We start from the raw sequence: 57,513 nt of genomic DNA, 5'->3' as shown, positions 1-57,513 counted from the left end.
ACGAGTTCAGCATATTCGCCCGGCCGATGATCGCCATGCGGCGGAATGCTGTCGACAGTGCGGAACGGCTCGGGCGCGATGTCCGCCGCCTTGCCCTCAGTCGAAAGGCCATCCTTGGCAAAGTCGTAGCGGTCGATCCATGCCTTCGCCGCATAGTGGTCGACGACGAGGATTTCGTCGGGCAGGAAGAGGACCATGTCGCGCTGGTCGTCGGGCCGCTGCAATTTGAGGTCGATCGCGTCGAACTGGAAAGCAAGGTCATAGCCGAAGGCGCCATAAAAGCCGAGATTGGCATCCTCGGCCGAATGGAAGAGGCTCGTCACCGCGCGAAGAACCGTGAAGACCGTTGGCATCTTCGAGCGCTCTTCCTCGGTAAACACGCGGTCCGGCTCGTTGATCGTGAGATCGAGCCGACGGGCCGTCGACGCGCCGAGCGTGATGTCCGCCACGGTTTTCAGATGCTCGCCGATGAGCGAGAGGAGCACCTCGCCGCGCTCGTTATAAGCTTCGATCCAGAGCGAGCGACCGAAGGAAGAGATGGCGAGCGGAGGATCGACCACGGCGGTATCCCAGCGGGTATAACGGCCGGGATACTCGTAGTTCGAGGAGAAAACCGCGCCGCGCCGCTCGTCGAGCTTGTCGACGCAGGACGAGATCGCGTCCGTGTAGGACGCATCGCGCCGCCTGCGCGTGACGACAATGCCGCCTTCGGTGGTATAACTCTCCGCGCCGTCTTCCAGAATTACCGTTGCCATTCGCCTCGCTCCGTAAAAGCCCGGTCCTTCCACGCGGCCTGAATACGAAAAAGCCGCCCTGAAATCTCCGGGCGGCTTCATGTCTCAATCACGCATGACTGGTCAAGGCCGCCTCAGCGAGCCCACCACCAGATCGAAATGTTCTGCGTGTTTGCCATGGGCGGAAGTGTTAGCGCGGCTTGCGCATGCACGCAAGCGGGAAAACGGCGCTCCGTTTGCCAATCACGCAAAGAAGGGCAGCCGCTTTGCCGCCGCCCTTCCTCTTTGCGATGGGGAACCGGTTAGAAACGCTGAGTCAGCGAAAACTTGAAGGTTCGACCAGGCTCCGAATAGAACGCCCTGCCGGGACCCGTGGACGTCAGGGTGACGTCGCGAACGGAGATCGCGTCGTAGTACTCCTTATCGAACAGGTTATAGATGCCCGCGCGCATCGTCAGGCCCTCGACCTGCTCCGGCTTCCACCATCCGGTGAGATCGAACATGCCGTAACCCGGAGCCTTGAAGCTGGCGTCGGACTTTTCGGACACGTCCTTCGCCGCGATCATCGCCAGCTCCGTTCCCCAGCTTTCGGTCTCGTAGCCGACAGCAAGCACGCCCTTGAGTGGCGCAACCGAGCCGAGGCGCTCGTTGGTGTCGAGATCCTTGCCGAGTGCATAAGTGACCGAACCGCGGAGCGTAACGCCGGAATCGAAGATCTTGTGAGCCGCGAGCTCGACGCCGGAGATCTGCACACGGTTGCGGTTCATATACTGCGTGACGCCGAAGGGATAGTTGATCGGATCCTGGACCGGCGCGTCCACGGAATCGATGAAGTTGCGGTAGCGGTTGTAGAAGCCCGTGATGCGGCCTCCGAAATCCGTATCGCCGAGATTGGCGCCGATCTCGACACCGCTGCTCGTTTCCGGCTTCAGATCCGGATTGCCGAGGCGGAGATAGGTGCCGGGGGCACCGTAGTCGAGATAGAGCTCGGTTGCGGTCGGAGCGCGGAACGCCATGGCCCACTGGGCAAACAGTTCGATATTGTCCGTTGCCTGATACTTGGCGAGCAACTTCGGAGACAAGGCATCCCCGTCCTGCCCATCCGGCAGACCATTGTAGTTCGGATTACGCGTATAGGCGGCCGTTTCCTGCGGCGAATGCTCGTACCAGTCGTAGCGAAGGCCGGGCGTAAGCGAGAAACCCGTTTCACCGAAGGCAATCTCATCCTGAACAAATATGCCGAAGCGCTTGCTCTCGACGTCCGGCATGTCCGACTGGTTGGAATGCAGGAAGTTGCACGAGCTGAAAGGCGGATAGGGTCCCGGCCCGCAGCTATCCTTGCCCGACGAATATTGCGTCGTGGTGTTGATGTAGAAGTCGCCACCGAGCGTCACCGTGTGTTGGAAGTAACCGGCGTCGAACCCCTTCTCGACATAACCGGCGCTACCAAAGCCGCGATCCTCGACTTCGCTCAGACGCCGGTAATCGCCTGTCGGAGTGGCATAGCGCACGCCGTGCGTACCGCTCTCACGGATGAGGTCCTGCCAGTAGAAAACGGCGTTCGCCGCGTCGAAGAGCGCGTCGTCGTCCGTCGTCTCGAATTCGTAGTTCAGCGAGATGCGATCACGCTTGTTGACTTCCGTGCCATCCCACTCGCCCGGCCGATAGGTCGCGCCGGTTTGCGCATGCCGAAGGTCGGTGTCTTCATCGCGATCGAAGCGCTCGCCGGTGAGCGTGAAGCTATGCCCGCTGTCGGTGTATTGCTTGACTTTGACGAGAACGTTCTTCTGGTCGAAGTCGGCCGGATTGGCCTCGGTCCGACCGGTGCCATAGACGCCATTGTCGCCGCCGGTCTGGCGCTCGTGCCCCTTCTTGTAGCCGCCCTGAAAGAGGACGGCCGTGTTGTCGTAGCGCGCCGCCACGGCAGCGGAACCGCCAGCGCTTTCGTCTTCGCCGTCATAGGCGAACTTGAATATGCCGCCCCAGGTCTTGCCCTCGCCGATCAGATCTTCAGGATCGAGCGTGCGCAACACCACTGCCCCGCCCAGCGCACCACCGCCGGCACGGCTCGAATCCGCCCCGCGAACAATGTCGACGGTCGACAGTTCGCTGAAATCGAAACTGTCGATGCCGCCGTCCGCATCTCTCGCGCCGTCGTCAAGATAGGGGATCGCGATGCCGTCAATAAGCGTCAATACCCGCGGCCCGTCCAGGCCGCGAATGTTGACGCTGCCGTTGTCCCGGTTGAAATACACGCCCGGCTCGAGCGTTCTGCCGAGATCTTCGAAGCTCGATATCTGATTGTCGTCGAGTTCTTGTTCGGTTACCTGCGAGGCAAGCGGCGTGTCGGCCACACCCTCCTGCTCTCCCGTCCTGACCGTCAGCGTCTTCAGGGGCGTTACGCGCCCCTGCTTCTCGGCAGCTGCTGTTTCGTTGCTTGTGATCGATTGCGCATGGGAAACGGCGGCGCCCGCCAGAGTGACAAACGCCGTGCACGCGAGAAGAGCCAGGCGATGATGCCGGTTGAGCATGGACCAGTCCTTTGAGATGTTGGCCGGGCTTGCTGTTGAGCGGCAAACTCAAGGGGCTGGCTGGGCGGGTTTGGATGCCTGCGACGTGTCAGTGCGTCGCCTCATTTACGCCACATAAGAAAACATGAGTGTAATTGTCAATATAAATCTAGGGGTGCCGGCGCGCGTCCCATTTAAGCTCGCGGCCGGCCTTGTCCTCAGTTTCAGCACAATTTGAAACAGGATTGCTTCTCATGCGTTTTGAGTGCTTCGGCCGCAACGGATGGGAAGGACCTGCATGCGCCACTCCGCCGGTATCATACTGCTGTCCGTCTTGATTCTTTCGGGCGTAACCCTTCCCACGAAGGGGCCAATACCGGCCGAGAAACCCGGGGTCGCCGGCGAACAGGCGACACCTGAGCCAAAGCCCGCCCCGCCGCCCAGGGACGACGATGGCGACGCTGATGAGCGGGGCAAGACAAGTGCCGAGCCTGACCAGGAAGAGAAAGATGGTGTCTCCCAGGACGGAGCCCCGGCTAGCGAAGACGCGGAAGAACCCATCATCCCGGTGCAAGACGAAAACCCCGAGGCGCACGCATCCTGCCTCGCCGCCCTCAAGGCGCTCGGCAGCACGTTTGCTGACGCTAAGCGCATCGACGACGGCAATGGCTGCGGCATCGACAAACCGCTTCGTGTGACCGCGGTCTTGCCGGGCGTCGCATTGAAGCCCGAGGGATCGATGCGCTGCGCAACGGCACTGGCGCTTGCCCGTTGGACCAAGGAGTCGGCGATCCCCACCGCCGCTGCGGCTTTCGGACCGGACACCCGGATCACCGCGTTAAACCAGGCATCGGCCTATGTCTGCCGCCGGCGCAACAACGCAACGACCGGTAAGGTATCGGAACACGCCCATGGCAACGCGGTCGACATCGCTTCCTTTACGCTCGACGACGGCAGGACCATCGCCATTCAGCCGCGCGACGAGGACGGCACCCTGATCGGCGCGTTCCAGCGCGCCGTCACGGCAACCGCCTGCCTCTATTTCACCACCGTCCTCGATCCAGGCAGTGATCCAGCCCACGAGACGCACCTGCATCTCGACGTCATCGAACGCAAGAACGGCTATCGCTACTGTCGATAGGCGGCGATCAAATCCGGTCAGCGCCGGTTGATATTGGGGCCAAGCGACGCTCGCAGGAGCGTCGCGATTGAAATCGTTCCTGCCAGGTACGATCTATGGCGAACAGTATAACTGTGCCGCACCATCGCCCACCACCGTTCAAGGAACAATCCATGCCGCTGACTATGTACAAGCTTTCCGTACCCGCCTTCATCCGCGGCTTTTCCGCCCTCGGCGGCCTGCTCGACAAGGCCGAGGCCTTCGCTTCGGAGAAGGGCATGCCACTCGCGGAACTCTTCGAGGCACGGCTTGCGCCGGATATGCTGCCGCTCGCCGGACAGATCCAGCGGGCGAGCGACACCAGCAAGAACGCCATCGGCCGGCTGACGACGATCGAGACGCCGCGCTTTCCGGACGAGGAACGAAGCTTCGCCGAACTACGCGAGCGGATCGCCAAGACGGTCGCGTTCCTCGAGACGATCCGGCCGGGCGATCTCGAAGGCAGCGAAAACCGCGAAGTGACGCTCAACTTCACCAAGCTCAAAGTGACGTTCACCGGCGAGGATTACCTGCTGCAATTCGTGCTGCCGAACTTCTATTTCCACATCACGACCGCCTACGACATCCTCCGCCACAAGGGCGTTCCGATCGGCAAGGCAGATTATATCGGCGGCCTCGGCTGAGATCGTCGAGGATGCGGCGGGCGACAGACGCGCATCGCCCGTTGCACCAGCTTCAAAACAGGCCCTCGATATAACCCTGCTCGTTGAGGTAGATCCTCTCCGACGAGGGCGCCTTCGGCAGGCCCGGCATGGTCATGATCTCGCCCGTGATGACGACGATGAAGCCGGCGCCGGCAGCGAGCCGGACTTCGCGGATCGGCACGGCGTGGCCGGTCGGCGCGCCGCGGAGATTCGGGTCCGTCGAAAAGGAATATTGCGTCTTCGCCATACAGATCGGGAGGCGGCCGTAACCCTGGTCCTCCCAGGTCCTCAGTTGGTCTCGAACCAGCTTGTCGGCGATGACCTCGCTCGCGTGATAGATATCCTTAGCGATCGTCTCGATCTTGTGGAAGAGCGGCATGTCGTCGGGATAGAGCGGTGAGAACTGCGAGTGGCCGGCATTGGCCAGTTCGACGACTTTCCGTGCGAGATCTTCGATCCCTGCGGAGCCTTCAGCCCAGTGCCTGCAGAGGATCGCCTCGGAGCCGAGCGTCGCGACATAGTCCTTGATCACCTGGATTTCCGCTTCCGTGTCGGAGGTGAAATGGTTGATCGCGACAAGCACCGGGACGCCGAATTTCTTGACGTTCTGCACGTGGCGTCCGAGGTTGGCGCATCCCTTCTTGAGTGCCTCGATGTTCTCCTTGCCGAGATCGTCCTTCTTTACGCCACCATTCATCTTGATCGCTCGCACCGTGGCGACGACGACCGCTGCATCCGGTTTCAATCCGGCCTTGCGGCACTTGATGTCGAAGAATTTTTCCGCGCCGAGATCGGCGCCGAAACCGGCTTCGGTCACGACATAATCCGCAAGCTTCAGAGCAGTCGTGGTGGCGATGACCGAATTGCAGCCATGCGCGATATTGGCGAAGGGGCCGCCATGGACGAAGGCCGGATTGTTCTCGAGCGTCTGCACGAGGTTCGGCTGCATGGCGTCCTTGAGGAGCACGGTCATTGCCCCGTCCGCCTTGATGTCGCGGGCATGAACCGGGCTCTTGTCGCGCCGATAGCCGATAATGATATTGCCGAGCCGCGTCTCGAGATCCTTGAGGTCCTGCGCAAGGCAGAGAATCGCCATCACTTCGGAAGCGACGGTGATGTCGAAGCCGGTTTCCCGCGGATAGCCGTTGGCCACACCGCCGAGCGAGCCGACGATATGGCGCAGGGCCCTGTCATTCATGTCCATCACCCGCCGCCAGGCGATGCGGCGGACATCGATGTTCTGTTCGTTGCCCCAATAGATATGATTGTCGATCAGCGCCGCGAGCAGGTTATTCGCCGAGGTAATGGCGTGGAAATCGCCGGTGAAATGGAGGTTTATATCCTCCATCGGCACGACCTGCGCATAGCCGCCGCCCGCCGCCCCTCCCTTGATGCCGAAGCAGGGACCAAGCGACGCTTCCCGAATGCAAACGATCGCCTTCTTGCCGATGCGGTTGAGCCCGTCGCCGAGACCGACCGTGGTCGTCGTCTTGCCCTCGCCGGCCGGCGTCGGGTTGATCGCCGTCACCAGGATCAGCCGGCCGTTCTTCTTCTCCTTCTGCGCGGCAATGAAATCGGCGCCGACTTTCGCCTTGTCATGGCCGTAGGGCAGAAGCTGCTCCGGCGGAATGCCGAGTCTGGCGCCGATCTCAAGGATCGGCTTCTTCGTCGCGGCACGCGCGATCTCGATATCGGACCTTATCTCCGCCATGGCTGCTCCCCCTCAGCTTATGTTTTTCCACTCCGCCCTCCTCTTGGCGGAGCGCATGTAAAGTCTGTTCCTAATGTTCCGCCCGTTAAAGCAATTCCAGGAAAGTGTAACGGTTTTCCGTCCGGAATTGGGTAGTTTCAAAGAGTTAGAGCATTTCACTGTTCCAATGAAAACGGTGAAATGCCCTAGCGGGCGAGAATGTCGCGCATTTCCACGAGGTTCGACCGCACGCGAAGAATGTAGAAACCCATCGTCGCCAGGTGCGTCGGCATGATCCAGCCATCCTCGCGGCCGTTCGAGATGATGAGGGGCTGGATGTTCAACGCGGCGCGAAGCTGCTTCATCGTTTCCGTCCAGATCGGCGTCAGGCCGCGCTGCGCGACGACATTCTCAAAATCGGCACCGGCCGCCGAAAGAATGCCATAGTAACCGTAGAGCTGGCCGAAGGCGAACCAGAAACGGTCGTCGGCGCGCGTGTCGAACCAGCCGCCATTGTGGAATTCGGAGCGCTCGCGGATGATGGCCGAGGTGTTGCCGAGATCGTTGGCGACGCGGTCGAGGAATTCGACCATATTGTCCGACCGGCCGTCGAAGATCGCCTCGCATTTGCCGAGCGAAACGTTGAACTTCCTGAGATCGCGCATGGCCGCGCGATAGAAGCTCGGGGTCGGGGTCTTGGGCCCGAACGGATTGATGCCGAAATACCAGGTCTCCTCGTCGAACTGGATGTTGCCGCGCGCGCTCTGCAGGTCATTGTTGACGCCTGACGTCCCACGGACGCGGCCAAGCGAATCGACGAGCTCGACCGCGGTACGGCGCACGGCCTGGTTGATGCCGCGCTGGAATGACGCCTTGTTGTCGAGCCAGGGCGTGTCGTCCCAATCGAGCCCGAAAAAGCCGAGCTTGTAGAGCAGCATCGACGATATCCAGGCGTTCTGGTTGACATTGACATCGATGAGATCGGCCGCGACGTCGACGACCGCCGAGGTCTGGCACACCGTTCCAGCCGGCAGTTGCGCAGCCGCAAGTGCCTCCGTGGACTCGCCCTCAGCCGGCGGGGCAGCCGCGGTTGCCTGGTTCGTAGTGCCTGCGGCACCGACCTGCCCCGTCGTGGCGGCGCCGGGACCGCTGACCGGCGAACCGGCCGGTACCTTGCGATCGGCAAGCTTGTAGCGGTCGACATAGTCAGGATTGAAATTGGTCCATGCCTGCGTCTGCCAGACGAAATAGCCGTAGAACAGGATCAGGCCGAGCAGGATAAGGCCGATCGGACCCTTGATGATCCAGCTTCGCTGCCGGTACCAGTTGCCCATTGCCACGAAAGGCCAGAGGAGCCAGGCAACAGCAAGGCCGATGCCACGGCCGATCGCCGTGAAAACCCGCTGGAAGAACGCAACGATCGGATCGAACATGTCCTATTCCTCTTTGAGGCCGTAGAGCTTGTGCCGGAAGGCGGCCTTGTCCTTGAGATACGTACTGGTCAATGTCGCCACAACATATTCCCGGAACTTTTCGCTGTAGCGCTCGTAAGCGTCATAGAATCCCTGCTTGTCGAACACGAAGCGGGAGACGAAATCGCGGGGAACGAGCTGTGAGATGAGACGATTCACCAGCCATTGATCCGGGTGCATCGGCGCAGCGCGCACCAGCAGGAAACGATTTTCCGGCGGCACCTCCGCCATGGTGATCGTGCCCGTCGCGGCAATCGTCCGGGTCATTTCCTGAAGGAAGGGGTAGGTTCCGTCGCGCGACACAAGCGCTGCGTTGCGGTGGATCCAGGTCTGCAGCCAGATCCGGTCGGCATTCATGAGATCGGCAGTCGGATCGGTATCGTTGATCAGTCCTCGAATGATCATATCCGCGCGGTGCTGGAACAGGCCGGATTCCTGCACCCAGGAAGCCTGTGGCAGTTGCAGCCGGTTGGTACGGGCGAGAAATTCGTAGATACGGGCGTGATCGTTGATGGCGATGTAGCTCACCTGCCAAGGCCGCGACCGCCTGAAACCGGGTACCGAGGGATCGCAGATCACCGTCGTCGTCTTCTCGTCGAGGAAGACATAGACGCCGCCGAAATGATTGGCCCAGAAGGCCTCATGGCGGAAAACGAGCTCGTTCGGCACCAGCGCGTTCTGCCGTATGTCGCCGGTCACTTTCGCGAGTTCCACCATCCTGTTCAGCATGGCGTCGTCGGCCCAGGCGGCAGGCACCTTCTTCAACCGATCCACCAGTTCCCTGAGTTCGGTTGCCTTGCCGAGCATGTCTTCCGCCGAAAGGACCCGGAAACGAACCTCGTTGATCGACAGGAGGTCGTCGATGTCCTCGACCACCGAAACCGAGTCCTCGATCTCGCCGTAAAGCGCATCCTTGATCGTCACAGCGTTGATCGCGCGGCTGTTGGCGTTGAAGAATTCATGCATCAGCGCCGCAGTATTGGAAAAACTCGTATGGACGACAGGAAGATCCACCTGTGCAGGCGTCAGAACGATGAAGCGTCGGTTGACCCGGTTCGGGTCGAGATAGTCGCGATCCCCGAGCTCATCGGCGATTTCCGGCGAAAAACCCGTCATGTCGATGCTGAAACGATCGAGCGCCGTCGGCTTCAGGCCGAAGCCCTCCAGCGCCTTGTTGTAACGCGCCACGAGATGCGGCTCCGAAATGTCGAGCAGCCGACCGTAGATCAGCTCGGCTTCGAGGAGGCGTTTCATGCGGCAATGCTCCTCGTAGTGGCAACTGAGCGCTCGTGATCCTCTTCGCTCATGCCTGCCACCTGCCCCCGCGCTTCATCGTCTCGATTTCGCGGATCGCCTTTTCGCGCTGGCGCTCGCGGCGAATGATGTCGCTGACGGCGGCATCGTCCGACTTGTCGGTGTAGCGAAATTCGCTGTCGGCATAACGATTGATTTCCTGCAGCACCATCTCGATCGTGATCGGGCCCCGCAGGTCCTCGATCATCGCCTTCTTCTCATCGTAGGACTTGTGCATGAAGGCGCCGGCATCCTTGAACCAGTCGTCGGGAAGCTCGACGTCCATCGCCCGCATCTTGATCGCGTCGGTGATGTTCCTGATCGCCCGGCCGGTGAAGCGCGGTTCGGCCTCCTTGATCATGTGCAGGTAGGCACCGACATCGGCAAGCGTGGCGATCTTGCCCTTCTCCTTCTCGTAGCGCGCCCAAACGGCGGCAAGCCCCTCCTCCTTTGGCCGTGAATGGGCCTCATAGGACTGCGAGACCGCCCGCTTGATCTCCTGCCCGGCGTAGAGATCGTGCTCACCCAGCGGGATCTTGTGGTTCTTGCCGACGAGCAGCGCGAAGATGTCGATGTAGTCGCCTTCCGTCTGCGGCCCATCGACGAGCCAGCGGGCACCGGCGCGCTGACGCAGCGCATCATCGACATTCTCGGGGTAGTTCGAGAACATGCCGAAGGTGCAGTTGCCGCGCACGACGGTCGAGGCACCCGCGAAACTCTCCATCAGCACCGCCGTCACCTCATGTTGACCAGCCGACGCCCGGTCATCGGAGCGCCTCGCCGCCACTTGGTCGACATCGTCGATCGTGCCGAAGCCGATCGCCCGAGGATTCATGATGTTGTTGACGAACTCCTTGCAGTTCTGGCCCGACTTGCCCTGGTAGGAGGAAATCTGGTCGACGCCGAAATTCTCGTAGTGGAAGGCATAACCGGCGACACCGCAGTAATCGTGGAGCATTCCGGCCAGCATCTGTATCAGGATCGTCTTGCCGGTGCCGGGCATGCCGTCGCCGATGAAGGTGAAGAGAAAGCCGCCGAGTTCGACGAAGGGATTCATCTGCCGGTCGAAGTCATAGGCCATCAGCATCTTGGCGAGCTTCAGCGCCTGATATTTGGCGATGTGGTTGCCGATGATTTCCTCCGGTTTTTTGAAGGTCATCACCAACGGCTTGCGCTTCTGTCCCGGCGCGACATCGAAGCCGTTCAGGGTGAAGTCATCCTGGTCGAGCCGGATATGGACGTTTTCAAAGCTCTGGAGACCGGTGAACCGCGCCTTGCGGGCGATCAGCCCTTCGATGGCAACGCGTGAAAAGGCCCGCGTTCGGGCGGTCAAGGCAAGATCGTCCGGGGCGCCGGCAATGCTGCGGTCGAGCCCCGCTACCATGCTCTTCAGCGCATCCTGGGGCGTATCGAAGAGAAAATCCGGCTCTGACGCATCATCGACGGGCTCGCCCTCTCCCTGCAGCGTCGCGCCCAGGTAAGCCGCGAGCGTGAAAGCGGCGACATAGGCGGCGGCCGAAAGCAGCCCTTTGAATTGGCTCGCGTCCTCGCCGCCGAGCGGCGAAGTGGCGTTGCGCGCCTGCAATTGCTCGAGGTTCGTCTGTCGCCCGAAGACGTCGGCGACGGCAAGCGCGATCTGAATGCCCCGGCGCGTCCGGTAAAGGACGGCATGTTGGGCCGGCGACAAGAGTGGATCGGCGCCACGCACCGACTGGATCGTGCGCTGAAGCTCGACCTCGCGCGTGCGGCGCTGCCCGCCGGTCGAAACGGTCGAGACAAAGCGACGGCCCGTGCCGGCAAGCGGCGTTCCCCCGGATGCGTCGTCCCGTTCGAGTATGACCAGCTTGGTGACAAGGCTCTGGGCTGTCGCCTGATGCTTCGCGATATCGTCCTCGTGCAGCGTCGTCAGGCCGGTATTCAGCGTCATGGTCAAACCTCGCTCACCACCTGGTTGCCGGAAATCACGTGCACCTTGTAGTCCCCGAAAACCTCACCGGCCTCGCCCGCGGCGTAGAGCGCCTGATAGGCATCGTGCGGCACGAGCGCATGCTTTTCGTAAGAGCTGACGCCCATCCGGGCAGCCTCGAGATTGTCCGTGTCGATGTGAAATTCCTCCTGCGCCGGCGTCGAAGACCAGAAGCCGCGCTCAGCCGGACGCTCGGCCTTGGAGAAAACCTCCTGCACCGTCCAGGTCAAAAGCCAGGCATTTTCCGTCTTGCGCACCTTGGAGAGGATGTCGTTGATCCTGGCATTGTTCTCGGTGATCCCGGCCGAATAGAAGGGGCCGAGCACGATGCGCCGAAGCTGTTTCGGATGGAGCTCCGGGAAATCCTTGTCGAGATTGGTGGCGATCGTCACCGGCGTCAGCGAATAGGCGCTGTTCTTGGAGGCGAAGTCATCGAATCGGCTAGCAAGTTCCGGATTGAGCAGACCGCCGACCGGCAGTGGAATCTCGATATCCGGATTGAGCTTGCCGTCACGTGTGACCAGCATCTCGACTATCTTTTCCGACGAATCCTCGATCGTCGCCATGTAGACCATGGGAAGCGTCTGGGTGCCGTCGAAGGCGCCCCAGGAGACGACGTAGTACGGCCTCATCGTCTTCGGGTTGACCGCGACCCGGATCGTCTCCGGCAGGATGAAGGGTGAGAATATATCGCCCTTGCCGATCTGCTCGAGATAGAGCCTTTCGGCCATGCGGGCTTGCAGCGCCTCCGGAAACGCCTTCTGCCTCAGTATGAAGTCGGCCATCTCTTCGCGGAGCGCATCGGCAGGAGGAATGCTCGCTAGACGCTTTTCCGCACTCTGCCGGTCGTTTTCCAGTTCGAGCACGTTCTGGAACACCGGGAAGCCGCTTTCAGCGCGTGAAATCCGGAACCGCTCGACGAACCCGATGCGGTTCTCCCAGCAGGCGATCGAGGACTTCAAACGGGCGAGATAGGGAACGATGACCTCGCCCACCACCGTGTTGCGGTAAAGCGGTGAATTGCGGTCGCCGAGAAATAGCTCGAGCCCCGCGAGCGCGGACCGGATGGAGGTGAAATATTGCCGTACGGCTGCGGATGCGGCGGTGTTCATGCCTAATCCCTCGGCAGGCGCCGAAAGGCGGTCGGAAATCTGGTCATTGCCGCCTTGCCGATCACTGCTTCACGTAGTTTGCCGCATTGTGCTTGTCCATCACCGTTTGGAAGCGACGGGCGAAGGCGTCGTCGGCCAGTTTCTTGCGCCGCTGGATATCCTGCGTGGCGAGCATGTTCTTTTCATGCATTTCGAGCAGGTCGCCGATATGACGCTGCGCCGCCGCACCGATGCCGGCCATGGTCTCTTCGGCGGCGGTATCGACCTGGCTTCCGAGCGTGTTGATCTTGTGCGCGACATCCTGCTGCGCCGCCGTCTTCAACGAGTCCTCCAGCGACTTGTAAAGCACGATGCGCTGTTCGGTATCTATCGTCAGCTTGTTGATCAACGTGTTCTGGGCCGCGATCTGGTTGTTGAGGGAATCGACGAAAGTCTGGAACATCGAGGTGTAGCGCTCGAGCGTCTGGCTCTCGGCGAGCAGTTCCTGCTCCTTCGCCTGCTTCTCGTTATATTCCGTTGCAAGCGTCGACCGCTCGCCTTCGAGTTCCGTTCTCGTCTTCTGGTCAGTTGAAGCAGCGATCCGGTTCTCGATGTCGAGCAACAGGGGATTGAGTTCCTCGATGCGCTTCTGAACCTGCTCAAGCGCCGCCATAGTGCCCTTGCGGCGGTCGATCACCTTGATGAGGCTTTGTTCGGACGTCTTGTAGCGCTGGTCGAGGATCGCCCTCTGGTCCTTGAGGATACCGACGATGGTATCGGATTTGACGAGAAGTTCCTGCAGGTTGCCGGCAAGCGACATGTTGCGCACCCGATCGGTCCGGAGCCGCTGCATCTTCTGCTTGGAGAACATGCCGACGAATTTCTCGTAGCCGGTATAGCTCTTCATGCTTTCGAATTCGGAGCCGAAGACGTTGGTCGCATCCTCCAGCCCGATGATAAGATCCGCGATGTTGGCTTCCATCACCTTCTGCTGGTTGATCACATCCTGAATGCGGGCGTTTTCGATATCGAAGTTGACGTCGCCGAGTTTGGTGTCGGCCTTGGCGAACTGTTCGAGGACAACGCCAGATTGTTCGAGCTTGCCGCGCATCTCTTCGACGACACCCCTCGTCTTTTCGATTTCCGCGTCAAAATTCTGAAGAGTTGCCATTCCATCCCCCCTTTAATCCGGTTCCCTTCAATCGGGACAGACAGCCGCATCGGCACGCCGGATTATTCAGCCTTCGATTGCAGTTATATAAAGGATGTTTAGCCGGTCAGGACAAGTGTTGCAGGCAGCCTTTTTCACCCAGCGGCCGAAGAAAAGGCGGGCGATGGCAGCGACCCTCTATTGTGCAGCCGAAGGGTCCCGCAGATAGGCGATCACATCGGCGATTTCGGCAGGTTTTCTCAGCCCCGGAAAGCTCATCTTCGTGCCGCGAACCATGGCTTTGGGACTGAGAAGATATTCCGAAAGCGTGGCCTCGTCCCACACCTTGCCTTCGGCGCCGAACGCCTTCATCGCGTCGGAATAGTCGTAGTTGGCGAGCGAGCCCGCCGGACGACCGACCACGCCCATCAGCGTGGGACCGACGCGGTTTGCGGGCTCGGTTGCCATGTGGCAGGCGGCGCACTTCTTGAAGACCGCCGCTCCCGCTTTTGCATCCCCGCCGGCGAACCCGTCTGATGCGCCGAGATAAAAAAGAAGAAAGGCGACAACGCCAAACCGATGCATGAGCTTGAATTCCCTCCTGCATGATTCCTTAAATCGGAATCGATTTAAGGAATCATGCGGACACTCAAAGTCCTACAGCGACCTTTGCGCGTCTGACTAGACGCGCAAAGGTCGCTGTAGGAAGCAAACGCGCGTGACTATGGCGCTTTCTGCGCGCAGACAACGGCAGCGTCAACCGTCATGCATCCGGTCTTCCCAGTGACGGCGGCAATACGAAACGTACTTTTCGTTGCCACCGACATCCACCTGCGCGCCCTCGCGCACGAGGTTACCGGCGCCATCGAGGCGCACGACCATTGTCGCCTTGCGCCCGCAATGGCAGATCGTCCTGACTTCGCGCAACTCGTCCGCGATTGCAAGCAGCGCCATTGAACCGGGAAAGAGCTTGCCCTGGAAGTCGGTTCTGAGGCCGTAGGCCATAACCGGGATGCTGAGACGGTCGGCGACGCGCGCGAGTTGCCAGACCTGGTTCTCGCCGAGGAATTGCGCCTCATCCACGAAAACACAGGCGATCTCGCCGGAACCGTCGACGTTCAGCCTCTCCACAAGGGCGTAGAGGTCGTCATCCGCGTTGAACGGGATCGCCTCCGACGTCAGTCCGATGCGTGAAGAGATGCGGCCGGCGCCGGCGCGGTCGTCGAAGGCGGCGATGAGCATCACCACGCGCATGCCGCGCTCCTGATAATTGTAGGAGGCCTGCAGCAACAGCGTGCTCTTGCCCGCATTCATCGTCGCATAGCTGAAATAGAGTTTGGCCATGTTTCCCGTCTCCGGACTTCATGATCCGCTTCATGACGGGGCTTGCGGCCGATGACCAGAGCACGTCGGCGTGACCCACAGATTTTCATCTCCCACGTGGTTCCCTGGACCGAGCAGCCAAGCGAAACCCCCGCGTGTTGGCGCAAGCGCTCGACGCCAAAAGGCTCTTATTTCATAGACATTGCGACATCCGGCGTCGCATTGTGCATCCCCTCAATGTATTGACGCAATACACTTCCTTCGACATCAAGGCGCTTGAATTCAGGCTCCATTGGTGTTTGGCTAAAACAATAATCAGAGGCAGGGGAACGACAATGATGATAAGGATGCACTCTATCAAATTCATGCTGGCTGGTGCCGTTTGCATGGCCGCCCTGACCGCCGGAAATGCGGCCGCGGCCGAACCGGAAAGCTGCAGCACCGTCCGTTTCTCCGACGTGGGCTGGACCGACATTACGGCAACGACCGCAACGGCGACGACTATCCTCGAGGGCCTCGGCTACGAGACGGATGTGAAAGTCCTGTCCGTTCCCGTCACCTATACTTCGCTGAAGAACAAGGACATCGACGTTTTCCTCGGCAACTGGATGCCGACGATGGAAGCCGACATCGCGCCCTATCGCGAGGACAAGTCGGTCGAAACCGTGCGCGAGAACCTCGAAGGCGCCAAGTACACGCTCGCGACCAACGCCAAGGGCGCGGAACTCGGCATCAAGGATTTCAAGGATATCGCGGCGCACAAGGACGCGCTGGAAGGCAAGATCTACGGAATCGAACCGGGCAATGACGGCAACCGTCTGATCATCGACATGGTCGAAAAGGGAACCTTCGATCTCAAGGGTTTCGAAGTGGTCGAATCCTCCGAGCAAGGCATGCTGGCGCAGGTCGCCCGCGCCGAAAAGGACGGCGAGCCGATCGTCTTCCTCGGGTGGGAGCCGCATCCGATGAACGCAAATTTCAAGCTCAGCTATCTGTCCGGCGGCGATGACATCTTCGGCCCGAACTTCGGCGGAGCGACGGTGCACACCAACGTGCGTGCCGGCTACACGACCGAATGCCCCAACGTCGGTGCCCTGCTGAAGAACCTGAAGTTCTCGCTCCAGATGGAGAACGAGATCATGGGCAAGATCCTGAACGACGGCGAAGAGCCGGAGGCGGCTGCGGCGGCATGGCTCAAGGCCAATCCGACGGCTCTCGATCCCTGGCTTGCCGGTGTTACCACCAAGGATGGCGGCGACGGACTGGCTGCGGTAAAGACCGCTCTTGGTCTGTGATCGGCTAGAGCACCGATGCGTCGCCCCCGGCGGCGCACAAAGGTCGCTGCAGCAGTTTGAATTGCTGCATGTTTTTGTCGGCTCCGATAACCGAAACATGCAGCGGGCGGGGACCACCCCGCCTTTTTTCACCGCTTAGCGCGATCCGGTTTTTGACCCTGACGAGAGGGATCCAAGTTCGTGGAATTTCTGACTGAATACCGCATCCCCATCGGGGGCTGGGCCAAGGCGTTCGTCGATTGGCTGACAACGAATTTCGAACTGTTCTTCGATCAGCTCGCAAACTTCCTGTCGGCCGTCGTTGCCGTCCTGCTCTACATCCTCCAGACGCCTCACCCGCTCATCGTTGTCGTCGTCGTCACGGCGCTTGCCTGGTGGTTCCGTCGCTCGATCGGCATTGCTCTCTTCACCTGTCTCGGGCTGCTGCTGATCATCAATCAGGGCTATTGGCAGGAGACGACCGAAACGCTGGCGCTGGTGCTCGCGGCAAGCTTCGTCAGCATGGCTGTCGGCGTTCCTCTCGGCATTGCGGCGGCGCGGCGCGCCTGGATCTACTCGGTCATGCGTCCGATCCTCGATCTCATGCAGACCATCCCCACCTTCGTCTATCTCATTCCGGCGCTGATCCTCTTCGGGCTCGGCATGGTGCCGGGCCTGATCGCCACGGTCATCTTCGCCATTCCCGCGCCGATCCGGCTGACCCGCCTCGGCATCATCTCCACGCCGCCGTCCCTGGTCGAGGCAGCCGAGTCCTTCGGCGCCACTCCCTGGCAGGTGCTGCGCAAGGTGGAACTGCCTTTCGCAATGCCGCAAATCATGGCCGGACTTACCCAGACAATCATGCTGTCACTCTCGATGGTCGTCATCGCCGCCCTGGTGGGCGCCGACGGCCTCGGCGTGCCGGTCCTCAGGGCACTGAACACGGTGAATATCGCCCGGGGTTTCGAATCCGGCCTCTGCATCGTCATCCTCGCCATCGTTCTCGACCGTCTGTTCCGCTCGTCCGACGAAGGAGAAGGCGCATGACCGACGCCGTCGTTTTCAAGAATGTCGACATCATCTTCGGCAAGAGCCCGCAGGCCGCCCTGCAGATGGTCGACCAGGGGAAAAGCCGCGACGAAATCGGCGCGGCCACAGGCCTCGTGCTTGGCGTCGCCGGCGCTTCGCTGACGATCAACGAAGGAGAGATCCTGGTCCTGATGGGTCTCTCCGGATCAGGCAAGTCGACCCTGCTTAGAGCGGTCAACGGCCTTGCGCCCGTCGTGCGTGGCGACGTCGAGATCAAGACCGGGAATGGTTCGCTGAACCCCTATCGCTGTACGGCGAAGTCGTTGCGCGACTTCCGCATGCATACGGTCTCCATGGTGTTCCAGCAGTTCGCTCTTCTCCCCTGGCGGACCGTCGCCGACAATGTCGGCTTCGGTCTCGAACTCGCAGGCATGCCGGAGGCGGAGCGAAAAAAACGCGTTGGCGAACAGCTCGATCTGGTCAATCTGACGAAATGGGCAGACCGGAAAGTCAACGAGCTTTCAGGCGGCATGCAGCAGCGCGTCGGACTTGCCCGCGCCTTTGCGACCGGTGCACCCATCCTTTTGATGGACGAGCCGTTCTCGGCGCTCGATCCCTTGATCCGCACCCGCCTGCAGGATGAACTGCTCGAATTCCAGCGGCGACTGAAGAAGACGATCATCTTCGTGAGCCATGACCTCGATGAAGCTTTCCGCATCGGCAACCGCATAGCCATCATGGAGGGCGGGCGCATCATCCAGTGCGGCACGCCGCAGGAGATCGTGAAAAACCCGGCAAACCAATACGTGGCCGACTTCGTCCAGCACATGAACCCGATCACCATGCTGACGGCAAAAGACGTCATGCGAACCGGTGTCGAACGAGGCGCCACAATTGCCGGCGTGACCGCAACGGCGAAGCTGACCACTCCCCTCGTCGACATTCTGGATGCCATGTCCCGGCAGCCGGGCAGCATCGGCGTCGTCGACAACGGCTCGGTGGTCGGCACGATCGATGCGCAAAACGTCGTCGAGGGCCTGACGCGTCATCGCAACAAAAGTTGACGCAACGCGCCGAACGGCCAATAAAGCCCGGAGCGACCGCTTCGGGCTTTTCATTGTTCGGGGTGGCAGGCAGCGAAAGGAGGCGAGTCATGAGCGACAAACCCAACGTACTGCGCGAAACCGACGATGAGGCGCGCAAGCTTGCCCGGGTACTGCTTCGCTCGGCCAAAAGTGCTGCGCTCGCGGTCATCGAGCCCGAAAGCAGCGGCTTCCCCTTCGTAAGCCGCGCCCTGATCGGCATCGACATCGATGGCGCCCCGGTGGTACTCGTCTCGCGACTGGCAACGCACACGCAGGCGCTGCTCGCCGACCGGCGCGCGTCGCTACTGGCGGGCGAGCCCGGCAAGGGCGATCCGCTCGCCCACCCGCGCCTTACCGTCCAATGCGAAGCCGAAGAGGTTCCGCACGATTCCGAGGCTCATGCCCGCATCCGTGCGCGCTTCGTCCGCCGCCACCCCAAGGCCAAGCTCTATGTCGACTTTCCCGATTTCGGCTTCTTCCGCCTGCAGCCGCTCAGGGCAAGCCTTAACGGCGGCTTCGGCCGCGCCTACGTGCTGACGGCCGAAGATCTCGCCATTACTTCGCCGGCCGCGCCCGCGCTCGCCGAAATGGAGGAGAGCGCGATCGAGCACATGAATGCCGACCATGCCGGCGCCGTGAAGCACTACGCGACCGTCCATTGCCGCGCGCCGGACGGTGACTGGAAGATCGTCGGCATCGACGCAGCCGGCCTCGACCTTTCCGACGGAGAGCGGTTGCGGCGCCTCGAATTCGAGGCATCTATCCAGGATCCGGGGGAATTACGGCCGCTTCTGAAAAAACTTTACGGTTAATCGGCGCCAAGCTACCCCCATTTTTCGCACTGGGTGGTTGCCCTTTTATGCATCACGGCTAATTATCGTGCTTCGTCAATCATAACTACGTGTGATGTAATTTTCGCATGGAGCACGCAATGCAGCCTCTTCCGCCTGAAAAACACGAGGAAGCCGAAATAGCAGCCGGTTTCCTTTCGGCCATGGCAAATCCGAAACGCCTCCTCATCCTCGACTCTCTCACCAAGGAAGAGCTGGCGGTCGGCGCATTGGCCAATAAGGTTGGGCTGAGCCAGTCGGCTCTTTCTCAGCATCTTTCGAAATTGCGTGCCCAGAATCTGGTAAGCACCCGTCGTGACGCCCAGACGATCTATTATTCGAGTTCCTCTGGCGCGGTCATGAAGATTTTGGGCGCCCTCGCAGAGATCTACGGTGAAGACAACAATGCCGTGGAAGAAAAAATCCTCGTCCGCAAATCGGCGTAAACTCCCAATACGTCCGCCACGCTGGACATTCTGAGAAGCCCCCCACGAACAATCACGCGGGGGGCTTATATTTTTGGCGCGCCGGGAAGGCGCCGCCAAGTCGTTCACTCGAAAAACTTGGCGCGGGGCGCAAAAGCCGCAGGCTTGACGCTATCGGGCGCGCTGATAGTTTGACCAACGGGTAAAAGAATCCGACCTGGCCGTCATTTGGCACCGCCAGCAATCAGATCCGCCGAGGAGAACAGGACATGTCGAACCGATTGAACACCACGCCGAACGATCTGCGCGCCTTCTGGATGCCGTTCACGGCCAACCGGCAATTCAAGAAAGAGCCGCGCCTCTTCGTCGGCGCCAAGGACATGTACTACACGACCCATGACGGCCGCACGGTGCTGGACGGGACAGCGGGCCTCTGGTGCGTCAACGCGGGCCACTGCCGACCGAAAATCACCGAAGCGATTCGCGCGCAGGCCGGCGAACTCGACTATGCGCCCGCTTTCCAGCTCGGCCATCCGAAAGCTTTCGAGCTTGCCAACCGTCTCGTAGACATCGCGCCCGAGGGAATGAACCATGTTCTCTACACGAACTCAGGTTCCGAATCGGTCGATACGGCCCTGAAGGTCGCGCTCGCCTACCATCGCGCCAAGGGCAACGGCTCCCGTTTCCGGCTGATCGGCCGCGAGCGCGGCTATCACGGCGTCAATTTCGGCGGTATTTCGGTCGGCGGCATCGTCGCCAACCGCAAGATGTTCGGTACGCTTCTGACTGGCGTCGACCACCTGTCGCACACCCATCTTCCGGCCAAGAATGCTTTCACCCGTGGAGAACCGGAGCATGGCGCCGATCTCGCAACCGAACTAGAGCGGATCGTCACCCTGCATGACGCCTCGACGATCGCCGCCGTCATCGTCGAGCCCGTTGCGGGCTCCACCGGCGTCCTCATCCCGCCGAAGGGCTATCTGCAGAAGCTGCGCGAAATCTGCACCAAACACGGCATCCTCCTGATTTTCGACGAGGTCATCACCGGTTATGGCCGCCTCGGCACGCCTTTTGCCGCGCAGTACTTCGACGTGAAGCCGGACATCATCACCACCGCGAAAGGTCTCACCAACGGGGTGATCCCGATGGGTGCCGTCTTCGTGACGTCGGAGATCCACGACGCCTTCATGACCGGGCCGGAACATCTGATCGAGTTCTTCCACGGCTATACCTATTCCGGCAACCCGATCGCTTCCGCCGCAGCGCTCGGCACGCTCGATACCTACAAGGAAGAAGGCCTGCTCACACGCGCCGCTGAGCTCGCCTCCTATTGGGAAGAAGCGCTGCATTCGCTCAAGGACTGCCCGCATGTCATCGACATCCGCAACATCGGCCTGATCGGTGCGATCGAACTGGAGCCGATCGCCGGTGAGCCGACAAAGCGGGCGTTCTCCGCCTTCCTGAAAGCCTATGAGAAGGGATTGCTGATCCGCACGACCGGCGACATCATCGCGCTGTCACCGCCGCTCATCATCGAGAAGCAGCAGATCGACGAATTGTTCGACAAGCTGCGAGACGTTCTGAAGAACAACATCTGAGCTTCGACATCATGCTTTCTCGACCCTTTCCCCCTGCGCGGGGAGAGGGTTATTCTTATGACCGAAGCAAAGAGGCGGAGCGCGCGCATGTCCGAGATGTTGGAACGTATCATCGATCAGGGTGTGGGCCGCGCCCCGGCAGACGTTGTGCTCAAGGGCGGGCGCTTCTTCGACCTCGTCACCGGTGATCTGGTTGCCTCCGACATCGCCATCTGTGGCGATCGCATTGTCGGCACCTACGGCGATTATCAGGGGCGCGAGGAAATCGACATCACAGGGCGCATCGTCGTTCCGGGTTTCATCGATACGCATCTGCACATCGAATCCTCGCTCGTCACCCCGCACGAATTCGACCGCTGCGTTCTACCGCTCGGCATCACGACGGCCATCTGCGACCCGCATGAGATTGCCAACGTGCTTGGCACAGAGGGCATCCAGTTCTTCCTGGATTCGGCGGTGGAAACGATCATGGACATCCGCGTCCAGCTTTCGTCCTGCGTGCCGGCGACACATCTCGAGACGACCGGTGCCGACCTGCCGATCGAGCGCCTCGTGCCCTTCCGCCACCACCCGAAGGTGATCGGGCTCGCCGAATTCATGAACTTTCCCGGCGTCGTCCACAAGGATCCCGTCTGCCTGGCCAAGCTCGATGCGTTCCAGGGCGGTCACATCGACGGTCATGCACCGCTTCTCTCCGGCAAGGAGCTGAACGGCTATCTAGCCACCGGCATCCGCACCGATCACGAATGCACGACCGCCGGCGAGGCGCTCGAAAAGATCCGCAAGGGCATGCAGATTCTCGTGCGCGAAGGGTCCGTTTCGAAGGATCTCAATGCCCTGATGCCGATCATCACCGAGCGGCTGTCGCCTCACCTTGCGCTTTGCACCGATGACCGCAATCCACTCGATATCGCCGAACAGGGCCATCTCGACCACATGATCCGCACCGCGATCGCGGCAGGCGTCGAGCCTCTGGCGATCTATCGCGCTGCCTCGGTTTCCGCCGCTCGCGCCTTCGGCCTTATGGATCGCGGCCTCGTCGCGCCGGGCTGGCGCGCCGACCTCGTCGTCATCGACAGCCTCGAAAACTGCAAGGCCGAGATCGTGTTTTCCGCCGGGAGGCGGGTAACGGATGCGCTCTTCGCCACGCGCAAACCGGTCGAACCCGTTGGTCTCGACAGTGTCAAGGCGGGCGAGGTCAAGGCAGCCGACTTCGCGGTCCCCTATGCTGAAGGTCAGACCTCGGTAATCGGCGTCCTGCCTGGCAAGATCATCACGGAACACCGGCGCTTCCACTTGCCCGCTGAAGGAAACCAAACCGGAGTCGACCTTGGCCGAGATATCATCAAGGTCGCCGTCATCGAGCGCCACGGCGTCAACGGCAACCACGCGAACGGCTTCGTCCAGGGCTTCGGCCTGAAGAAGGGCGCAATCGCCTCGACGGTCGGCCACGACAGCCACAATATCTGCGTCGTTGGCGTCAACGAAGAGGACATGGCGCTCGCCGCAAACCGGCTCAGCGAGATCAAGGGTGGCTTCGTCGTCGTCGAAGACGGCAGGGTCACCGGCGAGATCGCGCTGCCGATTGCAGGCCTGATGAGCCTCGAACGCTACGAACGGGTGCGCGATATCCTGCATCACCTGCGCCGCGCCGCCTTTGCACTGGGCGCGACGCTCGAAGAACCCTTCCTGCAACTCGCCTTCCTGCCGCTACCGGTGATCCCGCACCTGAAGATTTCGGATCGCGGACTGATCGACGTGGATAGATTCGCGCTGATCGGGTGAGCCTCAGGCTCGCAGCCTGCCACAAAAGACGTCGAGGCCGGAGAGCGTGATTGCGTTCTCCGCGAAAGCGGGCGCAAATCCGGGCATCGGCAGCACCACCGAGACAGTCATTCCGGTCGAAAGCTGAACTGTCTGCGGTTCCCGCGTGAGATTGAAGACGAAGAGCAGCCGCTCACCGTCCTTCTCCCGTATGAAAGCCAGAATGTCCTGATTGGAGGCAACAAACCCCATATCGCCGTCGAGAAGCGGTGCGTGCAGGCGGCGGAAAGCGAGGGTCCGGCGATAATGCTCCAGGACCGATCCCGAGATGTTCTCCTGCGCATCGACGGCCAGCATCCGCTGCTCGCCGCGCACCGGCAGCCAGGGGATCCCGGCGGAGAATCCGGCGTTGGCGAGGTCCCCCTCCCAGACCATCGGCGTGCGGCAACCGTCGCGGCCTTTGAAGGCCGGCCAGAAGCGGATCCCGTAGGGATCGCGCAACTCCTCGAAGGAGAGCTCCGCCTCCGGCAGGCCCAGTTCCTCGCCCTGATAGAGACAGATGGAGCCGCGCAGGGCCGAAAGCAGGGAGATCGCCAGTTTCGCCACCCGCTCCCTCTCCGCCTCATCCCGCGCGAACCGGCTGACATGGCGCATGACATCGTGGTTGGAGAAGGCCCAGCAGACCCAGCCGTCGGTCACCACGGCCTGGAAGTTCTCGACGCATCGGCGGATATGCGTTGCGGTAAACTCCGGCCCGAGAAGGTCGAAGGTGTAGCACATATGCAGCTTGTCGCCGCCGCTGGTATAGGCGGCGACCGTCTTCAGCGAACGGGCACCGTCGCCGACTTCGCCGACCGTGGCGCGTCCGCTGTATTCATCGAGCATCGCCCGCAATCGGCGCAGGAAACCGACATTTTCCGGCTGCGTCTTGTCGTAGAGATGATCCTGCATGCCATAGGGGTTGACATCCGGCGCATCGTGGCTCGTTGCATCCGGATCGGGAACGAGCGGCGGATTGTCCCTGAGGTTCCGGTCGTGGAAATAGTAGTTGGCGGTATCGAGCCGGAAGCCGTCCACGCCGCGATCGAGCCAAAAGCGGACGGTCGAGAGCACCGCCTCCTGGACCTCCGGATTGTGGAAGTTGAGGTCCGGCTGCGACGATAGGAAATTGTGCATGTAGTATTGCCTGCGGACGCCGTCCCATTCCCAGGCCGGGCCGCCGAAGATCGAAAGCCAGTTGTTCGGCGCCGTCCCGTCGAATTTCGGGTCGGCCCATACATACCAGTCTTCCTTGGCATTGGTCCTGCTCGACCGGCTCTCGATGAACCAGGGATGCTGGTCCGAGCTGTGCGAAATCACCTGGTCGATGATTACCTTCAGGCCCAGACGATGCGCCTCCGCGAGCATGGCGTCGAAATCGGCAAGCGTGCCGAACATCGGATCGACGCCGCAATAGTCGGAGACATCATAGCCCATGTCGGCCTGCGGCGAGGTGAAGAAGGGCGACAGCCAGATCGCATCGACGCCGAGCGAGGCGATATGCGGAAGTCGCCGCGTGACGCCGCGAAGATCGCCAATGCCGTCGCCGTCGGTGTCCTGGAAGGATCGCGGATAGACTTGGTAGATCACCGCGCCGCGCCACCAGTCGTCACCTGACCTCGATGCTGTCGCCATCGGCGCATCCCCTCGTTTCGGCTGTCCCCATGCAGATGTATCTTTGGGAATTCTTCGAGCAAACGACGATCGTCCTGTTCGCCGCCGGCAAGATAATCCACCGTCTCGATGAGCGGTCAGGCGGTCAACGTTTCTTGCGTGCCTTCGATTCGTAAGGATTCTCCGACGCTCGGAAATGCACGCGGATTGGCACACCGGGCAAGTCGAAGTCGTTACGAAGCCCGTTGATGAGATATCGGGTGTAGGATTCCGGCAGCGCATCGGGGCGCGTGCAGGAAATCATGAAGCCCGGCGGACGGGCCTTCACCTGCGTCATGTATTTGAGCTTGAGGCGGCGGCCGGAAACGGCCGGTGGCGGATGCTGTACCTGTTGCGCTTCGAGCCAGCGGTTGAGCCGCGCCGTCGAGATGCGCCGGTTCCACACCTTGTCGGTGTCAATGATCGCCTGCATCAGCCGGTCGAGACCATAGCCTGTATGGCCGGAAATCGGCACGGCACGGATGCCGCGCGCCTGCGGCAGCAGGCGCTCGGTCTTTTCACGGAGATCGGCCAGAACCGCCTGCCAATCCTCGACAAGATCCCATTTGTTGAAGGCCAGCACAGCCGCCCGCCCTTCGCGAAGCACCAGGTCGACAATCTGCAGGTCCTGCTTCTCGAAGGGAATCGTGGCGTCGAAAACGACGACGACGGTCTCGGCAAAACGGATCGCCCTCAGCGCATCGGCGACCGAGAGCTTTTCGAGCTTTTCCTGGACCTTTGCCTTGCGGCGCATGCCGGCCGTGTCGAACATCTTGATCGTGCGGCCACGCCATTGCCATTCGACGGAGATCGAATCGCGGGTGATGCCTGCCTCTGGCCCGGTCAGCAGCCGGTCCTCGCCGAGGAAGCGGTTGATCAGCGTCGACTTGCCGGCATTCGGCCGGCCGACGATCGCCACGCGCAGCGGCTTCGTTTCGTCGTAGGCGGGCTCTGCGTCGTCGTCCTCCGCCCCCTCGCCCGGAGTGGTTGGGCGAATATCGACGTCGGTCACCGCCACGTCGTCCTTCGGCGGAAATGCCCTCTCCTCGCCGAGCGCGGCAACGATCGCGTCGCGCAGGTCGAGCATGCCTTCACCATGTTCGGCCGAGATCGGGCAAGGATCGCCGAGACCGAGCGTGAAGGCGTCGTAGAAGCCGCCATCGGAGCCGCGCGCTTCGGCCTTGTTGGCGACGACGATGACCGGCTTGCCGCGGCGACGCAGCATTTCGGCGAGCGTTTCGTCGGAGGGCGTCAATCCCGCCTTCGCATCGATCACGAAAAGCGAAAGGTCGGCCTCGTCGATCGCCGCCTCGGTCTGCGCCCACATGCGGCCCTGCAGGCTCTCGGGTGCCGATTGTTCGAGACCGGCGGTATCGATGATACGAAACTTGAGATCTACGAGCTTGGCGTCGCCCGGACGGCGGTCGCGGGTGACGCCCGGCGTATCGTCAACGAGCGCCAGCTTCTTGCCAACCAGGCGGTTGAACAAGGTGGACTTGCCGACATTGGGGCGCCCGACGATGGCGACGGTAAAGCTCATCTCGAAATATCCGTTTCCGCTCTTACAGCGCCGTGCGTCCTTTCAGGACGCACAAAGGACGCTGTAACTCTTTGAGTCTACGCATCGTGCTTTCCGAAAATCGGGTCCGATTTTCGGGCCGATGCGCTAGGCTTTGCCGCTCGCAGCGATTACGTCAAGCAGCATCTGCGCACGACCCATGACGCCGCGCGGGCTCTCCTTGTCGTCTGTGATTTGCTGGAACCAGCTTTTCGCCTTGGCGAAGTCGCCTGCCTTGTAAGCGGCAAGACCGAGCGCTTCACGGGCGGAATGGCGCATCGTGTTTTGCGGAACGGCCAGTTGCTCGACCTCGGACGACACCTGCTCGTAGGTTCCGTTGTCGACAAGCAGATAGGCCGCACGCAGACGCGCCGCATCGCGCAGCGCCGGCGGAATGCGGGTATCCTTGCCGATGTCGGAGAAGGCGGCGATCGCCGCATCGGTCTCGCCCTTCTGCGCCTGCAGGGTTGCGGTCCTGAGCCGGGCCAGTACGGGATAAGAGCCGTAGCCGTCCTTCTCCAGGGCCGTCAGCGCCGCAAGGGCCTCGTCCGACTTGTTCTCCCGGGCGAGATTGAGGGCGGCGAGGAAAGCGTCGCCGGACTGCGACGAGGACGTTTCCTGCCAGTAATCGTAACCAACCTTGCCGACGGTGCCGAGAACGATCAGGGCGGCCAGCGCAACGATCAGCCCGCCGAAGCGCGTCCAGATGGCCTTCATCTGGTCCGAACGGAGTTCTTCGTTGACCTCGCGGATAAAGCTGTCGTCTTGGTTCGCCATGTCCTGTGTTCCGGCTGCCCGGCCTTCATGCTGAGAATTTTGCGCCTTCTACCCGATTTTGCGCCGCTTGTAAGGGGGAGAAGATCATTTAGCCGATGGCGATGGGTGCTACGCCGATCACCAGTTCGTGCAGTTTCCAGACAATTGCAACGAAGAGCACCGCGCCGATGAGGATCGCGCCGACATCGTAGCGATAGGAAACAAAGGTCGGATAGCTGATCTCGCTGGCCCGCCAGCGCTTCTTCATCGATATCCGGAGAATGACGCCCCAGGCCAGGAAGGCGCCGAAGAGCAGGACCGAGGAGGTCTCGCCGTTGGCAAGCAGATGGGCAAGCGCCCAGATCTTGATGGCCAGAATGGCCGGGTGCTTGGTTACGACGCGGATCTTGCCGGGCGGCAGGAAGGCGGTGGCCAGGGAGATGCATGCGATCAGCATCAGTGTCAGGGCGATATGGGAAAGGAAGACCGGCGGCGTGTAGAGGACACCGGTCGTCGCGCGCGCCTGGTCGAATCCGACGGCGATAAGACCGAGGCCGACGATCGCAGCAATGGCGTGGATCGCGTGCCGGGTTCCGATACCGCTTCGCTCAACCACCGCCGCGCGCACGCGGGGCGCGAAGCTTCGAACGAGGTGGATACCCATAAAGATCACAATGCTCAGAACCAGAAGCGCCATGTTTCACCCGCCGCAATTATACATTTGTTTACCAAGGCATAGCGGTATCGATCGCGAATTGCCAGATGGATCAAAGGATTGCCGCATTGTTGAAGAAGGACGACGCGAACAAATCCTTTTCTGATTCTCCCAAGATGCCCCGGAATGACCCGCAACGCCCTTACGCTCTCCCTTTGTCTCTTTCCCGCCCTCGCAACAGCCGCCCCGCCTCCGACGCCCGAGGCAGCGGCACCAGCGAACAAGCAACTCGTGATCGTCTCGTTCGACGGCGCGCATGACAACGCGCTCTGGGAGAAGAGCCTCGCCCTGGCCAAGCGCACCGGCGCCCATTTCACCTATTTCCTTTCCTGCACCTTCCTGATGACGAAGGCGGACGGAAAAGAGATTTACAGGGCGCCGGGGCAGAAGGCGGGACGCTCCAATGTCGGCTTTGCGCAAAGCCGCGAGGAGATCGCTATTCGCGCCGGCCATATCTGGCATGCGCGGCTCGAAGGACACGATATCGGCAGCCACGCTTGCGGCCATTTCGACGGGAAGAGCTGGAGCGAGGCCGATTGGCAGCGGGAATTCACCGCGTTCCGCGAGGCAGTGGCCGACGCCTGGAAGAAGGCCGGCAAGGCGGAAGCCGAGCCGCAAGGCTGGGCGGAGTTTGCGCGAAACGATATCAAGGGCTTCCGCGCGCCCTACCTTTCGTTGAGTGATGGCCTGCTGCCGGCGCTGAAGGCGTTCGGCTTCACCTATGACGCAAGCCTCGTCACCAAAGGGCCCGGCTGGCCGTCGGCGCAGGAGGGCTTACCGCGTTTCGGCCTGCCTCTCATTCCCGAAGGCCCGTCGCATCGGCCGGTGATCGGCATGGACTACAATCTCTTCGTCCGTCATTCGATGGGCGTCGAAAACAAGAAGAACAGCGCGGTCTTCGAAGAACGTACGCTTGCGGCCTACCGCCATGCCTTCCGCAAGGAATATGACGGCGGCCGCGTTCCGCTTCAGCTCGGCTTCCATTTCGTCGAGATGAATGGCGGCGCCTATTGGCGCGCGCTCGACCGCTTCCTGACCGAGACGTGCGGCAAGCCGGATGTCGCCTGCGTCAGCTACGCGGAGGCGCTTCCTCTTGTCGAGGACGCAAAAAAGAAGGCGGATCGCTCCGCCTTCTGATTGCCGTCCTTCAGAGCGCCAGTTCTTCCTTGCCGCCGACCTCGATGAACTGCTGATCGATCTCCGGCAGCGGCTCCTCGTCGAGGATCGCTTCGAAGGCGCGCAAGCGCTTGTAGATCGACAGCAGTTCGACAATCGTCGGCCACGAGTTGACGAGATACTGGAACGAAGAGGTTACCTGGCCGAATGCACCGGAAATCTGGTTCAGGGCGCCGAGGGAAATCTTGCCGGCGATAATCGACGGAGCCAGGATCAGCAACGAAAAGATGTTGTTGATCTGCAGGTAGAAGATGCGGGCGATATTGAAATAGAGATAGTGGAAGTAAAGCCGGAAGTAGTTCCGGCGGACATTGTCGAAGAGATCGGCGACCGTCGGCGGCTGGGCGCGGTCGGCGTGATCCTCGCCGTAGACGAGTTCCTTGCGATAGGCGGCCTCCACGCGCTGATTGCGGAACTCAAGCCCCGGCAACTTGATACCGACGAGAGCCAAGAACACCGTGCCGAACAGCGACCAGAGCACGGCCGCCGTTACCAGCGGATAGGGAATGATGCCGACGATCGGAAGCTCCGTGACGTTGGCCGACAGTCGGATCAGCACCGGCGTGAAAGCGATCAGCGTCATGACGCTGTCGATCAGGCTGACGCCGAGCCCCTCGACTGTGGTCGAGAAACGCATCGTGTCTTCCTGGACGCGCTGCGAGGCGCCCTCGATATGGCGAAGTCTGCCCCAGTTGTCCATGTAATATTCGTTCATCGCGGTGCGCCAGCGGAAGATGTAATGGCTGACGAAGAAGCGCGTCATGACCGCAACAGCGACAGCCACCATCGCAATCGCCAGGAAGGTGGCAATCTCGCCGTAGAACTGCTCGGCCGTCACAACGGCTGACCTTGAGACCGCTGCCTGCACCAGGTCCCAGAAGGGGCCGTACCAGTTGTTGATCGCGACACTCACCTGAACCTGGAAATAGGTGACGAAAAGGATCAGAGCCGACCCCAGGATAGACCAGGTCTGCCAACGATGCGGCGAATAGACGTACCAGAACGCGGTGAAAAGCCCGACGACCACAGCAAAGTAGATGTAAAACCACAGGAACGCCGGCGACCAGAACGCGGAAATGCCGACAATGGGCGGCGCGTCAATCGCCAACGGCGGGAGCCCAAAAGCTGCTCCCATGCTTTCGCCCCAGCTATACCAGAAGGCAATGGCTAGCAGCGACCATACGGTGACGGAAATGAAGAATTGCTTCGGCTTGGGGAAAAAGGATTGGAACAAGGTGCGGCACTCTCGCTTCTGAGGAGGGACAATGACTTGCCCCCTGATGTGCCGAAACTAGGGCAAATTGCCTTGAGCAACAATTAGGTAATGTGAATGTTACTGTTATTTCATGAAGCTGCGCTTGTTCACAATTTTCCGCAAATTCAACCGAACGGCGGCGAATATCAGCGTTCCAGGGCCGTGCTGATCTTGCGAAGTTCAAGAACCACTACGGTTCCGCAGCAAAACAGCACCACGGACGCGACCAGCGTCGGCAAGGTAAAATTGCCGGTCCGTTCGGCAAGCCAGCCGGCGACAAGTGGCCCGATGATCTGGCCGATGCCGAAGGCTGCAGTCATCAGGGCAAGCGCCCGGCGCGGGCTTTCCGGCGCAAGGCGCCGGCCGATCTGCAGGCCGTAAGCCGTGATCATCATGAAAGTGGCGCCGAGCATCAGGCCGCCCACGAGCGGCGCGAAGGGCAAGGGCAACGAGACGGTCAGAACCAGCCCGGCGGCCTCCACCAGCAGGCCGATGGCGTAGACGCCCGCCAACCCGAAACGCGGCACGGCAAAACGCCAGAGATATACCGAGACCGCGGCGCTTGCGCCCGTCAGCAGCCAGGCAAGAAATTCGACGCTGTGGCCGCCGCTGGCTTCGCGCGCCATGGCGACGAGAAACGTTGCGGTGATCACATAGCCGAAGCCGAAGAAGCCGTAGGTAAGCGTCATGACCGTCAGCGGCCGCGTCCACGTCAGCGGCCCTTCGCGTTCACCCCCGCCCGCAGCAAGATGACCGCGCGGCAGCAGCGCAGCCACGACGACCGTGCCCACGAGCGCGACGAGCGCACCGGTGAACCAGTCCGCTTGCGACGTGGAGAAGCCGGTGGCCGCAAGCGGCGCGGCCCAGACACAGATCGAGGAAAGAGCGATGCCGAGGCCGACGCCACCGAAATGCACCGACGGCACGTGCTCCGATCTGGCGCGCAGTCCCTCGCCCAGGACGATTCCCGAAATGAAGATCATCGCAAAGGCGCTGGCGAGGCCCGCGAGGAAACGAATGACAGAGTAGGCGAGCACCGACGACGTCAGCCCCATGGCGGCGAGCAACAGTGTCGTCGCCACGAGCGCGGCGAGGCCGAACCGCCGTTCGCGGCCATGAGCCCAGCCATAGGCGGCAAGCACGGCGCCGGCGAGATAGCCGACGAAGTTCGCCGATGCAATCAGCCCAGCGTCCCGCGGCGAGAGCCCCGCATCCGCCATCATCGCCGGCAGGATCGGCGTGTATGAAAACCGGCCGAATCCCATGGCAACCGCCATGGCAATGGCGCCGGCAACCGCCGTTGCCACCAGGTTGCCGCTTGGGGCTGGATACGCGATGGAAGACGTCGGCACTTCGCCCCCGCGGTGCTTCACGTCATGAAGACCGGCACCGGTTTGCTTCGAAGGGACGTCGTCGCGGTCCGGCAATCTGTGGAGCGTGCTCATGACCTTCTTATTGCACCGCAGCAAGAAGACGACAAATGACTATAATTGAACGTCCTATTGAAGGAATCGAACGATCCACGGGATCGAGCGAGCGTCAGCCCGGCAAAGTCACGACCAGCGGCCCGCCGCGCGTGACGACGACGGTATGTTCATACTGCACCGTCGGGGCGCGCGGCTCGCTGTAGAGTGTCCAGTCATCGTCTCCGCCTTCCGCCCAGTGAGCGCCCATCGACAAGAACGGCTCCACGGTGAAAACCATGCCATCGGTCATGTGCCGGCGCTCGGACGGATCCGGCCAGGTGGCGATCTCGCCCGGCTCCTCATGCAGCGAACGGCCGATGCCGTGGCTCGCAAGGTTGGTCACGAGTGAATAGCGGTTCCTGCGGGCGAATTCGCCGATGGCATTGCCGATCGCCGCTAAGGATTGACCCGGGCGTACCTGCTTCAATCCGACCCACATGGCGCGCCTGCCATCGCGGCAAAGCCTGTCGACTGCTGCGGTCACCGGCGGCACCGGAAAGGAAGCGCCGGTATCGGCGAAGATGCCATCCTTCTCGGCCGAAACATCGATGTTGACGAGATCGCCGGCGCGGATCGCGCGCGCACCCGGAATGCCATGGGCGATCTCCTCGTTGACGCTGATGCAGGTCGCGCCGGGAAAGCGGTAGCAGAGCTCCGGCGCCGAGCGCGCGCCGGCATCCTCCAGAACCTTGCGGCCGATCGCATCGAGTTCGGCCGTCGTGATGCCGGGTTCGAGCGCCTCGCCCATTGCCTGGAGCGCGTTGGCGCAGATGCGGCCGATCTCTTTCAACCGGAGCAGGTCTTCATCATTGTTGAGGGTCATGGTGTCTCGCTTTCGCGCGCAGATGTAGCGTGTCGAAGCCGAATATTCCAGCACCGGCGGTGCGCACTCACGCGCTCGCTGGTTGAGACCGCCCGCCTTCCTCGGCCAACGCCTTCCTGACCAGCGGCGCCACCCTGGTTCCATAAAGCTCGATGCCGCGCATGATCTGGTCATGCGGCATCGGACCGATTGCCATCTGCAGCAGGAAGCGGTCGTTGCGGAACAGCTTCTGGTGCGCGACGATCTTCTCGGCCACGGTTTCGGGATCGCCGAGGAAGAGATTGCCGGTCGGGCCGCGCGCCTGGTCGAAGTGGGCGCGGTTCGTCGGTCCCCAGCCGCGTTCACGGCCGATGCGGTTCATCACCTCCGCCTGCGGTCCGTAGAACTGGTCAGCCGCCTTCTCCGTCGTGTCGGCGATGAAACCGTGAACATTGATGCTTGTCTTCAGCGTCGCGACGTCTTGACCGGCGCGGCGCGCCGCCTCGCGATAAAGATCGAAGAGCGGCGCGAAACGGCGGGGCTCGCCGCCGATGATCGCAAGCGCCATCGGCAAGCCGAGCGCGCCCGCCCGCGCGACCGACTGCGGCGTGCCGCCGACCGCGATCCAGAGCGGCAGCGGATCCTGCAGCGGACGCGGATAGACCCCACGGTCGTTGATCGGCGGACGCAACTCGCCCGACCAGGTGACTTTCTCGGTCTCCCGGATCGCCAGCAGCAAATCCAGCTTTTCGGAGAAGAGCTGGTCATAGTCGTCGAGCGACTGGCCAAAGAGCGGGAAGGACTCGATGAAGGAGCCTCGGCCCGCCATGATCTCGGCGCGGCCGTTGGAGAGAAGGTCGAGTGTTGAAAACTGCTGGAAGACCCGTACCGGATCGTCCGAGCTCAACACCGTTACCGCGCTGCTCAACCGGATCTTGGCTGTGCGGGACGCAGCGGCTGCCAGGATGACCGCCGGCGCGGAGGCCGCATAGTCCGGCCGGTGATGCTCGCCAAGCCCGAAGACATCGAGCCCTACCTGGTCGGCAAGCTCAATCTCTTCAAGGAGGTTGGCGAGGCGTCTCCGTCCTTCGGCACCCTTGTCGATCGCATTGGGATCGACGTCCGCGAATGTGTAAAGCCCGAGTTCCATGATGCCTTCCTGTTGCTGTTTGCAGAGAAATAGTTGGCATCACATCGAGCCGCAAATGCGCGTTGGGGAAACGCACCGTTTCCAAAGGGAGTGTTCACTTCATCGCGGCAGTAGGCCGACCGCCACGCCTCTTCGGAACATACGGCAACATGAACATGTAGAGGCCGGTGAACAGCAGCAGGAAGAGCGGGAGAAGTGGCGAATAGACCACCCAGGCAGGAGGCTCACCCAGTCCCATGGCGACGAAGTTGGCGATCACGGTCACCGTGAAGGCGATGGACAACCAGCGGTGGATTTGCCGAACCCAGATATTCCAGTTCATTGAGACCTCCCATTAGCATGAAGCGCAGTGAATCGGGCCTCGCTTGGCCCCCTTCGGACGGTGGCGGCAGACTTCAATCCATCCTCGCCAAGACCTGCTCCAGATTTGCAAAGAACTTCTGCCATCCCGCGCTGGCGCCTCCGTAGGCCTGCCGCTGTTCGGGCCGGAAGCCCGACTGCTCCATGCGCAGCATGGTGCCCGTGTTCGTTGGCTCGAGAGTAAACGTCACCACACTCTTCAGATCGTAGGCCGGATCCTCATGGGCGAAGTTCCAGGTGTAGGTCAGCTTTTTGTTCGGCTCGACGGCCAGAACCTCGCAATCCAATACTCCGCCCCAGTCCCCGCGAAGATTGAAACGGTGACCCACAACGGGTTTCAAATCGTTCTTCATCAGCCACTCCTCGACCAGGTGTGGCTGGGTGAGCGCGCGCCAGATCTTCTCCGGCGCCTGGGGGATCTCGCGTTCGACCACGACAGAGCGCGTTTCGGGCGACGTTTCGTTCATTGGTCCATCCTTCTCAGTAGGTTCTCGAGGTCGTCAAAACGGCTTTGCCAGAAGCCGGCCATCTGGCTTGTCCAATCGACCAGAGGGGCGAGTGCGCCGAGTTGGGCGCTGTAGTACGTGTGGCGACCTTCGTGGCGGTCGCGCACCAACCCGGCTTGCTTCAGGACCCCGAGATGCTTCGAGACGACCGGTTGCGAGACCCCGGCACGCGCCGTCAGAGCGCCGACTGTCCTTTCCCCCTCACGGCACAATCGCTCGAACAGGGCCCGCCGAGTCGGATCGGCAAGCGTTCTGAAGAGCACATCGTGAGCGTTCGACATTTGGGATCAGTACCCTGTTGGCTATTGGTCGACATATAGCCACCGAGCTATACGTGAGTCAAGTCCCAACCGGCGCCGGCGTGACGATGTTCGATAGAGCGAGCGGCCGTCTACGGGCCGGCGTCACCGAGACCTCGCGCAGGGGCCTTTTCGCACAATGCCGGGGAGTTCGGATTGCGCAAGCAGCATCAAAGGCATTCTTGAAATTCCCATACCCCATGGGAGATGCATCGAATCATCGATGCTCGGCAGCAGCGCTTCATTGCCGCTATCCGCAGATGTCTGCGTTACGCGTTTTTGTAAACGAGCCCGGCAAAAGCACAGGCGAAACGCTGCCATCTAAGCCGCGATCAGCGTCCTCTTGACCGCGCTGCGCCAGCCCTTGAGCTTCCCCTTGCGTGTCGCCTCGTCCATCTTCGGCTCGAAACGCCTGTCGCGCGCCCAGGACCTCGCGAATTCCTCCTGGCTTGGCCAGATGCCGGCGCGGCTTCCGGCGAGCCAGGCGACGCCGAGCGCCGTCGTCTCGAGAATGACGGGGCGGTCTACCGGCGCGTCGAGCAGATCGGAGAGGCGCTGCATCGTCCAGTCGGACGCGACCATGCCTCCGTCGACCCGCAGCACCGTGTCCTTGCCGCCGTTACGCCAGTCCTTGTGCATGGCCTCGAGCAGATCGCGGGTCTGGTAGCAGACGGCTTCGAGCGCCGCCCGGGCAAATTCCGCCGGTCCCGTGTTCCGGGTCATGCCGAAGATCGCGCCGCGCGCGTCCGGATCCCAGTGCGGCGCGCCGAGGCCGGTAAAGGCCGGAACGAGATAGACGTCCTGCGAGGGATCGGCGCTCTCGGCAAGGGTGCCGGTGTCCGGGGCCGCCTTGATCACCTTGAGGCCATCGCGCAGCCATTGCACGGCCGCGCCGGCAACGAAGATCGAACCCTCTAGCGCGTAAGTGGTCTCACCATTGAGGCGATAGGCGATGGTGGTGAGCAGGCGGTTCTTCGAGCGGACGATGTCCTTGCCGGTGTTGAGCAGCGCGAAGCAGCCGGTGCCGTAGGTCGATTTCAGCATGCCGGGCGTGAAGCACGCCTGACCGATCGTCGCCGCCTGCTGGTCGCCGGCAACGCCGAGAATTGGGATCGCCGCTCCGAAGAGCGAAGCGTCGGTGACGCCGAAATCGGCGGCGCAATCCTTGACCTCCGGCAGCATCGCCCGCGGAACGCGCAGAATATCGAGCAGCTCGTCGTCCCAGGCGTTGTCGGAGATGTTGTAGAGGAGGGTGCGCGATGCGTTGGTCGCGTCCGTGGCGAAGGACTTGCCTGCGGTAAGCCGCCAGATGAGGAAGGTGTCGATCGTGCCGAAGCAAAGCTCGCCCTTCGCCGCACGCGCCGGCGCCCCCTTCACGTTCGAGAGCAGCCAGTTGAGCTTCGTGCCTGAGAAATAGGGATCGAGCAGAAGACCGGTCTTCTTCGCAAAGGTCTTTTCGAGTCCCTGCTTCTTCAGCTTTTCACAAAAAGGCGCCGTGCGGCGATCCTGCCAGACGATCGCATTGTGGATCGGCTTGCCCGTCTCCCGCTCCCAGACGACCACCGTCTCGCGCTGGTTCGTAATGCCGATCGCCGCGATGTCGCTTGCCGAGATGCCGGCCTTCCCGATTGCTTCCTTGACGGTGAAGAGAACCGTTTCCCAGATCTCCTCCGGATCGTGCTCGACCCAGCCCGACTTCGGAAAATGTTGCTTGAATTCCTTCTGGCCGACGCCGGCGACCTTCTGCTTGCGGTCGAAAACGATCGCCCGGCTCGATGTCGTGCCCTGATCGATCGCGAGAATATATTCGCCCATGCGCCCCTCCCCGGCTTGCTTCGACGTCGCGCCTTCCTCAACGCCGACATTCGCAAAACTTCAATACAATGAAAAAACGAATGTCAAACGAAAACGAAACGCAACTTCATCGCCCCTGCGAACGGTGCCAAATCTGCGTCGGCAATCTGAAAAACACAATTGTCACTCCCATATTTTTCCGCGTAGGTTGACGCTGTTGCATTGCAAAACCGGGCCGAGGGCGGAACGAGGAAAGGCGCGGCGGCCTTCGCCCGCAACCGCTCGAACCGATGAGGATCGGTCGGCATCGCGAGGGAGAGAACGAGAATGACGAAAACTGCGGTCATAACGGGTTCGACGAGCGGCATCGGGCTGGCGATTGCCAAGACTTTCGCGAAGACCGGCGCCAATATCGTGCTGAATGGCTTCGGTGCGCCGGACGAGATCAGGGCGGTGACGGACGAGGTCGCCGGTCTCGGAAGCGGCGCGGTCATCTACCATCCGGCTGACATGACCAAACCGGACGAGATCGCCGATCTGATGACGACCGCGGCGGCACGCTTCGGCGGCGTCGATATCCTCGTCAACAATGCCGGCGTGCAACACGTCGAAAAGGTCGAAGACTTTCCGGTCGAACAATGGGATCGGATCATCGCCGTCAATCTCTCCTCCTCCTTCCACACGATTCGTGCCGCGCTCCCGGGCATGAAGGCGAAAGGCTGGGGGCGTATCATCAATATCGCCTCCGCCCATGGGCTCGTCGCCTCGCCGTTCAAGTCCGCCTATGTCGCGGCCAAGCATGGTATCATGGGCCTCACGAAGACGGTTGCGCTGGAGGTCGCGGAAAACGGCATTACCGCGAACTCGATCTGCCCCGGCTACGTACTGACGCCGCTTGTCGAGAAGCAGATTCCGGACCAGGCGAGGACGCGCGGCATCACGGAGGCGCAGGTGGTGAACGACGTGATGCTCAAGGGCCAGCCGACCAAGAAATTCATAACGGTCGAGCAAGTGGCATCGCTGGCGCTCTATCTTGCGAGCGATGACGCTGCGCAGATCACCGGCACGCATGTCTCGATGGATGGCGGCTGGACCGCGCAATAGAGCGCGCGCGTCTAATCAAATGCGCAAGAGCACGCTGTAGCACTTTGAATTGCTGCATGTTTTTATCCATATATCGGCTACGATTATGGGAACATGCAGCAGCCACGGAATGATTGGCATGGCACAGGCATCCGACAGCATCCGCTTCATCCTGAACGACACCGACGTCGCCCTTTCGGACGTCACGCCGACCGCAACCTTGCTCGACTATCTGAGGCTGGAGCGCCGGCTGACTGGAACCAAGGAGGGCTGTGCCGAAGGCGATTGCGGCGCCTGCACGGTTCTGGTCGGCCGTCTTTCGAACGATGGCGAGAACGTCGAAAGGCTCGTCTACGAAAGCGTCAACGCCTGCATCCGCTTTGTCGGTTCGCTGAACGCGACGCATGTCGTCACCGTCGAGCATCTCGCGGCCAAAGACGGCACGCTCCATCCGGTGCAGCAGGCGATGGTCGATTTCCACGGTTCGCAATGCGGCTTCTGCACGCCGGGCTTCGTCATGTCGCTCTATGGCCTGTGGCTGACGAATGACAATCCGAGCCGGGCCGCGATCGAGAAGACGCTGCAAGGCAATCTCTGTCGCTGCACCGGCTATGAGCCGATCGTGCGGGCGGCAGAGGCGGCAGCGCGCGAACGCCCCTCAGCGATCTTCGATCCGATCACTCGTACGCGGGAAGCGGTCACCGCACGGCTGAAAGCGCTCCGCTCCGCGGAAACGATCGTGATCCGCAAGGGCGAGGACTGTCTGATCGTGCCCGGGGACGCGACGGCACTCGCAACGGTGCTCGACGAACATCCGACAGCGACAATCGTTGCAGGCGCAACCGATGTCGGTCTTTGGGTGACGAAACAGATGCGGCCGCTCACTCCGGCGGTGTTCATCAACGGCATCGCCGACCTGCAACGGATCGACAGCACGGAAGCGGGCCTGACGATCGGCGCCGGCGTCAGCTACACCGACGCGTTCGATGCCCTCTCCGCCGCCTACCCAGCCTTCGGCCAGCTCATCGATCGCATCGGCGGCGAACAGGTCCGCAACATGGGCACGATCGGCGGCAACATCGCCAATGGCTCGCCGATCGGCGACAGCCCGCCGCCGCTGATCGTCCTCGGCGCATCGGTCACCCTGCGATCGAAGAACGGCACGCGCACGCTGCCGCTCGAGGACTTTTTCATCGCCTACGGCAAGCAGGATCGCAAGCCGGGGGAATTCGTCGAAAGCATCTTCGTTCCCACGTTGCCCGAAGGCGATCGTTTCGCCGCCTACAAGGTTTCCAAGCGCCGCGACGAGGATATATCCGCCCTTCTCGGTGCTTTCCGTCTGGCGTTTGACGAAAACAATTGCGTCAAGACCGCGCTCATCGCCTTCGGCGGCATGGCCGCCACGCCGAAGCGGGCGAAGTCCGTGGAAGTTGCCCTTATCGGCCAACCCTGGAGTGAGGAGACCGTTCGTGCCGCGCAGGCGGCTCTCGAGAGCGACTACCAACCGATCACCGACTGGCGCGCCACGAGCGCCTACCGCATGCTGGCGGCAAAGAACCTGCTGATGCGCTTTTTCCTGGAGAGCACGGGCGAGACCGTTCAACTCCAGCGGTTCGAGGAGGTGGCATGAGCGCGGCGTTCGAAGTCTGGGCTGTGAGATCGCCCCTCACCCTCCCCCTCTCGCCGCAGGCAGGGAGACGGAACAGAAGTGGCGCGGCAACGTCCCTTCTCCCCGTCAGAACGGGGAGAAGGTGGCCGGCAGGCCGGACGAGGGGCGCCTTCTTCGAAAGGAATCGACAAGATGGATAAGTCCACCTTCGAAGCGCAGACCACCATTGCTGGCCCGATGCACACTCGGATGCGCCACGACAGCGCCCACAAGCACGTGGCCGGAACCGCGGACTATATCGACGACATACCCGAACCCGCCGGCACGCTGCACGGCGCGCTGGGCCTCACCGATCGGCCGCACGCCGAAATCCTGGAGATGTATCTCTCGGCCGTTGCCGCCGTACCGGGCGTCGTCTGCGTGCTGACCGCAAAGGACATGCCGCATTCGAACGATATCAGCCCCACGCACCTGCATGACGAACCGGTGCTCGCCGACGGTCGCGTACAATTCCATGGTCAGCCGGCCTTCGCGGTTATCGCCGAAACACGCGACGTTGCCCGCCGTGCCGCACGGCTTGCGAAGATCACCTATCGCGACCTGCCCCACATGATCGATGTGGCCGATGCGATAGCCGGAGGAGGCGAACTCGTCACCCCGCCGCTGACGCTTCAGCGAGGCGATGCCCAAGGAGAGTTGCAACGGGCGCCACGGCGGCTGAAGGGCCGGATGCGCATCGGCGGCCAGGAGCACTTCTATCTCGAAGGACACGTCGCCTTGGCGATCCCGGGCGAGGATGACGAGATGGTGGTCTGGTCCTCGACGCAGCATCCGAGCGAGATCCAGCGCATGGTCGCGCATGTCCTCGGCGTCCCGTCGAATGCCGTCACCGTCCATGTCCGTCGCATGGGCGGCGGCTTCGGCGGCAAGGAAACGCAAGGGAACCAATTCGCTGCGCTTGCCGCAGTCGCCGCGCGCAAGCTGCGCCGTGCCGTGAAATTCCGCCCGGATCGCGACGACGACATGATCGCTACGGGCAAGCGGCATGACTTCCTCGTCGATTACGACGTCGGCTTCGACGAAGCAGGACACATCCTGGCGGTCGACGCAACCTATGCGGCGCGATGCGGCTATTCCGCGGACCTTTCCGGACCGGTGACCGATCGAGCCCTCTTCCATGCGGACAACGCCTATTTCTACCCGCATGTAAAGCTCGCCTCGCAGCCGCTGAAAACCAATACGGTTTCCAATACCGCCTATCGCGGCTTCGGGGGACCGCAGGGCATGCTCGGCGGCGAACGGATCATGGAGGAGATCGCCTATGCGCTCGGCAAGGACCCGCTCGAAGTCCGCAAGCTGAACTTCTATGGCGACAAGGATTCAGGTCGCAACGTCACGCCCTACCATCAGAAGGTCGAAGACAACATCATCCGGCAGATCGTGGACGAACTGGAAGCGAGCGCCGACTACCAGGCGCGGCGGGCGGCGATCATCGACTTCAACAGATCGAGCCGGGTGATCCGAAAGGGGATTGCGCTGACGCCGGTGAAATTCGGCATCTCCTTCACGCTCTCCCACCTCAATCAGGCGGGGGCGCTCGTTCACATCTACACGGACGGCTCGGTGCATCTCAATCACGGCGGCACGGAAATGGGCCAGGGGCTCTACACCAAGGTGGCGCAGGTGCTTGCCGACAGCTTCCAGATCGACCTCGACCGAGTGAAGATCACCGCGACCACGACCGGCAAGGTGCCGAACACCTCGGCGACCGCGGCTTCCTCCGGCTCCGACCTCAACGGCATGGCTGCCTTTGACGCCGCCCGTCAGATCAAGGAACGGCTCGTCGCCTTCGCTGCCGAGCGCTGGCAGACGACCGCCGAAAACGTCACTTTCGTGCCGAACCACGTGAAGATCGGCGACGAGCTCGTGCCCTTCGCGGAGCTCGTCGCGCAAGCCTATGCGGCGCGCGTGCAGCTATCGGCCGCCGGCTTCTACAAAACGCCGAAGATCCACTGGGATCGGGCCACCGGACGCGGCACGCCCTTCTATTATTTCGCCTATGGCGCCGCCGTCTCCGAGGTCTCGATCGACACGCTGACTGGCGAATACCTCGTCGACCGGGTCGACGTGCTGCACGATGTCGGCCGCTCGCTCAATCCGGCCATCGACCTCGGTCAGATCGAAGGCGGCTTCGTCCAGGGCATGGGCTGGCTGACGACGGAGGAGCTCTGGTGGGATGAAAAGGGGCGTTTGAGGACGCATGCGCCCTCGACATACAAGATCCCGCTCGCCTCGGACCGGCCGAAGATCTTCAACGTCCGTCTCGCCGAATGGTCGGAGAATGCCGAAAAGACCATCGGGCGATCGAAGGCTGTGGGGGAGCCGCCCCTCATGCTGCCCATCTCTGTATTGGAGGCCTTGTCGATGGCGGTCGCGAGCGTCGCCGACTATCGCGAATGTCCCCGTCTCGATACCCCGGCGACACCCGAGCGTATTTTGTTGGCGGTGGAAAGGCTAAGGCAGATTTGACGCGGCTTGGGTGGAGGCACGCCCTCACATTTTGCTCTCACCCTAGCCCTCGGGGAGAGGGGTGAGAGCGGCGCCGCGAGTCCCCTTCGCCCGCTTGCGGGGAGAAGGTGGCCGGCAGGCCGGATGAGGGGCATCCAACCTCGCCCCTTACCCGAGCATCTCGTCGTCCCGCCGGGGCGTGCCCCAATCCATGAAACCCATGTCTCTTTTCATGTGATCGGACAAGGCCCTGACGTCCAGTCTCGGATTCGGGCGAAACAGGATAGAAGCTAGTCGAAAAATCGGGTCGATTGAAAGAAATGCTTTTCTATCAATAGTTTCCAGTGCATCGCAAGTCATTGTGGCACCTGTTGCAATTGCTGAACTTGACTTGCAGGATGTCGGGAAAAATGCTCGAATTCCAATCGAACATCCGTCTGTATGCATCAAGAGAACTCATCCATGAAAATGTCGAAGCAGTTCCCGCTGAACGCCCTAAGGGTCTTTGAGGCCGCGGCGCGGCTCGGCAGCTTCACCAAAGCGGGCGAGGAACTTGGCATGACCCAGACGGCCGTCAGCTATCAGATCAAGCTCATCGAGGAGAATATCGGTGAACCGCTTTTCCTGAGGCGCCCGAGGCAAATCATGCTGACGGAAGTTGGCCACCGGCTGGCGCCGAAGGTGACGGAAGCGTTCGAGATGCTGCAGGAGGCGGTTGGCTCGGCGCGTGGCGATGCAGCGTCCGCCCTGCTGATCAGTTCAACCGCGACCTTCGCGTCGCAATGGCTCGCCCGTCATATCGGCTCGTTCCAACTCGCCCATCCCAACATTGCCGTCCGCCTGTCGGCGAACGATGCGATGATCGATTTCAGCAAGGAGGCGGTCGACGTGGCGATCCGGTCTGGCACGGGCGCATGGCCGGGTCTCGTCAGCCATCGACTGATGAAAGTGGAATTTACACCGATGCTCAGTCCGGCGCTCGCTACGACGATCGGTGGAGTGAATGAACCGCGCGACCTCTTGAAGCTCCGCATCATCGACCCTCAAGACCGTTGGTGGCCGCTATGGTTTCGCGCTGCCGGCGTCCGCGACCCGAATCTCGAGGGCCGGGTTGCGACGCGGCTTGGCGCTCAGGCCTTCGAAGCAGGCGCCGCAATTGCGGGGCAAGGCGTGGCGATCCTGACTCCGCAATTCTATACCGATGACGTCGCGCTCGGTCGGCTTTATCAACCCTTCGATCTGCGCGGCAGCGATGGTCACGACTACTGGCTGGTCTACCCGCATGCGCGGCGCAACGTCACAAAAATCCGCAACTTTCGCGACTGGATCCTCGCAGAGTTCAAACAGGACGGCGGCGCCTAAAGCCTGCCGCGCGCCAAGGAATCCACGCACGGATGTTGAGACATTGTTTTCGTACATTCTCGGAATGCACACTTGTGGAACGACGTGCATTAAGGTGGGTCGACCTTCGCAAAGGCTCTGGATCGCCGAGAACGCCCCTTCCCCGTTTCCGCTTTTTTTCGCAAGGTACGTCAACGGAGAGAAAAAGGGGGCCTGAATGTACGAATTCGCCATTGCCTGGGAATGGCTGGCCTTCGCCGCCCGCTGGCTGCATGTCGTGACGGCGATCGCCTGGATCGGCTCATCCTTCTATTTCATCGCGCTCGATCTTGGCCTCGTGAAGCGCGACCACCTGCCACCAGGCGCCTATGGCGAGGAATGGCAGGTGCATGGCGGCGGCTTCTACCATATCCAGAAATACCTCGTCGCACCGACGACGATGCCCGAACATCTTACCTGGTTCAAATGGGAATCCTACATGACGTGGCTCTCCGGCTTCGTCATGCTCTGCATCGTCTATTACGAGGGCGCCGATCTCTTCCTGATCGACCGCCATGTGCTGGATATCTCGGCGACCACGGCTATCGTGATCTCGCTCGCCTCGCTCGGCGTCGGCTGGGTCCTTTACGATCTTCTCTGCAAATCCCCGATCGGAAAGAACACTTGGGGGCTGATGGCGCTGCTGTACGTCGTGCTGGTCGCCATGGCCTGGGGCTATACGCAGGTATTCACCGGCCGCGCCGCCTTCCTGCACCTTGGCGCGTTCACCGCGACGATCATGTCCGCCAACGTCTTTTTCATCATCATTCCCAACCAGAAGATCGTCGTGGCCGACCTGATCGCCGGCCGCACGCCGGATCCGAAGCTCGGCGCACAGGCCAAGCAGCGTTCGCTCCACAACAACTATCTGACGCTGCCGGTCATCTTCTTCATGCTGTCGAACCACTACCCTCTCGCCTTCGCGACGGCTTTCAACTGGGTCATCGCCGCACTCGTCTTCCTGATGGGCGTCACGATCCGCCACTGGTTCAACACCACCCATGCGCGCAAGGGCGAGCCGATCTGGACCTGGATCGTCACGGTGATCCTCTTCATCCTGATCATGTGGCTCTCGACAGTGCCGAAGGTGCTGACAGGCGAAGCACAGGCCGAGGCCGCGCCGGCCTTCAAACGCTTCGCCGATAACGCGCATTTTCCGGCGGTGAAGGATGCGATCTCGACCCGCTGCAGTATGTGCCACGCGGCCGAACCCGCCTATGAGGGCGTTGTCCGGGCGCCGAAGGGCGTCATACTCGAAAGTGACGCCGAGATTGCCGCCCTGGCGCGCGAAATCTATATCCAGGCGGGGCGCAGCCATGCAATGCCGCCCGGCAACATAACAGACATGACGGCGGACGAACGCCGGCTGGTGACAGCCTGGTTCGAAAGCGCCGTCGGGGAGACACGATGACATCGACCCTCATTCGCGGCCGCCTCTTGAGCTTTCATCGGGAGCCGCAGAGCATCGACGACACTGCTGCCTACGCTTACGAGAGCGACGGCGCCCTTCTCCTCGATAACGGCATGATCAAGGCCGCCGGTCCCTATTCAACGGTCAAGGCGGCCGCGCCACAGGATGTCACCGAGATCGACCACCGTCCGCATCTGATCATGCCGGGCTTCATCGACACGCATCTTCATTTTCCGCAGATGCAGGTGATGGCCTCTTATGCGGCCAACCTGCTCGAATGGTTGAACACCTACACCTTTCCCGAGGAATGCCGCTTCGTCGAAACGGCGCATGCAGAACGGATCGCCGTTCACTTCTTCGACGAGATGGTCCGCCACGGGACGACGACGGCGACGGCCTACTGCTCGGTCCACAAGGCCTCGGCCGACGCCTTCTTCGCCGAAAGCCTGAAGCGCGACATGTGCATGGTCGCCGGCAAAGTAATGATGGACCGCAACGCTCCGCAGGGCCTGCTCGACACGCCTCAGATGAGCTATGACGAGACGCGGGCGGTCATTGCCGACTGGCACGGCAGGGGCCGCAATCACGTCGCCATTACCCCACGTTTTGCCATCACCTCGACGCCGGAGCAGATGGAAGTCACGAAGTCGCTCGTGCGGGAGTTTCCCGACCTGCATGTCCAGACTCACCTCTCCGAAAACCGCGACGAGATTGCCTTCACCTGCGAACTCTATCCGGAGGCGAAGGATTATACCGACGTCTATGCGCGCTACGGCCTGCTCGGGCCGAAAAGCCTTTTCGGCCATTGCATCCATCTTTCCGAGCGCGAGGCCGACGCCATGAGCGAGACCGGCTCTGTCGCGGTCTTCTGCCCGACGTCGAACCTCTTTCTCGGTTCCGGACTTTTCCCGCTGCGAGCGCTCATGCGCCGGCAGAAGCCGGTGCGGGTTTCGGTCGCCTCCGATATCGGCGGCGGCACCAGCTACTCGATGCTGAAGACGCTCGACGAGGCCTACAAGATCCTTCAGTTGCAGGGAGAGCGGCTGAACCCGTTCGACAGCTTCTACATGATGACCCGCGGCAATGCCGAGGCGCTGTCGCTCGTCGATCGCATCGGCACGCTGGAGCCGGGCACCGATGCCGACCTGACGGTGCTGAACATGGCGGCGACTCCAGCCATGGCGCTGCGTGCCGAAGTGGTCAATTCGCTGGCCGATGAACTCTTCCTGTTGCAGACGATGGGGGATGATCGGGCGATCGTCGAAACCTATGTTGCAGGCAAGCCGGCCAAGTCGTCGCTCGGCGCAAACTGAGCAAGAAAAGCGTTCAGGAAGAGGTCAATTTTTTTGACCTCTTCCTCTCGGCAGCTATTACAAGCCTCTGCAAAACATGATAATTGCTCCTGCAGCGCCGTGCGTCTTACGAGACGCATAATGGCCGCTGTAGCACTCTGAGTTGCTGCATCTTTTACCTTAAATCGGTTCCGATTTAAGGAAACATGCAGTGGTCATCCATCGATGAAGGCCGATCCTATGACGCAAATCTTGGAAATCCGCGACCTCAAGGCGCTCGCCAAGCGGCGTGTTCCGAAGCTCTTCTTCGACTATGCCGACAGCGGCGCCTGGACGGAGGGAACCTATCGCGCCAACGAGGAGGATTTTTCGAAGATCAAACTGCGTCAGCGGGTCCTGGTCGACATGAGCAACCGCTCGCTGGAAACGACGATGATCGGCCAGAAGGTGTCGATGCCGGTTGCGCTTGCACCGACCGGCCTCACTGGCATGCAGCACGCCGACGGCGAGATGCTGGCCGCACAGGCGGCGGAGGCCTATGGCATTCCCTTCACGCTTTCGACCATGAGCATCTGCTCCATCGAGGATGTCGCCTCGGTCACGACCAAGCCCTTCTGGTTCCAACTCTACGTGATGCGCGAGCGCGAATTCGTGCTGAACCTGATCGACCGTGCAAAGGCCGCCAAATGCTCGGCGCTGGTCCTGACACTCGATCTGCAGATCCTCGGCCAGCGCCACAAGGACCTGCGCAACGGCCTTTCCGCGCCGCCGCGGATGACGCCTAAGCATCTCTGGCAGATGGCGACGCGGCCGCGCTGGTGCATGAAGATGCTCGGCACCAATCGGCGCACCTTCCGCAACATAGTCGGCCACGCCAAAAGCGTCACCGATCTTTCCTCGCTGGGCGCCTGGACCAACGAGCAGTTCGATCCGCAGCTCTCCTGGAAGGATGTCGAGTGGATCAAGGAGCGCTGGGGCGGACCGTTGATCCTCAAGGGGATCCTCGATCCCGAGGATGCGAAGATGGCCGCCAAGACCGGCGCCGACGCGATCGTCGTCTCGAACCACGGCGGCCGCCAGCTCGACGGCGCGCCGTCGTCGATCAGCATGCTGCCGCGTATCGTCGATGCGGTCGGGCATCACATCGAAGTCCATATCGACGGCGGCATCCGTTCCGGCCAGGATGTGTTGAAGGCCATTGCCCTCGGCGCGAAGGGCACCTTTATCGGTCGCCCCTTCCTTTACGGCCTCGGCGCCATGGGCAAGGAGGGCGTGACACTCGCGCTCGACATCATCCGCAAGGAAATGGACATCACTATGGCCCTCTGCGGCAAGCGCAACATCGCCGATGTGAGCAGCGACATTCTCGCAGGGTAATCAGCTGCCGCGATAGGTGGAATAGCCGTAGGGCGAGAGCAGCAGCGGCACATGATAGTGGCTTTCGGGGTCGGCGATCCCGAAACGCAGTGGGATGAGGTCGAGGAAGGCCGGTCTCGGAAGCACGACACCGGTTGTCCTGAGATAGTCGCCGGCGTGGAAGACCAGTTCATAGTTGCCCGGCATGAAGCCGATGCCCTCGACCATCGGCCCGTCGACGCGCCCGTCGCTGTTCGTGTGGACCGTGCGGATCAGTTGCCGCTCCTCGCCTTCCAGCCAATAGAGATCGATCCTGAGGCCCTCTGCCGGCTTGCCGAGCGCGGTATCGAGCACATGGGTGGTAAGTCGCCCGGCCTTGCTCATCGTTTCAGTTCCTTCAGAAGGGATCGGGGATGACGAAGGGCTCGTCGTAGAAGAACTCTTCCAGATTGTTGCCCGGGCCTTCGCGGTCGACGACGATGAAATCACTCGCCGCTCCGACCGACATCAGCGGATGATGCCAGACGTCGCGGGCGTAGTTGACTCCCTGTCGCCCGCTCGCCAGAAAAACACGCGGTCGGCCTGGACGCCCGCCTTCATCCTCCGCCACCACCGCGAGCCAGGGCCGATCATCAAGCGGCGAAAAGCTCTGGCTCCCGAGCGGGTGGCGCTCCATCATCGTGACGGCATAGGGGAAGGCGCGTGGCTGGCCGCGGAAGATGTTGATGATCACTCCGGCGCCGGCGCCCGTCACCTCGGCCCGCGCGAGGGCATGAAACCGCTCGGTGTTGCCGCCATTGATGTAGCGCATCGAGGCCGGATCGGTTTCGATGACGCTCCCGAACGGGGCGAAAGTCTGTTTCGTCAGGGGCTCGATCGAAAGCGGGCGCGGCATCAGGCTTCGGCTCCGAAGCGCACGGGCGGGTGGCACGACGCCCACGCGCAGACGGATAAGACAGCAACGGCACGCTCAGGCATTTTCATCTCCGGGCAGCATGGATCTGAGCCGCAGCCGGGCGATCTGCTCGACCTGCGCGCAGGCGATTTCAAATTCCTCTTCCGCCGAGTTGTCAATCCGCGTTTCGAAGGCGGCGAGAATATCGTCCTTCGTCAGCCCCTTGACCGCAATGATGAAGGGGAAGCCAAATTTCTTCGTATAGGCCTTGTTGAGCGCGGTGAACCGCGCATGCTCCTCGCGTGAAAGCCGGTCCAGTCCGGCAGAGGCCTGCTCGGCCCGCGAATCGGCGGTGAGCTTGCCGGCAATTGCGAGCTTGCCGGCAAGATCCGGGTGGGCTCGCAAGACCGCAAGGCGCTCAGCCGGAGACGCCGCGCGGAATGCGTTGCACAGCGCCGAATGGACATTGCCGGCCGTCAACCCGACGGAGGCCGCGCGGTCATAGGCACGCTCCGCCACCCACGGCGAATGCTCGAAGACACCGCCGAAGCGGCTGACGAAGGCCTCCCTTTCGGACATCAGCGTGGGCTTTCCGGCTTGTGGTGATCGTACCAGTGACGCGCGATGTCGATGCGGCGTGGCAGCCAGACCTTCTCGTGAGACATCACGTAATCGATGAAGCGCGCGAGCGCCGCGGCGCGGCCGGGCCGGCCGACGAGGCGGCAATGCAGGCCGATGTTCATCATCTTCGGGCTGCCTTCCCTGCCCTCCGCATAGAGCACGTCGAATGTGTCCTTCAGATAGGTGAAGAACTGGTCGCCGGAATTGAACCCCTGATTGGTCGCAAAGCGCATGTCGTTGGCGTCGAGCGTATAGGGAATGATGAGATGCGGCTTGTCGGCGGTCAATCCGGGAACCCAATAGGGAAGCTCGTCCGCATAGGAATCGCAGGAATAGAGAAAACCACCCTCCTCCAGCACAAGTTTCAATGTGTTGACCGACGGCTTGCCCTGATAGATGCCGAGCGGCCTCTCGCCGGTTAGCTCCGTGTGCAGGCGGACCACCTCCCGGATATGTTCGCGCTCCACCTCTTCCGGGAAATCCTTGTATTCGAGCCAGCGCAGGCCGTGGCTGGCGATCTCCCAGCCCGCCTCCTTCATCGCCGCGACCGCTTCCAGATTGCGCGCCATCGCAAGCGTCACGCCATAGACAGTGAGCGGCACACCGCGGCTCGTGAACATGCGCCACAGCCGCCAGAAGCCGGCACGGGAGCCATATTCATAGATCGACTCCATGTTGAGATTGCGCTGCCCTTGCCAGGGTTGCGCTCCGACAATCTCCGACAGCAGACATTCGGAGGCCGGATCGCCATCGAGAATGCAACTTTCGCCGCCCTCCTCGTAGTTCAGGACGAACTGCACGGCGATGTGCGCATCGCCCGGCCAGCGTGGCTGCGGCGGCGTGCGTCCGTAGCCTACAAGATCGCGCGAATAGGAAGTTTCTACCATCAAATCACCCTTCGACTTTTCCGGAACGGTAGCACCGCGAACCGGATTGTCGAGATGAATTTAACGTCCGCGAGAGGCGCTTAGCGCCCCGCGAGCAAGGAGGCCATGATGAAGGGGATCGGTGCGACAGCGCGCCCTTCGGCCAGGTTTTCCACCACCGGCCGTTTCGCCCTGCCGTCGCGCGAACGCGCGGAGACCTTGCCGAGCGGATGTTGCGAATGGACCCGCATCGGCGCGCCGGGACCCTGCTCGACGAACAAGGCAAGACTGCCGATCGCCAGCGGCCTTTCGAGATGCGGCTGGAAAAGCTCCCGGAGCGGCGCTTCCATGCGCCGGGCAGTCTCCGGGTTTAGGGCGCCGGTCAGCTTCATATGAAAGCGATACTCGTCCATAACATAGGGATCGCCCCAGCGATGAAGGTTGGTGAATTGCGGCGCCGTCAGGCGATCCGGATCGCACCGCTCGATCTCGTCCTCGCTCATCGGCGCGCGGAACCTGTCGAACGCCTGCACGACGCGGGCGGCGAGCAGGTGCATCTCCTGGCTCGGCACCTGCGGCACCAGCCCCCAGCATTGGCTGAAGCGTGCGACCTCCATTCCCGCGATTTCGAAAGGCGCCTCGGCGCCGGCGAAGTGCATCAGCGCCTTCAGCAACTCGGTTTCGTCAGTATCCGGGTTGAGGCAGAAGGGTGCCATGATCACCGCGTGAAAGCCGAAACGGCGCGGCACCGCCGTATGGAAGGCGATCTCCGAGACGCTCAATCCGGCGGCGGAAGGCAGTTCCGTCGGCTCATCCGAATAGACGTTACGCCCGAGCCAACTGGCGGCAACGGCCGACAGCGGGTCCCCCATAGGCGGGGTGAAACAAATGGCGTAACGCATGGCGCAAGCTCCGAAAGTCCGTCGATGGCCCGCCTATTAGGTGATTTGCGTGACAGATTGACGAAGTCGGAGGTTCGGCACGAGGTCGCGAATCGGGCGTTCAAAAGCGGCCGAGGAAACAAGCCGGCGTTCGGCGGCACCTGTTATGCGGGGCAAGACGAACAACGGAACACGCGGCGTCGAAACCCCGCTCAAGCCGCACTCGTGTCCGGCGCCGATGCGCGAGGGGCCCTATTGTGAACACATTGAGTGCAGTTACTGCAAAGCAGCGCTTACTTTGAAGCGCGGGAAAATCGCGCAAATGGTGCAAGGCAGCAGCCTGCCGTTCATAGCACCACCGCCCCGAAGGAAATCCACCCGCGGTTTCCTTTGAAGGTTGGCACCGGCCGCCCGTGGGCGGACCAATGCCTTGTAGTCTCCAGGCGAGATGCCGGCGACCGACCGCTTACACTCAGGCATGAGTACCGAAGCGAAAAGCGGGGATCAGAGCGAGGGCAAGCTTTGCTGGACCAAACTTCTGTATCAATCATCATCTCCAACTATAACTATTCGCGCTTTCTCAGGCGCTGTGTCGACAGTGCCCTGGCTCAGGATCATCCGCGTACGGAGGTAATTGTCGTCGACGATGCCTCGTCGGATGAATCGCCCGATGTCATCAGGTCGTACGGCAGCAGGATCCATCCCTGTCTCAGAGCCGCAAACGGCGGACATGCGGCCGCCTTTAACACCGGATTCGCCGCGAGCGTTGGCGACATCGTGTTCTTCCTGGATGCCGACGATTATCTTTACCCGAATGCCGTGTCGGAGGTCGTCAACGCTTGGGAGGCTTCGACCGCGCAATTTCAGTTCAGGCTCCATCTCGTTGATGAACGAGAAAAGATCATGGATATCTTCCCGCCACCGGAGCAGCCGTTCGATACGGGCGACGTGACGCCAAAGCTCTTTCATCGCGGGCGTTATCAGACGACGGTGACAAGCGGCCTTGCCTTTGCCCGTTCTGCCCTGGAAGCGGTCATGCCGATGCCCGAAGGGAAATTCAGGCAAGGAGCCGATGGCTATCTTGCAACTGTGGCGCCGCTGCATGGGCAGGTTCAGGCCACCGACGTCTGTCTCGGTGCATACCGCATGCATGGTTCCAATCACTCGCTTTTCGCCGAAAAACTGGCTGAACGTGCCCGTTGGCGCGTGCAACATGATTTCTGCCGCCTTGAAGCTCTTTCCACTCAGGCCGCGGCCGCCGGATCGCAATTGCCGCCCGGAATCGCATTGCACGACCCGACCCACCTTGAAGAGCGGCTTGCGTCCTTGTGCATCGAGCAGACTCGGCACCCGGTCAGAGGCGACTCTCGGCTGCGTCTGGCGACAGCCGGTGCAACCGCCAGCCTCGCCATGAATTACTCGATCCGCAGGCGCGCTGTCGAAGCGCTTTGGTTCCTTGCAGTCGGCCTGCTTCCGCGGCAAGCGGCGACATCGGTGCTCTCCTGGAAGCTCGTTGCATCCTCCCGTCCCGCGTTCCTGACTGCGCTATCAAAAACCATAAGGCGGGCGATGGGCTAAGAGCGTTGCGCAGCTTCGGCTTCGACTTACACAAGCTGCCGCAGCGCTGCGATGTGGTGCGCGCACGTAAACGACTCGGGGAGATCGATGGTCGGCCGCCCCAGCATCTCGTCGACCACGACGCGCGCCAGGACACGCGCCATACCGAAGCTGACCTTGAAGCCGCCGGTCAGCACGAAGAGATTGTCGTAATCCGGATGGCGACCGACCATCGGCTCACGTCCCGTCGCTTTCGGGCGGAGCCCGGCCCAACGCTCGATCACCTGCGCGCCGCGCAAGGCGGGCGCCAAGGCTTTGGCGCGCCGTATCAGTGCATCCAATTGAGCATCGGTCGAGAACGGGTCGTCGAACCGGTTCTCGCTGGTGCTGCCGACCGCCACATGACCATCTTCATGCGGAACGATGTAGAGCCCATCGGTGAAGATGATCGGCATGGCCGGGTCGACGTCTGCGCTGAGCAATGCCGCCTGCCCCTTGACTGCGTTGCCGCTTGACGCCTGTGCCGAGAGCGCTAGGCGGTCGATCAAGCCAAAGCTTTCAACCCCGGCGGCGAGAATGCAATGGCCGAAGGACACCGCTCTGCCGTCCGCGAGCGAGAGCCGCCCGCGTCTAGGATCGAGCGATGCAATCTCGGCTCCCTGTTCCATCCGAACATGGGGCAAATGCGTAAGCGCTGTTTCGAGCGCCCGCAGGAGGCGTCGCGGCGCCACTCTCGCGGCGAGCGTGTCGTGGACGAGACCGAAAGGCGCCGCCTCCGCCGCCGGCCAGTCGCAGCCAGCGTCCACATCCCCGATGTGCCAGTGGAACCGGCGCTCACCTGACACCCAATGCCGCGCAGCGTCCTGCTCGTGACCGAGCGCGATCTCTCTCAAATGCGGCTTGCCGAGCGGCATGACCCGGCCGCAGCGCCGGTAGCCCGCGGAGAGCCCCGTCGTTTCCTGCAATTCGGCGATTTCGTCTTCGAGGGAAACCAGCGCGTCGAACTGGAACTGTTTCTTTGCGTTCCATCGGTCGGGCATATGCGGCATCAGGGCGCCGAGCAGGCCACCGCTTGCGCCAGCGCCCATGCTCTTGCGTTCGAGCAGGCAAGTTGCGAAGCCGGCCCGACCAGCCGTCAATGCGGCCCAGAGCCCCATGATGCCGCCGCCGACTATCAAAACGTCGCTCATCGATTGACCTTTTCGGGTCGGAGAATTATCGGCATCTCATGACTGGAACCGAACTCCGCCAGAGCCATCCGCCATCGCAGCAAAGCCTCGAATGGCATGACGGCGATATGCCCTATTCAAAGGAATTTGGCGATCACTTTTATTGCCGCACGGACGGGCGGCTCGAATGCGGCCACGTCTTCCTTGCCGGCAACAGACTGCCCGCGCGGTGGTTAGCTAGCAGCGCCTTCACGATCGGCGAGCTCGGCTTCGGCACCGGTCTCAATTTCTGCGAAACCTGGCGGCAGTGGAAAGAGCTGCCGGCCCCTGGCAAGCGCCTCCACTTCATCTCCTTCGAGCGATTTCCGATGCGAGCGGCCGATATCGATCGCGCACTTTCTCACTGGCCGGAAATTTCCGAGGAAAGACGGGCACTTGTCGCGAACTGGCCGCAAACGCCAGGAGGCCGCATCGATCTCGACCTCGCGGATGGGGCGCTATTGACGGTGGTCTGCGGACCGGCGCTCGATAGTCTCGACGCATCGGAACACACCTTCGACGCATGGTATCTCGACGGCTTTGCGCCCGCGCGCAATCCCGACATGTGGTCACAGGAACTGATGCAGCGGGTGTTCGACAACACCGCGTCCGGCGGTACCTTCGCGACCTATGCCGCGGCCGGCTTCGTTCGAAGGAACCTCGAGGCAGCCGGCTTCGTCGTGGAACGTCGGCCCGGCTTTGCCGGCAAACGCGAGATGCTGCGCGGCGACAAGCGCTGATCGCGGCCGCGCACGCCGGCGGCAGCCGTGTTTTTCAGCCTTGGCCCGCTCCGACGAAGTGAACTGTCGCAAATGGCGGGGGCACGAAGCACAAAAATCTGCGACAGAGATTCATCGGAAACGCGGATGGATCTTTCATGACCGACAATCACGTCCGGGATGCTGCGGCAGGCGACACTTCACCGTTGGAGCGGCGGCGTCGGCCCGGCGGGCGCGGCGCGGAACGGACACGAAAGCCGGCGGCCACGAAATATCTCAACCTCGTCAATACGCTGGCAAAGTCGACGGTGCTCTCGAAAGATGCACTCGAAGCCGTGCACGATGCTTCCCTGACCATCCTCGAAGAAATCGGCATGGACATCATCCTGCCTGAGGCGCGCGATCGCATGAAAGCCGCCGGCGCGAATGTGACGCCGGGCACCGATCGCGTCCGCTTCGATCGCGGTCTGATCATGGAGATGGTCGCCTCGGCTCCCGCCGCGTTCACCATGCATGCACGCAATCCCGCGCGCAACGTCGAGATCGGCGGAAACAACCTCGTTTTCGCGCAGATCGCCAGCGCCCCCTTCGTTGCCGATCGCGAGGGCGGCCGGCGCACCGGCAACCAGGAGGATTTCCGCAAACTGGTGAAGCTGGCGCAGTCCTACGACATCGTCCACACTACCGGCGGCTATCCGGTCGAGCCGGTCGACCTCCATGCCTCGGTCCGCCACCTGGACTGCCTTTCGGACATGGTGAAGCTGACCGACAAGGTCTTTCATGTCTATTCGCTCGGTCGCCAGCGCAACACCGACGGGATCGAAATCGCCCGCATCGGCCGCGGTGTCTCGATGGAGCAGATGGAGCGGGAGCCGTCGCTCTTCACGATCATCAACACGTCGTCGCCGCTTCGTCTCGACGGGCCGATGCTCCAGGGCATTATCGAGATGTCGTCGCGCAACCAGGTGGTCGTCATCACTCCCTTCACGCTTGCCGGAGCCATGGCCCCGGTCACCATTGCCGGCGCGCTGGTGCAGCAGAACGCCGAGGCGCTTTGCGGCATCGCCTTTTCCCAGATGGTGCGCAAAGGCGCGCCCGTCATGTATGGCGGCTTCACCTCGAATGTCGACATGAAGACCGGTGCACCGGCATTCGGAACACCGGAATACATGAAAGCCGTTGTCGCCGGCGGGCAGCTCGCCCGCAAATACAACATTCCCTACCGTACATCCAACACCAACGCCGCGAACACGATCGACGCGCAGGCGGCCTATGAATCGGCGCTTTCCCTCTGGGCGCTGACCCAGGGCGGCGGCAATTTCGTCATGCATGCCGCCGGGTGGACCGAGGGCGGCCTGACGGCCTCGTTCGAGAAGTTCATTCTTGATGTCGACATGCTGCAGATGGTTGCCGAATTCCTCCAGCCGCTCGACGTCAGCGAGGACGCGCTCGGTCTTGATGCCGTGCGCGACGTCGGCCCAGGCGGACATTACTTCGGCACGATGCATACGCTTCAGCGCTACGAAACGGCGTTCTACTCGCCGATCCTTTCCGATTGGCGGAATTTCGAGACCTGGACGGAAGCGGGCCGACCGACCACATACGACCATGCCAACCGTATCTTCAGGCAGAAGCTCAACGAATACGAGCGCCCGCCGCTCGATCCGGCGATAGAAGAAGAGCTCGATGCTTTTATCGCCAGGCGCAAGCAGGAAGGCGGCGTCCCGACGGATTTCTGACGGAACGCCGCGGTGGCAGAATCACCGGCGGGCTGCGCTGATCCAGCTTCAGGAAAAGTGTCTAACGGTTTCCCTCCGGAACTGCGCAATTCCAGTGACTTAAATCATTTCAATGTTTCAACGAGACAATGAACTGATCTAAGGAAATACAACTGAACGGACGGTCGCGATCAGGTGGTCCGTCGGCACTGCGACGCAATTGCGATCGATCTCAGCAAGGGTTTTTTCCTTGACCTGGTGGGAAAGCAGCTTCCTGAGGTCGCCCAGCGTCTTGGGCGCGGCGCAGATCACGAGGTTTTCGAAGGCGTGCTCAAGCGCATAGTGGTCGAGTTTCCCGGCGATCTCCATGGCGAACCGGTGCTGCTCCTCGCGGACCGGATCGCTACTGTATTCCATCGCCGAACGACCATAGCCAACCGACGAATGGCTGCGGCCGGGTTTATCGGCCATGATGTCCTTGGCACGCTTGGTTTCGATCTGAAACATCTCCACTTCCGGTTGCTGTCGTCCGTCCTTCAGCAGGTTCACATCCTTGACGATGCGCGCCGTGGTTCCGTCGGCTGTGAGTATCCAAACACGATTCCGCACTATTTTCTCCCCTGTGTCGTCGATGGCAGATACGTCGGCGATGGCTTAAAGGGACAGAACGGCTTGAAGTCGCGTCAGGTTCCTTGCCGCCGAAGGTGTCTTTCGTCCGATCTCACGCGCCCGAGAGCAATTCCAGGAAAAGTTACCTTCCGGAATAACGTCGTTTCAAAGAGTTAGCTCAATTCATTGTTTCAATGGAACGATGAAATGATCTAGTTCTCCATTCGGGCAAGATAGGCGTCAAAACTGCGCTCCGGAGCCGGTTCGTATCGCTCCCGTTCGGTCTTGAGGGAAGCGATTCTGTCGACGCGGAAGTCGCGAAAATCCTGGCGCAACTCGCACCAGGCCGTCAGCAGCCAATAGTGCCCGAAAACGCTAAGGCCGAGCGGACAGATTGTACGCTCGGACGTTTCTTCTGCAAGGCTTTCATACGTGATGCGCAGCTTGCGCAGCGCGGCAATCGCCTCGCGGATTTCGCCAAGTAGCGCCGGCGGCTCAGGCTGGAGAGCGGATCGAAAAGCGCGAAGCGGGGCACTTCTCAACTTTTTCGCATGCTCGGCCGGCAAGCCGTGACCGATCTTCTCCATGGCCTCGCGGGCCGCTTGAGCCAGGCGCCTGTCACCGAGCATCTGCACGGCACGGACGCCGAAGGCGAGCGCCTCCAATTGCTCGAAAGTGAATGTGAGTGGTGGCGCATCAAAAGCCTCGCGCAGGAGGTAACCCACGCCGCGTTCGCCGTCGATCGGCGCCCCCGATGCCATCAGATGTTCCATGTCGCGATAGATGGTACGCGGCGCGACTTCCATTTTTTCAGCAATCTCCCGCGCCGTCATAACCTTGCCAGACGCACGCATGAGTTGAATAATGCGAAACAACCGATCTGCGGGCCGCATGATTTCACCTCCCCAAACACTATGGCCATAAGGCTGGCAGTTGGAATGTGGTTAAGTCAAGCTGTGTAGAAAAGGAGGCAACGATGACGGCCCAACGTGTTCTCGAACTCGCAGTCTGCACCGTGAGGGACAAGAAGGCAGCACTCGTCGCTCGCAGCCGCGCCATGCAGGCCGTATCCCGCTATCCCGGCTTCGTCTCGTGGCGTGCCGTGACTGCCTGCGAAATGACCGATCTGCTCGCCGACCTGGTCGAGTGGGAAACGCTCGATGCGGCCGAGGCCGCCGGCGAGCGCGTGCTGAACGACCCGGAATTTACTCCG

52 protein-coding genes (2 of these 52 only partly in view) are annotated in these 57,513 nt (G+C 61.6%); 21 read left to right on the top strand and 31 right to left on the bottom strand.

All coding sequences use genetic code 11. The annotated features are described in order from the left end of the window. The 3 genes from QN219_RS08390 to QN219_RS08380 form a co-directional block, all read right to left on the bottom strand. Positions 1-755 carry the 5' portion of an anthranilate synthase gene (locus tag QN219_RS08390; protein ID WP_283999154.1) on the bottom strand. The gene continues 1,435 nt to the left of window position 1, outside the view, so the window shows 755 of its 2,190 coding nt (coding positions 1-755); it begins with the start codon at positions 753-755; its stop codon lies beyond the left edge, outside the window. Between the two features lie 113 nt (positions 756-868). After that, positions 869-913 carry a trpE operon leader peptide TrpLE gene (gene trpLE / locus QN219_RS08385; protein ID WP_178385068.1) on the bottom strand — a complete coding sequence of 15 codons (45 nt, stop codon included), beginning with the start codon at positions 911-913 and terminating at the stop codon, positions 869-871. Between the two features lie 123 nt (positions 914-1,036). Beyond that, entirely contained in the window at positions 1,037-3,265 is a 2,229-nt protein-coding gene (locus tag QN219_RS08380) for a TonB-dependent hemoglobin/transferrin/lactoferrin family receptor (RefSeq protein ID WP_283999153.1), read from the bottom strand. A 277-nt stretch (positions 3,266-3,542) separates the two neighbouring features. On the opposite strand from QN219_RS08380, the gene QN219_RS08375 reads away from it, so the two are divergent. Further along, complete coding sequence (locus tag QN219_RS08375; protein ID WP_283999151.1) at positions 3,543-4,385, top strand: extensin family protein; 843 nt, start codon at positions 3,543-3,545, stop codon at positions 4,383-4,385. Between the two features lie 152 nt (positions 4,386-4,537). Next, a complete protein-coding gene (locus QN219_RS08370; RefSeq protein ID WP_283999149.1) occupies positions 4,538-5,047 on the top strand; it encodes a DUF1993 domain-containing protein in 510 nt (169 codons plus the stop codon). A 52-nt stretch (positions 5,048-5,099) separates the two neighbouring features. Here the strand turns inward: QN219_RS08370 and QN219_RS08365 are convergent, their stop codons facing one another. From QN219_RS08365 to QN219_RS08330, 8 genes are all read right to left on the bottom strand, one after another. Beyond that, positions 5,100-6,779 carry a formate--tetrahydrofolate ligase gene (locus QN219_RS08365; protein WP_283999148.1) on the bottom strand — a complete coding sequence of 560 codons (1,680 nt, stop codon included), beginning with the start codon at positions 6,777-6,779 and terminating at the stop codon, positions 5,100-5,102. A 185-nt stretch (positions 6,780-6,964) separates the two neighbouring features. Next, the gene (locus QN219_RS08360) at positions 6,965-8,191 is read right to left on the bottom strand and encodes a DUF2333 family protein (RefSeq protein WP_283999146.1); all 1,227 of its coding nucleotides are present in this window, start codon (positions 8,189-8,191) and stop codon (positions 6,965-6,967) included. A gap of 3 nt (positions 8,192-8,194) precedes the next feature. Next, entirely contained in the window at positions 8,195-9,484 is a 1,290-nt protein-coding gene (locus tag QN219_RS08355; protein ID WP_283999144.1) for a DUF6638 family protein, read from the bottom strand. Between the two features lie 49 nt (positions 9,485-9,533). Beyond that, positions 9,534-11,450, bottom strand: coding sequence for an AAA family ATPase (locus QN219_RS08350; RefSeq protein WP_283999142.1), 1,917 nt, complete (start codon positions 11,448-11,450; stop codon positions 9,534-9,536). 2 nt (positions 11,451-11,452) lie between these two features. Further along, a complete protein-coding gene (locus QN219_RS08345) occupies positions 11,453-12,601 on the bottom strand; it encodes a hypothetical protein (RefSeq protein WP_269282046.1) in 1,149 nt (382 codons plus the stop codon). A gap of 61 nt (positions 12,602-12,662) precedes the next feature. Then, a complete protein-coding gene (locus QN219_RS08340) occupies positions 12,663-13,751 on the bottom strand; it encodes a hypothetical protein (protein WP_283999140.1) in 1,089 nt (362 codons plus the stop codon). 177 nt (positions 13,752-13,928) lie between these two features. Beyond that, on the bottom strand, positions 13,929-14,315 hold the full coding sequence (locus QN219_RS08335) for a cytochrome c family protein (RefSeq protein ID WP_283999138.1): 387 nt from the start codon (positions 14,313-14,315) through the stop codon (positions 13,929-13,931). Positions 14,316-14,486: 171 nt separating this feature from the next. Beyond that, complete coding sequence (locus QN219_RS08330) at positions 14,487-15,074, bottom strand: thymidine kinase (RefSeq protein WP_173509549.1); 588 nt, start codon at positions 15,072-15,074, stop codon at positions 14,487-14,489. A gap of 317 nt (positions 15,075-15,391) precedes the next feature. On the opposite strand from QN219_RS08330, the gene QN219_RS08325 reads away from it, so the two are divergent. From QN219_RS08325 to ade, 7 genes are all read left to right on the top strand, one after another. Beyond that, a complete protein-coding gene (locus QN219_RS08325) occupies positions 15,392-16,348 on the top strand; it encodes a choline ABC transporter substrate-binding protein (protein ID WP_283999494.1) in 957 nt (318 codons plus the stop codon). A gap of 180 nt (positions 16,349-16,528) precedes the next feature. Continuing rightward, on the top strand, positions 16,529-17,374 hold the full coding sequence (gene choW / locus QN219_RS08320) for a choline ABC transporter permease subunit (RefSeq protein ID WP_283999137.1): 846 nt from the start codon (positions 16,529-16,531) through the stop codon (positions 17,372-17,374). Then, on the top strand, positions 17,371-18,420 hold the full coding sequence (gene choV, locus QN219_RS08315) for a choline ABC transporter ATP-binding protein (protein ID WP_283999136.1): 1,050 nt from the start codon (positions 17,371-17,373) through the stop codon (positions 18,418-18,420). The genes choW and choV overlap by 4 nt, the downstream gene beginning before the upstream one ends. Before the next feature lie 89 nt (positions 18,421-18,509). Continuing rightward, on the top strand, positions 18,510-19,253 hold the full coding sequence (locus tag QN219_RS08310) for a HugZ family protein (protein ID WP_283999134.1): 744 nt from the start codon (positions 18,510-18,512) through the stop codon (positions 19,251-19,253). 119 nt (positions 19,254-19,372) lie between these two features. After that, complete coding sequence (locus QN219_RS08305; protein ID WP_173509545.1) at positions 19,373-19,717, top strand: helix-turn-helix transcriptional regulator; 345 nt, start codon at positions 19,373-19,375, stop codon at positions 19,715-19,717. 248 nt (positions 19,718-19,965) lie between these two features. Beyond that, positions 19,966-21,294 (top strand): aspartate aminotransferase family protein, encoded by a 1,329-nt coding sequence (locus QN219_RS08300; RefSeq protein WP_173509544.1) that lies wholly within the window; start codon positions 19,966-19,968, stop codon positions 21,292-21,294. Positions 21,295-21,381: 87 nt separating this feature from the next. Continuing rightward, on the top strand, positions 21,382-23,079 hold the full coding sequence (gene ade / locus QN219_RS08295; RefSeq protein WP_283999131.1) for an adenine deaminase: 1,698 nt from the start codon (positions 21,382-21,384) through the stop codon (positions 23,077-23,079). A gap of 3 nt (positions 23,080-23,082) precedes the next feature. On the opposite strand, the gene QN219_RS08290 is transcribed toward ade, so the two are convergent. The 4 genes from QN219_RS08290 to QN219_RS08275 form a co-directional block, all read right to left on the bottom strand. Further along, positions 23,083-24,732 (bottom strand): alpha-glucosidase family protein, encoded by a 1,650-nt coding sequence (locus QN219_RS08290; RefSeq protein WP_283999129.1) that lies wholly within the window; start codon positions 24,730-24,732, stop codon positions 23,083-23,085. Between the two features lie 124 nt (positions 24,733-24,856). Next, on the bottom strand, positions 24,857-26,290 hold the full coding sequence (der, locus tag QN219_RS08285) for a ribosome biogenesis GTPase Der (RefSeq protein WP_283999128.1): 1,434 nt from the start codon (positions 26,288-26,290) through the stop codon (positions 24,857-24,859). A 126-nt stretch (positions 26,291-26,416) separates the two neighbouring features. Beyond that, entirely contained in the window at positions 26,417-27,085 is a 669-nt protein-coding gene (locus tag QN219_RS08280; RefSeq protein ID WP_283999127.1) for a tetratricopeptide repeat protein, read from the bottom strand. Positions 27,086-27,173: 88 nt separating this feature from the next. Continuing rightward, positions 27,174-27,761 (bottom strand): NnrU family protein, encoded by a 588-nt coding sequence (locus tag QN219_RS08275; protein WP_283999125.1) that lies wholly within the window; start codon positions 27,759-27,761, stop codon positions 27,174-27,176. 144 nt (positions 27,762-27,905) lie between these two features. Between QN219_RS08275 and QN219_RS08270 the strand changes: the two genes are divergently transcribed. Then, entirely contained in the window at positions 27,906-28,916 is a 1,011-nt protein-coding gene (locus QN219_RS08270; protein ID WP_283999123.1) for a polysaccharide deacetylase, read from the top strand. 10 nt (positions 28,917-28,926) lie between these two features. Here the strand turns inward: QN219_RS08270 and sbmA are convergent, their stop codons facing one another. From sbmA to glpK, 8 genes are all read right to left on the bottom strand, one after another. Beyond that, positions 28,927-30,189, bottom strand: a complete 1,263-nt coding sequence (sbmA, locus tag QN219_RS08265; protein WP_283999122.1) for a peptide antibiotic transporter SbmA — start codon at positions 30,187-30,189, stop codon at positions 28,927-28,929. Between the two features lie 167 nt (positions 30,190-30,356). Next, positions 30,357-31,487: an MFS transporter gene (locus QN219_RS08260; RefSeq protein ID WP_405052123.1), complete on the bottom strand. Its 1,131-nt coding sequence runs from the start codon at positions 31,485-31,487 to the stop codon at positions 30,357-30,359. 262 nt (positions 31,488-31,749) lie between these two features. Beyond that, entirely contained in the window at positions 31,750-32,499 is a 750-nt protein-coding gene (gene map, locus QN219_RS08255; RefSeq protein WP_283999120.1) for a type I methionyl aminopeptidase, read from the bottom strand. 67 nt (positions 32,500-32,566) lie between these two features. Continuing rightward, positions 32,567-33,628, bottom strand: a complete 1,062-nt coding sequence (locus tag QN219_RS08250) for an LLM class flavin-dependent oxidoreductase (RefSeq protein WP_283999119.1) — start codon at positions 33,626-33,628, stop codon at positions 32,567-32,569. A gap of 94 nt (positions 33,629-33,722) precedes the next feature. Beyond that, positions 33,723-33,950, bottom strand: a complete 228-nt coding sequence (locus tag QN219_RS08245) for a hypothetical protein (RefSeq protein WP_283999118.1) — start codon at positions 33,948-33,950, stop codon at positions 33,723-33,725. 73 nt (positions 33,951-34,023) lie between these two features. Beyond that, on the bottom strand, positions 34,024-34,455 hold the full coding sequence (locus QN219_RS08240) for an SRPBCC domain-containing protein (RefSeq protein ID WP_283999117.1): 432 nt from the start codon (positions 34,453-34,455) through the stop codon (positions 34,024-34,026). After that, the gene (locus QN219_RS08235; protein WP_283999116.1) at positions 34,452-34,775 is read right to left on the bottom strand and encodes a metalloregulator ArsR/SmtB family transcription factor; all 324 of its coding nucleotides are present in this window, start codon (positions 34,773-34,775) and stop codon (positions 34,452-34,454) included. Before QN219_RS08235 ends, QN219_RS08240 begins: the two co-directional genes overlap by 4 nt. Before the next feature lie 339 nt (positions 34,776-35,114). Then, positions 35,115-36,608, bottom strand: a complete 1,494-nt coding sequence (gene glpK, locus QN219_RS08230; protein ID WP_283999115.1) for a glycerol kinase GlpK — start codon at positions 36,606-36,608, stop codon at positions 35,115-35,117. 306 nt (positions 36,609-36,914) lie between these two features. On the opposite strand from glpK, the gene QN219_RS08225 reads away from it, so the two are divergent. From QN219_RS08225 to QN219_RS08195, 7 genes are all read left to right on the top strand, one after another. Further along, entirely contained in the window at positions 36,915-37,691 is a 777-nt protein-coding gene (locus tag QN219_RS08225; RefSeq protein ID WP_283999114.1) for a 3-hydroxybutyrate dehydrogenase, read from the top strand. Positions 37,692-37,809: 118 nt separating this feature from the next. Beyond that, a complete protein-coding gene (gene xdhA, locus QN219_RS08220) occupies positions 37,810-39,300 on the top strand; it encodes a xanthine dehydrogenase small subunit (RefSeq protein WP_283999112.1) in 1,491 nt (496 codons plus the stop codon). Positions 39,301-39,471: 171 nt separating this feature from the next. Then, on the top strand, positions 39,472-41,808 hold the full coding sequence (xdhB, locus tag QN219_RS08215) for a xanthine dehydrogenase molybdopterin binding subunit (protein WP_283999111.1): 2,337 nt from the start codon (positions 39,472-39,474) through the stop codon (positions 41,806-41,808). A 441-nt stretch (positions 41,809-42,249) separates the two neighbouring features. Next, a complete protein-coding gene (locus QN219_RS08210; RefSeq protein ID WP_283999110.1) occupies positions 42,250-43,149 on the top strand; it encodes a LysR substrate-binding domain-containing protein in 900 nt (299 codons plus the stop codon). A 196-nt stretch (positions 43,150-43,345) separates the two neighbouring features. Next, positions 43,346-44,578 (top strand): urate hydroxylase PuuD, encoded by a 1,233-nt coding sequence (locus tag QN219_RS08205; RefSeq protein ID WP_283999108.1) that lies wholly within the window; start codon positions 43,346-43,348, stop codon positions 44,576-44,578. Continuing rightward, complete coding sequence (gene guaD, locus QN219_RS08200) at positions 44,575-45,891, top strand: guanine deaminase (RefSeq protein WP_283999107.1); 1,317 nt, start codon at positions 44,575-44,577, stop codon at positions 45,889-45,891. Before QN219_RS08205 ends, guaD begins: the two co-directional genes overlap by 4 nt. 219 nt (positions 45,892-46,110) lie before the next feature. Then, positions 46,111-47,247 (top strand): alpha-hydroxy acid oxidase, encoded by a 1,137-nt coding sequence (locus QN219_RS08195; protein ID WP_283999106.1) that lies wholly within the window; start codon positions 46,111-46,113, stop codon positions 47,245-47,247. On the opposite strand, the gene uraH is transcribed toward QN219_RS08195, so the two are convergent. The 5 genes from uraH to QN219_RS08170 form a co-directional block, all read right to left on the bottom strand. Beyond that, the gene (gene uraH, locus QN219_RS08190) at positions 47,248-47,610 is read right to left on the bottom strand and encodes a hydroxyisourate hydrolase (protein ID WP_283999105.1); all 363 of its coding nucleotides are present in this window, start codon (positions 47,608-47,610) and stop codon (positions 47,248-47,250) included. 13 nt (positions 47,611-47,623) lie between these two features. Then, on the bottom strand, positions 47,624-48,121 hold the full coding sequence (locus QN219_RS08185) for an ureidoglycolate lyase (protein ID WP_283999104.1): 498 nt from the start codon (positions 48,119-48,121) through the stop codon (positions 47,624-47,626). Between the two features lie 75 nt (positions 48,122-48,196). Further along, complete coding sequence (gene uraD, locus QN219_RS08180; protein WP_283999103.1) at positions 48,197-48,700, bottom strand: 2-oxo-4-hydroxy-4-carboxy-5-ureidoimidazoline decarboxylase; 504 nt, start codon at positions 48,698-48,700, stop codon at positions 48,197-48,199. Further along, on the bottom strand, positions 48,700-49,629 hold the full coding sequence (gene puuE, locus QN219_RS08175; RefSeq protein WP_283999102.1) for an allantoinase PuuE: 930 nt from the start codon (positions 49,627-49,629) through the stop codon (positions 48,700-48,702). The genes uraD and puuE overlap by 1 nt, the downstream gene beginning before the upstream one ends. Before the next feature lie 80 nt (positions 49,630-49,709). Then, positions 49,710-50,510 (bottom strand): DUF1045 domain-containing protein, encoded by an 801-nt coding sequence (locus QN219_RS08170; protein ID WP_283999101.1) that lies wholly within the window; start codon positions 50,508-50,510, stop codon positions 49,710-49,712. Between the two features lie 501 nt (positions 50,511-51,011). Between QN219_RS08170 and QN219_RS08165 the strand changes: the two genes are divergently transcribed. After that, a complete protein-coding gene (locus tag QN219_RS08165) occupies positions 51,012-52,067 on the top strand; it encodes a glycosyltransferase family 2 protein (protein WP_283999100.1) in 1,056 nt (351 codons plus the stop codon). A 26-nt stretch (positions 52,068-52,093) separates the two neighbouring features. Here the strand turns inward: QN219_RS08165 and QN219_RS08160 are convergent, their stop codons facing one another. Next, on the bottom strand, positions 52,094-53,236 hold the full coding sequence (locus tag QN219_RS08160; protein ID WP_283999099.1) for an FAD-binding oxidoreductase: 1,143 nt from the start codon (positions 53,234-53,236) through the stop codon (positions 52,094-52,096). Between the two features lie 38 nt (positions 53,237-53,274). Between QN219_RS08160 and mnmD the strand changes: the two genes are divergently transcribed. Together mnmD and QN219_RS08150 are read left to right on the top strand one after the other, a co-directional pair. Further along, positions 53,275-53,994 carry a tRNA (5-methylaminomethyl-2-thiouridine)(34)-methyltransferase MnmD gene (gene mnmD, locus QN219_RS08155; RefSeq protein WP_283999098.1) on the top strand — a complete coding sequence of 240 codons (720 nt, stop codon included), beginning with the start codon at positions 53,275-53,277 and terminating at the stop codon, positions 53,992-53,994. Between the two features lie 137 nt (positions 53,995-54,131). Then, on the top strand, positions 54,132-55,712 hold the full coding sequence (locus QN219_RS08150; protein ID WP_283999097.1) for a trimethylamine methyltransferase family protein: 1,581 nt from the start codon (positions 54,132-54,134) through the stop codon (positions 55,710-55,712). Between the two features lie 138 nt (positions 55,713-55,850). Here the strand turns inward: QN219_RS08150 and QN219_RS08145 are convergent, their stop codons facing one another. Together QN219_RS08145 and QN219_RS08140 are read right to left on the bottom strand one after the other, a co-directional pair. Beyond that, the gene (locus tag QN219_RS08145; protein WP_283999096.1) at positions 55,851-56,300 is read right to left on the bottom strand and encodes a host attachment protein; all 450 of its coding nucleotides are present in this window, start codon (positions 56,298-56,300) and stop codon (positions 55,851-55,853) included. A gap of 212 nt (positions 56,301-56,512) precedes the next feature. After that, on the bottom strand, positions 56,513-57,193 hold the full coding sequence (locus QN219_RS08140) for a YafY family protein (protein WP_283999095.1): 681 nt from the start codon (positions 57,191-57,193) through the stop codon (positions 56,513-56,515). A gap of 83 nt (positions 57,194-57,276) precedes the next feature. Here QN219_RS08140 and QN219_RS08135 point away from each other — a divergent pair, with 83 nt between their 5' ends. Beyond that, on the top strand, positions 57,277-57,513 hold the 5' portion of the coding sequence (locus QN219_RS08135) for a hypothetical protein (RefSeq protein WP_283999094.1). It continues 63 nt past the right edge of the window; only the first 237 of its 300 coding nucleotides appear in the window; it begins with the start codon at positions 57,277-57,279; its stop codon lies beyond the right edge, outside the window.

This window comes from Sinorhizobium sp. 8-89, assembly GCF_030124325.1.
Taxonomy (GTDB): domain Bacteria; phylum Pseudomonadota; class Alphaproteobacteria; order Rhizobiales; family Rhizobiaceae; genus Sinorhizobium.
This window is presented reverse-complemented; position numbering and strand designations above follow the sequence as displayed.

Excerpts from the sequence above, each read along its gene's own strand:
- QN219_RS08380 (WP_283999153.1), bottom strand. The coding sequence starts at position 3,265 with ATGCTCAACCGGCATCATCGCCTGGCTCTTCTCGCGTGCACGGCGTTT.
- QN219_RS08375 (WP_283999151.1), top strand. The coding sequence starts at position 3,543 with ATGCGCCACTCCGCCGGTATCATACTGCTGTCCGTCTTGATTCTTTCG.
- QN219_RS08370 (WP_283999149.1), top strand. The coding sequence starts at position 4,538 with ATGCCGCTGACTATGTACAAGCTTTCCGTACCCGCCTTCATCCGCGGC.
- QN219_RS08365 (WP_283999148.1), bottom strand. The coding sequence starts at position 6,779 with ATGGCGGAGATAAGGTCCGATATCGAGATCGCGCGTGCCGCGACGAAG.
- QN219_RS08360 (WP_283999146.1), bottom strand. The coding sequence starts at position 8,191 with ATGTTCGATCCGATCGTTGCGTTCTTCCAGCGGGTTTTCACGGCGATC.
- QN219_RS08355 (WP_283999144.1), bottom strand. The coding sequence starts at position 9,484 with ATGAAACGCCTCCTCGAAGCCGAGCTGATCTACGGTCGGCTGCTCGAC.
- QN219_RS08350 (WP_283999142.1), bottom strand. The coding sequence starts at position 11,450 with ATGACGCTGAATACCGGCCTGACGACGCTGCACGAGGACGATATCGCG.
- QN219_RS08345 (WP_269282046.1), bottom strand. The coding sequence starts at position 12,601 with ATGAACACCGCCGCATCCGCAGCCGTACGGCAATATTTCACCTCCATC.
- QN219_RS08340 (WP_283999140.1), bottom strand. The coding sequence starts at position 13,751 with ATGGCAACTCTTCAGAATTTTGACGCGGAAATCGAAAAGACGAGGGGT.
- QN219_RS08335 (WP_283999138.1), bottom strand. The coding sequence starts at position 14,315 with ATGCATCGGTTTGGCGTTGTCGCCTTTCTTCTTTTTTATCTCGGCGCA.
- QN219_RS08330 (WP_173509549.1), bottom strand. The coding sequence starts at position 15,074 with ATGGCCAAACTCTATTTCAGCTATGCGACGATGAATGCGGGCAAGAGC.
- QN219_RS08325 (WP_283999494.1), top strand. The coding sequence starts at position 15,392 with ATGATAAGGATGCACTCTATCAAATTCATGCTGGCTGGTGCCGTTTGC.
- choV (WP_283999136.1), top strand. The coding sequence starts at position 17,371 with ATGACCGACGCCGTCGTTTTCAAGAATGTCGACATCATCTTCGGCAAG.
- QN219_RS08310 (WP_283999134.1), top strand. The coding sequence starts at position 18,510 with ATGAGCGACAAACCCAACGTACTGCGCGAAACCGACGATGAGGCGCGC.
- QN219_RS08305 (WP_173509545.1), top strand. The coding sequence starts at position 19,373 with ATGCAGCCTCTTCCGCCTGAAAAACACGAGGAAGCCGAAATAGCAGCC.
- QN219_RS08300 (WP_173509544.1), top strand. The coding sequence starts at position 19,966 with ATGTCGAACCGATTGAACACCACGCCGAACGATCTGCGCGCCTTCTGG.
- ade (WP_283999131.1), top strand. The coding sequence starts at position 21,382 with ATGTCCGAGATGTTGGAACGTATCATCGATCAGGGTGTGGGCCGCGCC.
- QN219_RS08290 (WP_283999129.1), bottom strand. The coding sequence starts at position 24,732 with ATGGCGACAGCATCGAGGTCAGGTGACGACTGGTGGCGCGGCGCGGTG.
- der (WP_283999128.1), bottom strand. The coding sequence starts at position 26,290 with ATGAGCTTTACCGTCGCCATCGTCGGGCGCCCCAATGTCGGCAAGTCC.
- QN219_RS08280 (WP_283999127.1), bottom strand. The coding sequence starts at position 27,085 with ATGGCGAACCAAGACGACAGCTTTATCCGCGAGGTCAACGAAGAACTC.
- QN219_RS08275 (WP_283999125.1), bottom strand. The coding sequence starts at position 27,761 with ATGGCGCTTCTGGTTCTGAGCATTGTGATCTTTATGGGTATCCACCTC.
- QN219_RS08270 (WP_283999123.1), top strand. The coding sequence starts at position 27,906 with ATGACCCGCAACGCCCTTACGCTCTCCCTTTGTCTCTTTCCCGCCCTC.
- QN219_RS08260 (WP_405052123.1), bottom strand. The coding sequence starts at position 31,487 with ATGGCGGTTGCCATGGGATTCGGCCGGTTTTCATACACGCCGATCCTG.
- map (WP_283999120.1), bottom strand. The coding sequence starts at position 32,499 with ATGACCCTCAACAATGATGAAGACCTGCTCCGGTTGAAAGAGATCGGC.
- QN219_RS08250 (WP_283999119.1), bottom strand. The coding sequence starts at position 33,628 with ATGGAACTCGGGCTTTACACATTCGCGGACGTCGATCCCAATGCGATC.
- QN219_RS08245 (WP_283999118.1), bottom strand. The coding sequence starts at position 33,950 with ATGAACTGGAATATCTGGGTTCGGCAAATCCACCGCTGGTTGTCCATC.
- QN219_RS08240 (WP_283999117.1), bottom strand. The coding sequence starts at position 34,455 with ATGAACGAAACGTCGCCCGAAACGCGCTCTGTCGTGGTCGAACGCGAG.
- QN219_RS08235 (WP_283999116.1), bottom strand. The coding sequence starts at position 34,775 with ATGTCGAACGCTCACGATGTGCTCTTCAGAACGCTTGCCGATCCGACT.
- glpK (WP_283999115.1), bottom strand. The coding sequence starts at position 36,608 with ATGGGCGAATATATTCTCGCGATCGATCAGGGCACGACATCGAGCCGG.
- QN219_RS08225 (WP_283999114.1), top strand. The coding sequence starts at position 36,915 with ATGACGAAAACTGCGGTCATAACGGGTTCGACGAGCGGCATCGGGCTG.
- xdhA (WP_283999112.1), top strand. The coding sequence starts at position 37,810 with ATGGCACAGGCATCCGACAGCATCCGCTTCATCCTGAACGACACCGAC.
- xdhB (WP_283999111.1), top strand. The coding sequence starts at position 39,472 with ATGGATAAGTCCACCTTCGAAGCGCAGACCACCATTGCTGGCCCGATG.
- QN219_RS08210 (WP_283999110.1), top strand. The coding sequence starts at position 42,250 with ATGAAAATGTCGAAGCAGTTCCCGCTGAACGCCCTAAGGGTCTTTGAG.
- QN219_RS08205 (WP_283999108.1), top strand. The coding sequence starts at position 43,346 with ATGTACGAATTCGCCATTGCCTGGGAATGGCTGGCCTTCGCCGCCCGC.
- guaD (WP_283999107.1), top strand. The coding sequence starts at position 44,575 with ATGACATCGACCCTCATTCGCGGCCGCCTCTTGAGCTTTCATCGGGAG.
- QN219_RS08195 (WP_283999106.1), top strand. The coding sequence starts at position 46,111 with ATGACGCAAATCTTGGAAATCCGCGACCTCAAGGCGCTCGCCAAGCGG.
- uraH (WP_283999105.1), bottom strand. The coding sequence starts at position 47,610 with ATGAGCAAGGCCGGGCGACTTACCACCCATGTGCTCGATACCGCGCTC.
- QN219_RS08185 (WP_283999104.1), bottom strand. The coding sequence starts at position 48,121 with ATGCCGCGCCCGCTTTCGATCGAGCCCCTGACGAAACAGACTTTCGCC.
- uraD (WP_283999103.1), bottom strand. The coding sequence starts at position 48,700 with ATGTCCGAAAGGGAGGCCTTCGTCAGCCGCTTCGGCGGTGTCTTCGAG.
- puuE (WP_283999102.1), bottom strand. The coding sequence starts at position 49,629 with ATGGTAGAAACTTCCTATTCGCGCGATCTTGTAGGCTACGGACGCACG.
- QN219_RS08170 (WP_283999101.1), bottom strand. The coding sequence starts at position 50,510 with ATGCGTTACGCCATTTGTTTCACCCCGCCTATGGGGGACCCGCTGTCG.
- QN219_RS08160 (WP_283999099.1), bottom strand. The coding sequence starts at position 53,236 with ATGAGCGACGTTTTGATAGTCGGCGGCGGCATCATGGGGCTCTGGGCC.
- mnmD (WP_283999098.1), top strand. The coding sequence starts at position 53,275 with ATGACTGGAACCGAACTCCGCCAGAGCCATCCGCCATCGCAGCAAAGC.
- QN219_RS08150 (WP_283999097.1), top strand. The coding sequence starts at position 54,132 with ATGACCGACAATCACGTCCGGGATGCTGCGGCAGGCGACACTTCACCG.
- QN219_RS08140 (WP_283999095.1), bottom strand. The coding sequence starts at position 57,193 with ATGCGGCCCGCAGATCGGTTGTTTCGCATTATTCAACTCATGCGTGCG.